Consider the following 44,828-nt stretch of genomic DNA (forward strand, 5'->3'; position numbering starts at 1 on the left):
GCTCGCCTTCAGCGACACGACCCGATCGGCGGGGTTCAGCACGGTCGGCCTCGCCGGACCCTGCTCCACCGCCTTGAACGCCAGCCACGCATCACGCGTACCGGACGGTGCCTGGACGCCCAATCCACTGGTACCGACCCACACCACGTGCGGACTCGCGTACGTCGTGTGGTTCACGTCCCGCAGCCCGTTGGCGAACCCTTGAGCCGCCACCTCGGCCTGGAGGATTTCTCCTCCCAGTCTGCAGCCGGCGAGAACGAAGATCACCTCTTCGTCGTCCGCCACCCCAAGCTCCTGCCGGATCCCGGGCAGCATCGGCTTCACCATCGAGGCCAGATGCTCGCCCATGACCTGAGCGCTCCGGGAACCGTCACGTCCGGTCGATAGCTGAAGGCGGATGGACTCCGGATTTCCGTGCACCGAGAGGTACACGGTGGGCTTCTGCTCACCGTGAACGACCACCCAGGGCAGCCGATGCAATTCACCTGGTATGCCGCGGCCCTGGTCATCGACCAGACGGAACACCGACCCCCCGTCAGTGTGGAACGACGTCCAGAAATTTCCTTCGCGACGACGATCGTTTGCGGTCTCCGTGTCGAAGGAGAGGGCGACCGCGTGACCGGATGCGGTGCTGAACTTCTCGAAATCGAAGACGTCCAGCCCAGCCTGGCCGACGACCAGTCCCTCGTGACCGCGCCCCTTCTGCACACTGTTCGGCAGCGTCGGCGCATCGGTCCTGGAGGAACGGCCGAAAGGCCATCGGGTCAGGCCGCCGAAGCGTCGGCCCGATGACCCGTTCGCACGGACCGTGCCAGACGAGCCGGCATTGGCGGTGGAGCCCGGTTCGCGTCGTTCCTGAGGCAAGGGGTTGTCGTGCCGCACCGAGTCGTGGGCAGGCTCCGATGTCTCCGGGTGAGTCACCGGTCCGCCGCTCGTCGGGGGCGTGGTCGTCGCCGTCGCGGGCGGTGCCGGGGTGCCGTTCTCCTCCGTGGTGCTCTCCTGCGGAGGTTCCGGCTGGTGTGGCGCTGGTCCGGACCCCTGCTCGGCACCCGCCGTCTTCGTCAGCGCGTCGGACGGGAACACACCGAGTTCCACCAGGGCCGCGATGTGACTGTGCCGCTCCTGGTTCAGTCGCTGCAAGTCGGTCTCGGGCAGTTGGCGCCCATCCCGTTCTGCGCTGAGCAGGGCCAACTGGGCCCGGATCAGTCGGACTCCGTGGATGATCCGCTGCTGGTGGGGGCCGGTCTGGGGGGCGTGCCGCTCGAGCAGCTGGATCTGCCGCTCGATCACGCTGGGGGGAGTGCCGCCGGTGATCAGCGTGGGCAGGCGCCCGAGTAGTTTCCCCGTCGTGACGAAGACCGTGTGGGGTGACACCGCACCGTACTCGCCGGTGAGCAGGTACGCCGTCTCATACAGCATGGCGTTCCACGCGATCACTGTAGCCAGGCTTCCGCCGGTCGCGGAGCCGAGGCTGCTCGTGGGGATCGCCCACTGGAGGACCGGCGGAGCGGACACACTGATCCCTGGTGACGCCTCTGCAAGATCCGTCCGACTCTGGACGGACTCATTGACATACGGTGCGATCGTGGTCAGCAGTTCCTGAAGCTTGGCTCGCTCCTGCCCGGTCAAAGGTGCCGAGTCGGAGGTGTCGATCCGGCGCAGCCATTCCTCGAGATAGAGGGCACGCCAGCCGGAGGGCTCACTCCGGAGGGGCTCTGAAACCCACTTCTTGCCGAGCCTGTCGATGAACGCAAGCCGCTGGGCGACCGGGAAGGACAGCGCATTGGCGAGAAGCTTGTTCTCCCCCATGAACTGGCGGAGCACAGCAGCGCCCTGCCGCGCCGCTTCGGCGAGCAGTTCGTCGAACTTCTGACTGATCTCACCCGGGGTCCATACTCCCTCCGCGACCAGGTCCGGTGCGAACAGCAGCAGGAACTCCGATCGAGTGATCAGCCTCCAGACTATTGCGCCACTGCTGATCTGCTTGAAGAGAGACTCCGGATTCTCCCAGAGGGTCCTGCCCAGGTTCGCGCGCAGGGTCCGCAGCCGAAGCCCCAGCGCCTCTCGCTGCGAGGCCGACAGGTCTTGTGCGGTCGTCACCAGCCGTTCGGTCATGGCGATCCACCGCGCGAGGTCACGCGGATCCAGCAGACCGGCGTCGAGTACGGAGACCGGGTCGTCCTCCAGGCGGTCGAACAACCTCTCCGCGGCCTCCCGGCGCGCATCGGGCGCGGCACCCAGCAGCGTGGCCATGGCATCGGCCAGGTCGAGCACCCTCCGCTCCGACGGGGAGAGCGTAGGGGCCTTACGCCGTAGCTCGGCGGTGCGTCCCAAGACCGTCTGCGCGGGCACCGTGCGCCAGTCGACGGCATGGACCTGGCTCAGGATCCGAGCGATGCGTTCGGACCGCTGCTTCCGGGAGGCGAGGGTGTCCTTGCCGATCACCGACCGGTCGGACTGGAGCCTGTCGAGTTGCCTCTTGAGATGCACGAGGCCCTGGTGGGCCTCGTCGGAAAGAGAGTTCGCGTAGTCACTCAGCCGCTGGTACTCCCGCCAGTAATCCTCAAGGAAGCGGTCCATCTGCTGAGTGGTGATCAGCTTACGCTGGAGCATCATCATACTGCCGAAGGCGACAGTGATGTTCGTGTCCAGAGATGCGAACAGGTGCTTGAAATCGGCTGGGTTGCTGAGGGCACCCGGAGGCACCGTCAGGTGGCGGATGTGCCAGATCATGCCGATGACCACAGGGGAGATCTTCTGCACGGTCTGGTCAGCGGCGTCCCGCCCGACCTTGGTGTCCGCGAGTGCGTACAGCGCGAACAGCGTCGCCGTAGTCCGCCGATGGGAAACCCACCCGGCTTCGTCCAGCAACGGTGCGGCGTTCAGGACCGCCTTCAGGTCCCGCGTCAGGTCCTTCGAGGAGTAGGAGACACCGCCCTCAAGGGATTCGTCCAGGCTCATGTCAGCCCGCAGGAACTTCAGAGCCGCCTGGTGCAGGGGACCGCTTCCGCTCGCGTTGAGGGCTTTCTCCAGCTCGACGACACGGCGTTTGAAAGCTGCCCACGACAACTGGCCGCTGTAAACGAGGGTGTGTCCGGCGTCGAGGAGGATCTTCGCCCGCTCCTCGACCATGCCAGGAGACCACTTGGGCGTCTTGCGGCCCCGTCCCCCGCCCAGATGCGTGACCACCGCAAGGTCACTCTCCAGCAGCTTCGCCCGGGCTTCGAAGAGCGGAATCCGCTCCTGGTCCAGTTCCAACGTGTCATCGAGCCGTTCGAAGTCGCTCCGGCCACGCTCGGCCAGCAGCTTGAGCTGCTGCCGGTCGGTGACTCCGTCGCCGTCCCACACATCGCGGAGCGCGGACTCGAGTCCGTCCACGACTTCTACCGCACTCAGCTCCGGCCCGTCCTGAACCTCCGGCACCTCCGCCGCGTCCACGACGGACTCGGGCACGGCGTTATGGGGTGCGGCAGGGTCGACCGCCACCGGCCGGGAAGTGGCCTGCGACTTCGTCGCCACGGGAGTCACCACACCCTGGCTCTCGTTCCGCTGCGCCGCGTCCCGGCGCTGCCGCGTGAGCACGCTCCACAGGTTCTCCGGGGCGCCGGGCTCCGGCTGCGGGTCCCGGTCAAGCGGGAAGAACGACGACACCTTGTTCACCGCGTTCAGATAACCGCCCAGCCAGTTGCCGTACCGGTCCTTGCCCTCCCACCAGCGGCCACCGGCACCTGTCGTGGTTTCGCGCAGGCCATCGTGCGACTGCGCGTAAGCCAGCGCATCCTGCGCCGACTGCTTCGCCTGCTGGTATGTCAGCGCGTCCGGGAAGAACGCGTTGTTGCGCTTGGGAAGGAACTGAACACCGCGCCCCTGCACGGGATGGACATCCGCCACATACCGGCCGTTGCCGGCAGGGGCCTCCTTGGACCACCGTCCGGGCACGTCCTCCAGACGGTACTTCCCGCCCAGCCGTCGGTCCCACAGATGCAGACCCCGCAGAGTCTGCCCGCCGACCGCGGAGTCGTAGTCCACATGTCCGTTGCGCACATGGTCGTACAGCCAGGGCGACGAAAGGAACTCGATCTCCTCACCGTCGTCGAAGACAAACGCAGGCTCGGCGCTCTGCTCGTCCGAGGTCATGGGTTGCTGGAAGGGCAGCTCGTGTCCGAAGTCCTCCACGATCTCCCAGGAACCATCCGTCCCGTCCGGCACCGAGACCAGCCAGCGGCCACCCTCGTCACCATCACGCACCGACCCCTGCTCATCCCGGACCTCAACCGACCCCTCATCGCCCAGGTGACGAACCGAGCCGTCCTCGAACAACCCCTCCTTCCCGAACGGAGCCGTCACCACCCGCCCGAACCGCGCCGACAAAACCTCGACGTCCACGCCCGCATAACACGAGACCAGCAACAGATCCCGGCCACCACTCTCCCGCCAGGCAGCCGAGCTGGTGATCACCTCATGCAGCTCATCCAGCGACCGGTACTCCAACCCGTTGCCCGTCGCCGCCTGCCAGAACCCCTTCGAACGATCCGCCGAACCCCGCACGAACACCGTCAGCGACTCACCACTGCCGGCCGACCCGAACCACTCCGCGTTCTGCAGATACCGCGCAGCAGCCCGCGCCTCCCCCTCACCCAGCAGCACCAGAGCATCCGAATGCTCCGACACCTGCACCGAACCCCACGAGAACTCCCGCACCTCCTGCGACCAACCCGCAACGATCTCACCGCCGGCCTCCGGCCCGGAGGTCGTGGAGATGGACTGAGGAACCTCGGATTGCTGCGCAGAAGCAAAGTGGCCGGCGTTCCCGGTCACCGTCAGCGCGTCAGACGGGAGCACGCCGAGTTCCACCAGGGCCGCGATGTGGCGGCGCCTCTCCTCGTGCAGCACCCGCAGTTCCGCGCCGGACAGCAAGCCCCCGTCGCGTTCCTCGGTGAGCAGGACGAACTGGGCCCGGATCAGTCGGACTCCGTGCAGTATCCGCTCCCGCTGGAGGCCGGTCTGGGGCGCGTGCTGTTCGAGCAGCTGGATCTGCCGATCGATCAGGTTGACGGGAGTGCTACCCCTGATCAAGTCGGGCAGACGCTTGAGCAGGTTCCCCGTCAGGGCGAGGACCATGTTCGGTGGCACCGCACCGTACTCGCCGGTGAGCAGGTGCCCCGTCTCATACAGCAGGGCGTTCCACGCTTCCAACGTCTCCAGGCTTCCGCCGGTCGCGGAAGCGAGGCTGCTCGTGGGGATTTCCCACTGGACGACCGTCGGAGCGGGCAGGTTGGTCCCTGGTGACGCCTCTGTGAGGTCCTGACGGAACAGGACGGACATACCGACATACGGTGCGATCGTGGTGAGCAGTTCCTGGAGCTTGGCTCGCTCCTGCCCACTCAAGGGTGCCGAGCCGGAGGTGCCGATCCGGCGCAGCCATTCCTCGAGATAGAGGGCACGCCAGCCGGCGCGCTCATTCCGGAAGGGCTCTGAAACCCACTTCTGGCCAAGCCTGTCGATGAACGCAAGCCGCTGGGCGACCGGGAAGGACAGCGCATTGGCAAGGAGCTTGTACTCTCCGATGATCTTGCGGAGCGTAGGAGAGTTGTACCGCGCCACTTCGGCGAGCACTTCGTCGAACTTCTGGCTGATCTCGCCCGGGGTCCATGTTCCCGTCGCGAGCAGGTCAGGCACGAACAGCAGCACGAACTCTGTTCGAGAGATGATCCTCCAGAGAATCTCGTCCTTGGCGATCTGCTTGAGGAGAGACGCCGGATTCTCCCAGAGGGTCCTGGCCAGGTTCGCGCGAACGGTCTGCTGCCGAAGCCCCAGCGCCTCTCGCTGCGAGGCCGACAGGTCTTGTGCGGTGGTCAGCAGCCGTTCGGTCATGGCGATCCACTGCGCGAGGTCACGCGGATCCAGCAGACCGGAGTCGAGTGCGGAGACCGCGTCGTTCTCCAGGCGGTCGAACAACCACTCCGCGGCTCCCCGGCGCGCGTCGGGCGCGGCACCGAGCAGCGTGGCCATGGCATCGGCCAGGTCGAGCACGCTCCGCTCCGCCGCGGAGAGCGCGGGGACCTTCTGCCGTAGCTCCGCGGTTCGCCCCAGGACCCTCTGCGCGGGCACCTTGCTCCAGTTGACGGCGGGAACCTGGTCCAGGATCCGGGCGATGCGCTTGGACCGCTGCTTCCTGGAAGCGAGGGTGTTGCCGATCAACGACCGGTCGGACTGGAGTGTCTCGAGGTCTTTCTTGAGCGGGACGAGGACGGACTCGCGGGCGACGTCGGAGGAGGAAGCCGCGTAGTCGCTCAGCCGCTGGTACTCCTGCCAGTACTCCTCCAGGAAGCGGTCCACCTGCTGAAGGGTGATCAGCTCGTGCTGGAGCCCCACCATGTTGCCGAAGGACTCGGTCACGCTCGACTGCAGAGCGGGGAACAGGTTGTCGAAGTCGCCTGGGTTGCCGAGGGCACCCGGTGGCACCGTGAGGTGGCGCTGGTCCCAGATCTTGGCCCGCAACGCGGCGGCGATCTTCTGGACAGCCTGGTCAGCGGCTTCCCGCCCGGCCTTGGCGTCCGCGAGTACGTAGAGCGAGAACAGCGTCGTCGTAGGTCGCTGCCAGGGAATCCACTCGGCGGCGTCCAGCAACGGGGCGGCTTCCAGGACCGCCTTCAGGTCCCGCGTCAGGCTCCGCGAGGAGTAGGAGGCATCGTTCGCAAGATATTCGGCCACGCTCAGGTCAGCCCGCAGGAACTTCAGAGCCGCCTCGTGCAGGGGACCGCTTCCGCTCGCGCCAAGGGCGTTCTGTAGCTCGACGACACGGCGTTTGAAGCCGCTCAACGGCAACTGGCCGCTGTAAACGAGGGTGTGTCCGGCGTCGAGGAGGATCTTCGCCCGCTCCTCGACCATGCCAGGAGACCACTTGGGCGTCTTGCGGCCCCGTCCCCCGCCCAGATGCGTGACCACCGCAAGGTCACTCTCCAGCAGCTTCGCCCGGGCTTCGAAGCGCGGAATCCGCTCCTGGTTCAGTTCCAAGGTGTCATCGAGCCGATCAAAGTCCCTCCGGCCACGCTCGGCCAGCAGCTTGAGCTGCTGCCGGTCGGTGACTCCGACGCCGTCCCACACATCGCGGAGCGCGGACTCGAGTCCGTCCAGGACCTGCGCCGCACTCAGCTCCGGCCCGCCTTGAACCTCCGGCACCTCCGCCGCGTCCACGACGGACTCGGGCACGGCGTTTTGGGTTGCGGCAGGGTCGACGACCTCAGAGTGGGAGGTGGCCTGCGACTCCGGTGTCGTGGAACTCGCCACGCTCTGGGTCTCGTTCCGGCGCGCTGCGTCCCGGCGCTGCTCTGTGAGCACCGTCCAGAGGTTCTCCGGGGCACCGGGCTCCGGCTGCGGGTCCCGGTCGAGCGGGAAGAACGACGACACCTTGTTCACCGCGTTCAGATAACCGCCCAGCCAGTTGCCGTACCGGTCCTTGCCCTCCCACCAGCGGCCGGTTCCCGTGCGGGCCGGATGGATGCTGTCGTGGAGCTGCGCATGCGCCAGCGCGTCCCGGGCCGACTCCTTGGCCCGCTCGTAGCTCAGCGCGTCCGGGAAGAAGGTGTTGTTCCGCTTGGGAAGGAACTGAACGCCACCCCCCTTCACGGGATGGACATCCGCCACATACCGGCCGTTGCCGGCAGGGGCCTCCTTGGACCACCGTCCCGGCACGTCCACCAGACGGTACTTCCCGTCCAGCCGGCGGTCCCACATGTGCAGACCCCGCAGAGTCTGCCCGCCGCCTTCGGCGTTGTCCACGTGGCCGTTGCGCACATGGTCATACAGCCAGGGTGACGAAAGGAACTCGATCTCGTCGCCGTCGAAGACGAGCACCGGCCCGGCGCTCTCCTCGTCCGAGGTCGTGGGTTGCTGGAAGGGCAGCTCGTGTCCGAAGTCCTCCACGATCTCCCAGGAACCGTCCGTACCCTCCGGCAACGAGACCAGCCAGCGGCCGCCCTCGTCACCATCACGCACCGACCCCTGCTCATCCCGGACCTCAACCGACCCCTCATCGCCCAGGTGACGAACCGAGCCGTCCTCGAACAACCCCTCCTTCCCGAACGGAGCCGTCACGATCCGGCCGAACCGCGCCGACAAAACCTCGACGTCCACGCCCGCGTAGCACGAGACCAGCAACAGATCCCGGCCACCACTCTCCCGCCAGGCAGCCGAGCTGGTGATCACCTCATGCAGCTCATCCAGCGACCGGAACTCCACCCCGTTCTCCGTCGCCGCCTGCCAGAACCCCCTCGAACGATCCGCCGAACCCCGCACAAAGACCGTCAGGGTCTGACCGCCGGCCGACCCGAACCACTCCGCATTCTGCAAATACCGCGCAGCAGCCCGCGCCTCCCCCTCACCCAGCAGCACCAGAGCATCCGAATGCTCCGACACCTGCACCGAACCCCACGAGAACTCCCGCACCTCCTGCGACCAACCCGCAACGATCTCGTCGAAATCCTCGGTCTCGGCTTCCGATTCGGTATCCGACTCTGTCGGAAGAACGCCGAGTTCGGTGAGCTCGTCGACGTGCTGTTGCCGGGCGTCGGTCAGCTGCTTCAACTGCTCTGCGGGCAGCTGGGTCCCGTCGCGGTCGGCAACGAGCAGATCCAACTGGGCACGGATCAGCCCCAGTCCGTGGGTCACCTGCTGCTCGTAGGGGCCGGCGTGCTGCACGTTCTGTTGGAGCAGATCGATCTGCCGTTCCAGCAGGCTGCGAGGCGTGCTTCCGGCCACCAGCAGCGGCAGCTTCTTGAGCAGCGATCCCGTCAGCTCGGCGAGCAGCCTGGGCGGCAGGCCGCCGTACTCGCCCGTGAGCACTGCGCTCGCTTCATGCATCAGACCGCTACGAGCTTTCGCCAGATCCACGCGGTCGTAGTCGGTGGGGACGCCGTCCGAAAGCTCCTCCCAGTAGACCGTGGGGGACGTCTCCACATCCAGCCCCGGAGACGCCTCCTGGAGGTTGGGCCGGGTGCCCACGGACTGGCTCACCGACGGTGCGAGCGCGATCTGCAGGTCCTGAAGCCCGGTCAGTTCCTTCTGGCTCAGTGCCGACGCCTCGTCGGACTCTTCGATGCGCCGCAGCCACTCCTCGAGATGGAGCGGACGCCAGTCCGTGGGCTGGTCCCAGAAGTGATCATTTGCCCACTGCAGTCCCAGCCGCTCGAGGAATGCAAGTTTCTGTCGGGCCGGGAAGGACAGCGCATTGGCCAGAAGCTTGCTTTCCTGGATCTTCTTGCGAAGGATCGGGGCGTTGTATCGCGCCGCTTCGCCGAGCAGTGTGTCGAACTTCTGGCTGATCTCACTCGAGGTCCACACCCCGGAGGTGATGAGATCAGGCGCGAACAGCAGCAGGAACTCCGCGCGGCCCTGCAGTTTGTGTCCTGTGTGCAGCTGGCTGGTCTTGGCGTGCTTAGACAGCAGCCCGGGGTTCTCCCAGATGGCCCTGCCCAGGTTTGCGCGCACGGTCGCCAGGCGGAGGCTGAACGCCGCACGCTCCGAGTCGGACAGACCCGTGGCGCTCGTCATCAGCCGTTCGGTCGTGGCAAGCCAGTGGACCAGGTCCCGCGGATCCAGCAGACCCGCCTCGAGCACGACGACCGCGGAGTTCTCGAACTCGTCGAGGAGGCTTCCTATCGCATCCCGTCGGCCGTTCGGGGCGGCACCGAGCAGGGTGGCCTTCGCGTCCGCCAGATCGAGAATCCGTTGCTCGGTCTGGGACGGCGCGGCCATGCGGCGCAGCTGCGCCGTGCGCCCCAGTACCGTCTGTGCCGGGACCGTGTGCCAGTCGATGTCGCGGACCTTGTCCACGATCCATTCGATGCGCTCACGGCGCCCCTTCTGGCGGGCGACGCCATGGCTGTCGCTCATGGACCGGTCGGATCTCACAAGCTTGAGCTGTGACCCGAGCTGTTCGACGGTCGTCAGAGTGTGCTGGTCCTTCGTCGCCTGGGCGAAATTCGTCAGGTGCTGGTGCTCGTGCGAGATCTCCTCCAGAAAGCGGTCCAGCTTCTGCGGGGACAGCAGCCCGCCGTGCAGCATCCGCATGGCGATCCTCAGGGCGACATTCGAGATCGTCGACACCTTCTGGTACCGCTGCTGGAAGTCGATCCAGGTCCTGATCGCGCCTCTTGCACGTCCTGCCCAGGCCATGTCGTGGACGACTACGCCGAGCGTCTTCGCAGCCCGGTCCGCGCTGTCCGTTCCGGTCTTGGTCACCGACAGCTCATACAGCAGGTACAGCTTCTCCAGAAGCCGGTCGTAGGGAACCCACTCGCCGCCGTACAGCTGCGCGACGGAGTCCTCCAGCGACTTCAGGTCCCGCGCGAGGTCACCGGAGGTGTAGTTCGCATCGTCGTCCCATGCGTCGACCATGCGCGCATCGGTCCGCAGCACCTTCAGGGCAGCCTCGTGCAAGGGACCGCTCTTGACCGTCTTGGGCGCGTTCTCCAGTTCCAGCACGCGTCCCTTGAACCCCGCCTTGGACAGCTGGCCGCTGTACACCAGCGCATGGCCGGCGTCCAGCAGGACCTTCGCCCGTTCCTCGACCATGCCGGCGGGCCACTTGGCCGCCTTCTTCCCCTTGGCCCCGCCCAGGAACGCGACGACCAGGGCATCGCTCTCCAGCAGCCTGGCCCACACCTGGAAGGCATCAGGCAGTTCGTCAGCCGTTTCCATCGCCTGGTCGAGCTGATCGATCTGCTGCGAGGCTTGCTCGCCCAGGTCCCGGAGGACCTGCCGATCAGAGATCTTCTGGCCCTCCCACACCCGCCCGAGCAGCGCCTTCACATCGTCCAGCTGCCCCGCCACGTCCTTGGCCGGCGGGCCCTGCACCACGGGCGCCTCCGGCACGTTCACCTGGGGCCCGTGCAGGGTGGCCCCGGACACGTCGGAGTCAGCGACGACGGTCTCGGACGAGGTTTGCGTGTCCGACCTCTCAGACGTCACCACGCTCTGGCTCGCGTTCCGCTGCGCCGCGTCCCGCCGCTGCTGCGTGAGCACCGTCCACAGGTTCTCCGGGGCGCCGGGCTCCGGCTCAGGATCACGGTCGACTGGGAAGAACGACGACACCTTGTTCGCCGCGTTGAGGAAACCGCCCAGCCAGTTGCCGTACCGGTCCTTGCCCTCCCACCGGACGCCACCGACACCTGTCGTGGTCTCATGCAGACCATCGTGCAACTGCGCATAGGCCAGCGCGTCCTGCGCCGACTGCTTCGCCTGCTGGTAACTCAGCCCTTCAGGGAAGAACAGGTTCACCGGCTTGGGCTGGAACCGCACCCGCGCACCCTCGGCAGGATGGACATTCGCTACGAACCGGCCGTTGGCCGCAGGATTCTCCTTCGACCACCGCCCCTCCACACTCTGCAGCCGGTAACGGTTCGCCAGCTCGCGACGCCAGATGTGCAGGCCCCGGAGCGTCTTGCCGCCCGCCTCGTGGTCGTAGTCCACATGCCCGTTGCGGACATGGTCGTTCAGCCAGACCGACGACCGGAACTCGATCTCGTCGTCGAAGGCGAGTACGGCACCGGACGCGTCCGCTCCCTGCTGGAAGGGCAGCTCGTTTCCGAAGTCCTCGACGATCTCCCAGGAACCGTCCGTCCCGTCCGGCACCGAGACCAGCCAGCGGCCACCCTCGTCACCATCACGCACCGACCCCTGCGCATCCCGGACCTCAACCGACCCCTCATCGCCCAGGTGACGAACCGAGCCGTCCTCGAACAACCCCTCCTTCCCGAACGGAGCCGTCACCACCCGCCCGAACCGCGCCGACAACACCTCGACGTCCACGCCCGCATAACACGAGACCAGCAACAGATCCCGGCCACCACTCTCCCGCCAGGCAGCCGAGCTGGTGATCACCTCATGCAGCTCATCCAGCGACCGGTACTCCAACCCGTTGCCCGTCGCCGCCTGCCAGAACCCCTTCGAACGATCCGCCGAACCCCGCACGAACACCGTCAGCGACTCACCACTGCCGGCCGACCCGAACCACTCCGCGTTCTGCAGATACCGCGCAGCAGCCCGCGCCTCCCCCTCACCCAGCAGCACCAGAGCATCCGAATGCTCCGACACCTGCACCGAACCCCACGAGAACTCCCGCACCTCCTGCGACCAACCCGCAACGATCTCACCGCCGGCCCCGGTCCCGGTCCCGGCATCCGATGCGCTCCCCGGTCCGACCTGCGACGGCCCGTCGAAGACCAACGGCGGGCGCCCGTCCAGGCCCTTCAGCCCGGAGGTCGTGGAGACGGACTGAGAAGCCTCGGACTCCTGCGCAGAGGCAACGTGGCCGGCGTTCCCGGTCCCCGTCAGCGCGTCGGACGGCAGGACTCCGAGCTCGACCAGCGCGGCGATGTGACTGTGCCGCTCCTGGTTCAGTCGCTGCAAGTCGGTCTCGGGCAGCTGGCGCCCGTCCCGTTCTGCGCTGAGCAGGTCCAGCTGGGCCCGGATCAGTCCCGCTCCGTGGAGGATCCGCTGCTGCTGGGGGCCGGTCTGGGGTGCGTGCCGCTCGAGCAGCTCGATCTGCCGCTCGATCAGGCTGCGGGGGGTGTTGCCGGTGATGAGGTCGGGCAGACGTCTGAGCAGGTTCCCCGTCATGACGAGGACCGTGTTGGGCGGCACCGCACCGTACTCGCCGGTGAGCAGGTGCGCCGTCTCATACAGCAGGGTGTTCCATGCGTTCAACGTCTCCAGGCTTCCGCCGGTCCCGGAGTCGAGGCTGCTCGTGGGGATCTCCCAGGGGACGATCGGCCGAGGAGACCGGTTGATCCCTGGTGACGCCTCTACGAGGTCCAGCCGGCTCTGGACGGAGCTAGTGACCGACGGCGCGAGCGTGGTCAGCAGTTCCTGAAGCTTGGCACGCTCCTGCCCGGTCAAAGGTGCCGAGCCGGGGGGGTCGATCCGGCGCAGCCATTCCTCGAGGTAGAGGGCACGCCAGCCGGCGGTCCCGTCCCAGAAGTGGTCCACGACCCACTGAAGGCCGAGTTTCTCGATGAACGCCAGCCGCTGGGCGACCGGGAAGGACAGCGCATTGGCAAGGAGCTTGTTCTCTCCGACGAACCTGCGGAGCGAAGGGGCGTCGTACTGTGCCGCTTCGGCGAGCAGTTCGTCGAACTTCTGGCTGATCTCGCCCGGGGTCCATACTCCCGTCTCGACGAGGTCCGGCGCGAACAGCAGCAGGAACTCCGACCGCGCGATCACCTTCCAGGCCGTGCCGTCCCCACTGAGCTGCCTGTGGAGTGACTCCGGATTCTCCCAGAGGGTCCTGCCCAGGTTCGCGCGCAGGGTCCGCAGCCGAAGCCCCAGCGCCTCTCGCTGCGAGGCCGACAGGTCTTGTGCGGTCGTCACCAGCCGCTCGGTCGTGGCGAGCCACTGCGCGAGGTCACGCGGATCGAGCAGACCGGCGTCGAGTACGGAGACCGCGTCGTTCTCCAGGCGGTCGAGCAAACTCTCCGCGGCTTCCCGGCGCGCGTCGGGCGCGGCACCGAGCAGCGTGGCTTTGGCGTCGGCCAGGTCGAGCGCCTTCAGCTCCGACGGGGAGAGCGTGGGGGCCTTGCGCCGTAGCTCTGCGGTGCGTCCCAAGACCGTCTGTGCGGGCACCTTGTGCCAGTCGACGGTATGGATCAGGTCCAGGATCCGATCGATGCGTTCGGACCGCTGGGATCCGGAGGCGAAGGCGTCCTTGCCGGTCACCGACCGGTCGGAGCGGAGCGTATCGAGTTGCCTCTTGACCTGGACGAGGACGCCCTGTCGGGCCTTGTCGGAGGAGGAGTTCGCGTAGTCGCTCAGCCGCTGGTACTCCTGCTGGTACTCCTCCAGCAACCGGTCGATGTGCTTGGGGTTGATCAGGTTTCGCTGGAGCATCACCATGGCGCCGGAGGCGAGGAGCATGCTCGACTGCAGAGAGGTGAACAGTCCGTCGAAGTCAACCGGGTTGCCGAGGGCACCTGGTGACACTTTCAGATGGCGGCTGTCCCAGTTCGTACCGACGACCGCGATGGCGAGCTTCTGGACGGCCTGGTCGGCGGCTTCCCGCCCGACCTTGGCGTCCGCCAGTTGGTATAGCGCGAACAGCTCCGTCGTGATCCGCCGACGGGAAAGCCACCCGGCTGCGTCCAGCAACGGTGCGGTGTCCCGGACCGCCTTCAGGTCCCGCGTCAGGTCCTTCGAGGAGTAGGTGGCACCGTCCTCAAGAGCTTCGGCCATACTCAGGCCGGCCCGCAGGAACTTCAGAGCCGCCTGCTGCAGGGGACCGCTTCCGCTCGCGTCAAGGGCGTTCTGCAGCTCGACGACGCGGCGTTTGAAAGCGGCTGGCGGCAGCTGGCCGCGGCGCACCAGGGTGTGTCCGGCGTCCAGGAGGACCTTCGCCCGCTCCTCGGCCATGCCAGGAGACCACTTGGGCGCCTCGTGGCCCTGTGGTCCGCCCAGATGCGTGACCACCGCGAGGTCACTCTTCAGCAGCTTCGACCGGGCTTCGAAGTCCGGTATCTGCTCATGGTCCAGTTCCAGCGTGTCATCGAGCCGTTCGAAGTCCGTACGACCGCGCTCGGCCAGCAGCACGAGCTGCTGCGGGTCGGTGACTCCGTCGCCGTCCCACACATCGCGGAGCGCGGACTCAAGTCCATCCAGGACCTGTGACGAGAGGAGCTCGGCCTCGTCGCCGTCGGAGCCGAGCGTCGGCCCGGCGGTCTGCTCGTCCGGGGTGGTGGGTCGCTGGAAGGGCAGCTCGTGGCCGAAGTCCTCGACGATCTCCCAGGGACCGCCCACTCCCTCGGGCACCGAGACCAGCCAGCGGCCACCCTCGTCACCATCGCGCACCGAGCCCTGCGCGTCCCGCTCCTGAATCGACCCGTCATCGTTCAGGTGACGGACCGTGCCGTCCTCGAACAGCCCCTCGCTTCCGAACGGTGCCGTCACCATGCGATCGAACTTCGCGGATATCTTCTGGACGTCCACACCCGCGCCAATGGAGACCACCAGCAGGTCCCGGCCGCCGCTCTGCTGCCAGGCGGCCGAACTCGTGATCACCTCGTGGAGCTCGTCCAGCGACCGGTGCTCCAACCCGGTGCCGTCGTGAGCCAGCCAGAACCCCTTCGAGCCGTCAGCCACGCCCCGCACGAACACCGTCAAGGTGCTTTCGCCGTCCGACTGCTGGACATCACGGAACCAACGCGCCTTGTACAAATACCGCGTTGCGGTCCGGGCATCCTGGGCACCCAGCAGCATAAGCGCCTGCGGGTGCTCCGAAACCTCCACCGAACCCCACGGGAACTCCCGCACCTCCTGCGTCCACCCCGGGACGATGGCGAAGGCACCGAGTTCGACCAGGTCGGCGATGTGTCGCTGCTGGTCGTCGCGCAGTCGCCGCAGTTCCTCCGACGGCAGCTGGGTCCCGTCGCGGTCGGCACTGAGCAGTTCCAGTTCAGCGCGGATCAAGCCGATTCCGTGTGTTACGTACTCCTCGAAAGGCCCGGCGTGCCGCACGTTCAGTTCGAGCAGGTCGATCTGTCGTTCGAGTACAACGCGTGCCGTCCGGCTGGCGACCATGCTGGGCAGCGACTTGAGCAGCGATCCGGTCAGGTCGGCGAGGAGTCTCGGCGTCACAGCGCCGTACTCGCCCGTGAGCAGCCTCCCCGCTCCGTGCATCATGTTTGCACGGGCAAACGCCACGTCCACACGGTCGACGGTGAATGAGTCGATGCCGCCCGAGGCACCTGTCCAGTTGAGCGGGTACGGACGCTGCTTATCGAGTCCCCGTGATGCCTCTTCGAGGCTCGGCCGCTGTCCTACGGCTGCGCCGGCTGCCTTCCCGACCTTGACCAGCAGATCCTGGAGCTTGCTCCGTTCGTCCCCGTCCAGCGACGACTCCCCGGATCCGGGCTCTTCGATACGGCGCAGCCACTCATCCAGGTAGAGCGGACGCCAGTCGGTCGTCTCGTCCCAGAAGGAATCCCACGCCCACTGCACTCCGACCTTCTCGAGGAACCTCAGTCTCGCTCCCGCCGGGAGCGAGAGCGCGCTCGCCAGGACCTTGCTCTCCTGAATCCTCTTACGGAGCACTGGCGCGTTGAACCTCGCCAGTTCACCGAGCAGCTCATCGAACTTCTGGCTGATCTCACCCGAGGTCCACACTCCGGCGGTGATGAGGTCAGATGCGAACAGAAGCAGGAACTCAGCACGTCCATGCAGTCTGTTCCCGTTGTGCAACCGACTGGTCGACGAGTACTTGAACAGCAGCTGCGGGTTCTCCCAGATCGCCCTGCCCAGGGTCGCGCGAAGGGTCGTCAGCCTGAGCCGGAAGCCCTCACGCTCCGAGTCGGACAGGTCTTTCGCGGTCGTAACCAGCCGCTCGGTCGTGGCGAGCCAGTGGACGATGTCCCGCGGATCAACCAAACCGGCCCTGAGCACCTCGACCGCGGAGTTCTCGAACGTGCCGAGAAGTGCCGTTACGGCATCCCGCCGGTTGTCGGGCGCGGCGCCGAGGAGTGCGGCCTTTGCGTCCGCCAGATCGAGCATCTGCTGCTCCACCTGGGACAGCCTGGCGACACGGCGCAGTTCCGCTGTGCGCCCCAGTACCGTCTGCGGCGGGACCGTGTGCCAGTCGATGTCACGGATCTTGTCCACGATCCAGTCGATCCGCTCAAGGCGCCCCTTCTGATGGGAAACGGACTGCCTGTCGTGCATGGCCCGGTCGGATCTCACGAGCTGCATCCGTCGCTTGTACCCCTCCACGGTCGTCGCGGAGTCCTCGTCCGACGTGAGTTTGGCGAAGCGGCCCAGCGACTCGAGGTCCTGCGATATCTCCTCCAGGTAGCGGTCGAGCTTCTCCGGAGCCAGCACGCTTCCGTGCAGCATGCGCACGCCGACCGTCAAGACGACGGCGGAGAACGTCGCCACATAGTTGAGCCGAAGGCTGAAGCCTCTCGGGCTCGTCACCGCGCCTCTGTCGCGGCGCTCCCAGGTCATAGCGTGAACAATCAGACCGATCCTCTGCACAGCCCGGTCCGCGGCCTCCTTGCTGGTCACGGTGGCGGCCAGCTCGTACAGGAGGTACAGCTTCTCCATGATCCGGTCGCGGGAAGCCCACCGGCCGCCGTGCAGCTGCGCGGCGGCATCCTCCATCGCCTTCAGGTCCCGCGTGAGATCTGCAGAGGAATACTTCGTCAGGTCCTCATATGCGTCGACCATGCGCATATCGGTCTGCAGCATCTTCACAGCAGCCTTGTGCAGGGGGCCGCCCCTGCCTGAATTGACGGCCTTCTCCAGCTCAACCACGCGGCGCTTGAACGCCGTCGTGGACAATCGCCCGCTATACACCAATGCGTGGCCCGCGTCCAGCAGGACCTTCGCCCGCTCCTCGACCATGCCAGGAGACCACTTGGCCGCCTTGCGGCCCCTCGCGTTCCCCAGGAACGTGACCACCGTGGCATCGCTCTCCAGCAGCCTGGCCCACAGCTCGAAGTCGTCGGGCAGTTCGCCGGCTGTTTCCAGCGCGGGCTCGAGCCGTTCGAAGTCCTGCCATGCCTGATCGCCCAGAGCCTTGAGGATCTGCCGGTCGGAGATCCTCTCGCCCTCCCACACCTGGCCGAGCCGCGCCTTGACCTCGTCCAGGAGCTCCGTCACGTCCTGCGTCGGCGCGTCGAGGACCTCCGGGCTCTCCGGTGCCTCCGCCGCGTCCACGACGGACTCGGACACGACATTGCGGGGTGCGGCGGGGGCGGCGGCCACCGGCCGGGAAGTGGCCTGCGATTCCGTCGCCACAGGAGTCACGCCCTGGTTGACGTTCCGCTGCGCCGCGTCCCGGCGCTGCCGCGTGACCGCGGTCCACAGGTTCTCCGGAGCGCCGGGCTCCGGCTCAGGATCACGGTCGACCGGGAAGAACGACGACACCTTGTTCGCCGCGTTGAGGAAACCGCCCAGCCAGTTGCCGTACCGGTCCTTGCCCTCCCACCGGAGACCGCCGGCGCCTGTCGTGGTTTCGCGCAGGCCACCGTGCGACTGCGCGTAAGCCAGCGCATCCTGCGCCGACTGCTTCGCCTGCTGGTACGTCAGCCCTTCAGGGAAGAAGACATTCTCCGCCTTGGGCTGGAACCGCACACGCGCCCCCTCGGCAGGATGGACATTCGCCACGAACCGGCCATTGGCCGCAGGGTTCTCCTTCGACCACCGCCCTTCCACACTCTCCAGCTCATAGCGATCCGCCAGATTGCGGCGCCAGATGTGCAGGCCACGGAGCGTCTTACCGCCCGCCTCGTGGTCGTAGTCCACATGTCCGTTGCGGACGTGGTCGTTCAGCCAGATCGACGAACGGAACTCGATCTCGTCGTCGAAGGCGAGTACGGCACCGAGCGCGTCGGTTCCCTGCTGGAAAGGCAGCTCGTTTCCGAAGTCCTCGACGATCTCCCAGGAACCCTCCGTCCCCTCCGGCACCGAGACCAGCCAGCGGCCACCCTCGTCACCATCGCGCACCGACCCCTGCGCATCCCGCACCTGAACCGACCCGTCATCGTCCAGGTGACGAACCGTGCCGTCCTCGAACAACCCCTCCTTCCCGAACGGAGCCGTCACCACCCGGCCGAGCCTCGCCGACAACACCTCCACATCCACACCCGCGTAACACGAGACCAGCAACAGATCCCGGCCACCACTCTGCCGCCACGCCGCCGAACTCGTGATCACCTCATGCAGCTCGTCAAGCGACCGATACTCCAACCCCTCGTCCGTGGCCGCCTGCCAGAACCCCTTCGAACGATCCGCCGAACCCCGCACGAACACCGTCAAGATGCCGCCGCTCGCCCCCGGACCCGCCGTGAACCACTCGGCATTCTGCAGATAGCTTGCAGCCGTCCGCGCGTCCCCCTCACCCAGCAGCACCAACGCTTCCGGGTGCTCCGACACCTGCACCGAACCCCACGAAAACTCCCGCACCCCCTGCGACCAGCCCACGACAATCCCACCGCCGGCCTCGCTCTCCGGCCCGGCCTCCGTTCCGACCTGCGACGGCCCGTCGAAAACCAACGGCGGGCGCTCGGCCGGCTCAACCTGCACCCCTTCTTCGAAGATCGTGGAAATGGGCCGAGGCTGGACCACGGATTCCCGCGGAGCAGGGATCCCCGAACCAGTCATCGGCTGGGACGGGTTACGCGTCGTCCGCCGCTGACGTGTGCGCGCGAGTACGAGGTCCTGGCTGGTGACCGGGCGTCCGGACGTCTTGGCAGCGGCGACCAGGTCCACCAGGCCGCGGCGCTGGCCGGCGGTCACCTCCGTGTGGTCGGGCAGCCCGAGCACACGGCGTACCAGCGGATCGAGATGCTCGGGGCGCAGCGTCCCGGAGTGACCGAACTCGCGCCGCAGCACGTCCGCGAGCCGGCGGATACTGGTCAGCCGAGCCGTGTCGAGCTCTGCCTCATGCCCGTCCAGATGACGGAACACGCTGACGATGTCACGCATCAGCGCTGTCTCATCGGGTCGCACCGGCGTTACCTTGCCGCGTGCCTTGCCCAGCAGCCCGTCCTCGCGGTGCAGACCCGTCGTGCGCGCCAGTTCGTCAAGCTCGTCCGATGTCAGGTCGACGCGATCCGCCGGGTCGCCCGTCATATGGGCCTGGACCTGAATGCGGGACGTCAGTGTCTCGTTGGCCTCGTTCTGCAACTGTTCGAGCGCCCAGGAGCCGAGCCCGCTGGTGTCGCCCACGGCCTCCGGCAGGCGCAGGAGGTGTTCCACCGACAGCGGGATGTCGGCCGCTGTGATCACAGGGACGTCCTGCGGGCCGTCCTTCTGCTTTTCGGCCAGTTGAGTCGAGAGCTGTTCGCGGACCAACGCCTTGAAGGTGTCTTCCCGTTCAGAGGAGTGCTGGACCTCTTCGGGGAGGGACTCGATCTTGACACGCAGGATGGGCAGCGGCAGGCCTTGTCGGGCCTGCCACAGGGCCGACCTGACCGTAGTTCCGAGCAGCCGGTTGAGTTGCTGTGTCTCATGGCTGCCGGGGACCATCGCACCGAGGCTGAGCGGCAGGTCGATCTGCTTGTCACCGTGGTCGCTGATCACCACCATCCCAAGCGGGTTGGCGTATCCGAAGGTGACTTCGGGCGAGTCCAAGCTCGCCATTTTCTCGAAGAACGTCTCGCCGGACGCGGGACCATACATCGAGAAGCGCCAAAGGCCGCCGCCCGTGCCGAACTCATCCCCGATGATCGCAGTGAGGGAGCGGATCGCATCCCTGCGCCCAGCCGTGATCTCGCCCTGGAGGTGGCGTCGGAAGGTCCCGACGTCGTAGCTCCCGCCCATGGCCTTGTCCAGGACGGCGGTGAGGAATCCACCCGAGCGCCCCGCAGCGCTCTCCTCATCGGCGTAGCGCTGGAGAGTCAGGCTGTCGAGGGCCACTGTGTCCGAACGCGATGCCAACTCTTCCAGCTTCTGCTTGGCAGCCTGCATCCGGCGGAGATTCCTCGCGAAGGTCAGCCTCGCGTCGTCCTCCTGGAGCGTTCCGGAGGTAAGCGCCTCGTCCAGCTTCTGCTCGATCTGCGAGAGCCGCGTGGAGTAGTACTCGATGTTCTTGTCCAGAGCCGACTCGAGAGGGCGACGCGACAGCTCGCGCACTTGAGTGTTCTCGACGACGATCTGATGCTGGCCGTCATGACTCTCCAGTACCACTGATCCGAAGTGGTAGCCGGACCCTGAGCCGGTTCCGTTCGGGTGGCTGAAATCCTTGGAGAAGTCGCGATACCTCGTTGCCGCATCGACCGCATACGCGATGGACTGAACGAGATAGCCCTCACCGACCTGCGCCAGAGCATATTCGTTGACTCCGACCTTTTCACTCAGGTCAGCCAAGGTCTTACGCCTCTGCCGGTTTTTCGAACTATGCCGGTTGAGCACCCCTCCGTAATCGCGACCTGGCGTCGGCCAGCTGAGCTCGTCCCTGGACTTCTCCCATCGGATCGTCTCTGCGAGTGCCCAGTCAACGGTGACACTTCCGGACCGGCGCGGATTCTTCACGACCTTCACCAGACCATCGGCCAGGTAATGCGTGCCGGCGACCTCCACGTTGCCCGACGCGTTGATTTTCACCGTGCCGGACTGCATGCTGCCTCCCCGGTCAGGAGGTCGCGCATCGTAGATCACTGCATGCGTGAAAGTACCCCCCTGCACTTGCTGCGCGAAGTCACGGCAGACGTCGGACGGATCTTTCTCGAACTCCGCCGACACGCGGAAAAGACGCCTGGACTCACCTTCTTGCTCGAATTCTATGAAGGTTTTATCGTCCATGAACAGGTCCAATGCACTGCCGACCTGATAAAGACGTTGCTGCGCACGGTTGAACGACTGCGGGGTGGTGTAGAAGTCCTTGACTCGGCCGTTCGACTTGATCGCGAGTGTACCGTCAGTCGAAATCTGAATTTCTGGGTGCTCCTCCAGCACAACCGGACGGACCGCCCGGAATCGGGGGAAGGAGTTGAGGTCGTCCGGGCCCTCCATCTCGATGTTCTTGGCCTCGAAGCGAGTAGCGAACGGCCCGTGCCGCAAGCGGTCCTTCGCGGAGGCGTTCTCCAGGGATGCGCGGTTCGGCGCGGTCAAGGCGTAGTCGCGGGTCTTTCGTGGCGGGCGTGCCTCGTCACGCCTCGGAACACGACGGCTGGTGGGCGGCGTGGGAGCCGGCCCCGACGTGTCAGTCGTGGCCGATCCCGACGGCTGGTTCACTTCTGCCGTCTGCGTCCGGGAGTCTTCCTGCGTCCGGAGTGCTGGCTCCGTTGCCTCGTCGTGCGCTTCGTCGGCGCCTTCGAGCGAGTGGTCGTGCTCCGATGTCAGCTGAGCGGACGACTCGGGAAGATCGCCAAGGGACGAACCCGACGCGTTGCTCCAGATGACGGAAAGCCGGTCATCAGGGTTCCAATCCGGAAGTTCTTCGGCCTTCTCGGCAAAGGCCGAGTCCTTGCGCAGCGGCTGGCTCGGGCGCGTGAACGGCGCGTCGTCGACGGCCTCCAACTCGTCATCGACGGACTGCACCTCGTCGGAAGTCTGCGGCTCCGGTGACTGGGGTGCGCTGTAGTAGACCGACGCCTCGTCGTCACTGTCGCCCGAGAAGTGGAGGCCCTGCTGCGCGTCGTCGCCGGGCGGTGCCTGGAACGGCAGCGGCGAGACATCCGTGACCAGGTCCCAGGGCTCATCGGTGCCCGGCAGCGCCGTCAGCCACGACGACTCGCCGTCATCGACGACCAGGCCGTCCGGCGTCAGCGTCAGCACACCGTCATACGCCTGCACCATTCGGCCGAACATGTCGGCCAGTTCATTGATGGCGAGTCCCGCGTCGCAGAACACCAGTCGGACCGGCCGCTGCAGCATCCAACCCGGTTGGCCCTGCATGAACTTGACCAACTCGGATAGCGGCTGCTCGGACACGGAAGCGCCGTCGTACGCCAGCCACTTCTTCCCGCCGCTGCCCTTTACTCCGCGAACGAAGACGGTCAGATAGTCCTTGCTGCCACTGGCCCAGAGCGACTCGGCGCGGCTCAGGTACGTCACCGCCCGCCGGGCCTCCCCGTGTCCGAGCAGGATCAGGCCGAGGCCGGTTTCCGTGTTTTCCGCCCCTTGCCCGGAGGACAGCCTCCACTTGTAGGAGAACGGCTCAGTGGGGGCGAACTGGTGGATCACCTCGACGCGCTTGGCGGCGTCCAGGGGATGCAGCCAGCCAGCGTTGATCAGCTCAGGTGCCACTTCCTTCAGAACAGCGGCATCCCCCACCGCCTGCTGGGCCGAGTACGGCGTGCCGCCTTCTCCAGCCATCCGCACATCAACATCAAGCAGCTTCAGACCGGCCGTCAGGACCCTGTCCGATTGAGCGTCGGCGCGGGCCTTGTCCACACCGAACAGGTGACGCACCCGCGAAGCCCATTTCCCAGCCGGCAGATGTCCTCCGCGCATCAGCTGGTAGCCCTCGCCGAGCAGAACCCGGGCGCGGTCCAGAGCCAGCGCCGAACTCAGCGCAGGGGCCTCGCCGGTCGTCGAAGTGTTGAGATGCTCGCTGATCCGCTGATCGCTGTCGGACAGCCTGGACCACAGCGGCGGGAGTTTGCGCCGTTCCACCGCCGCGACCAGCGGATTGTCCGACGTCAGCACCAGACCAGACATGTCCTTCGTCAACTTCGGGAAGAACGCGCTGATGAAGCCGTTCTCGGCAAAACCACCGATCAGGTTCCCGCTCGTCGAGTAGCCCGCCCAGCTGATGACATCATTGTCCCTGGGACGATCATCGATCCACCCTCTGGCCGCCGCGTCCCGGTACGCCTCCTGTGCCTCCTGCAAAGCCACGTCGTAGGTCAGACCCTCCGGGAAGAACTGACTCCGGCGCTTGAGCAACTGCCCGTCCAGGGAGTACACGGCCGCCAAGAACACACCGTTCGGCGCGGGATTCTGCCGAGTCGGCTCTCCGGGGATGTCCTCCAGCCGGAACTTCTTCGCCTGCTCCTCACCCCACAGATGCAGGCCGGAGAGAACCTGTGCGACCTGACCGTTGGCCTGCAGAGTCCGCTTGATCCGACCCGCGCGCACGTGACTGGCGAGCCAGGGCGCGGGCCGGAACTCCACGGATTGCGTAGTGCCGGACCCGGGCTCCGCTGCCTCAACCAGGTGCGTCTTGACCGTCGAGCCGTCGGACGCCGTGTCCTGAAGTGACACCGGCGTTCCGCTCTGGGCCTGGTTGGTGTTTACGAAGGGCGCGTTGCTCTGCGTCCGGGCCCGCGATCGTTCCATCGCCGCGACCAGCGGGTTGGCGGAAGTGAGGGCCCACGCCGGCATGTTCCTCGAGGGCTTCGGGTAAAAGGCGGTGATATCGCCGTTTTCGGAAAAGCCTGCGATCCTGTTCCCGCTCCTGGAGTACCCGTCCCACTGCAGGGATCCGTCGCGCTTACGGATCACACCGCCCACCGTGACCGTCGCGTTCTCGTATGCTTCCTGTGCCTCCTGCAAGGCCGCTTCGTATGTCAGGCCCTCCGGGAAAAATTCGCTCCTGCTCTTCAGCAGGCGGCCGTTGGTCAAGGAGTACACCGCCGCGACGAACACGCCGTTCGGCGCCGGGTTCTGTCGGCTGAGCTCCCCAGGAATGTTTTCCAACCGGTACTTCTGCGCCTGCTCCTCACCCCACATGTGCAGGCCCTTAAGGACCCTGTGGAACTGTCCGTTGGGCTGCTGCACGCCCCTCGTCCAACCCATGAGCACGTGCTTGGAAAGCGACGCCTTCGGCCGGAAAGCCGGATACTGGGCCTCGGTGACCGTTCCCGAGCCGCTCTCGCCGGCGAAGTGGAGGCCGTGCTGCCCGTCGTCACCAGGCGGAGCCTGGAACGGCAGCGGCGAGACATCCGTGACCAGGTCCCACGGCTCCTCGGTGTCCGGCAGCGCCGTCAGCCACGACGACTCACCGTCATCGAACACCAGCCCCTCATCGGTCAGAACCAGGGCACCCTCGTGCGCCTCCACCACCTGCCCGAACGCATCCGCCAGCCCATTGACCACAAGCCCGGCGTCACAGAACACCAGCCGAACCGGCCGACCACCCCGCCACTGGGCATGGAACTTCACCAACCGGACCAGATCCGACAACGGCCGCTCCGACACCGACCCACCGGCATACGCCAGCCACCTCCTGCCACCACTGCCCCGCGCACCACGCACGAACACCGTCAGGAAGCCGTCATCTGGGTCGGCTCGGAACCAGTCGGCCTGTTCGAGGTACGTGACCGCTTGCCTGGCTTCCTCTTGCCCCAGCAGGATCAGCGCGTGCGGGTGCTCGGAGACCTCCACCGTGCCCCAGGGGAGGTCCTGCGTGCCCTGCGACCAGCCCGGCACGGGATCGGTGGGGCGCTCCAAGTGGTCCTGTCCGTAATGCGGGTTGGGTACGAACCTGCCGAGGGTGTTCGGCTCGCCGGGGTTCGAAGCGGTCACCACCTCCCACGCGCCCTTGATGACCGCAGTGGACAGGCCGCCCGGGAAGGCCACCTCTTCCTGCTCCGCGAACTCGTACGGAACTCCGTGGTCGGCCATCGTCTCGGCGACGTCGATTCCGCCCTGGGCCTCGGGGCCCAACTCGTAGACGTATCCGCTGGAGCGCCAGTTCAGGGTCCAGTCCAAGGAGCCACTGGTGCTCACGAAGCCGAACTCGGCGTTTTCGTCGGCTCCGAACTGCACGTAGTCATGCAGGGACAGGTTCTGCGCGTCGCGCGGCCGGAAGCCCTCGGCGAAGATCACGTCCGGGTGCCGGGTGTCGACGCGGTAGAGCGTCCCGCCGTCCCCGTACCAGGTCGGTGTGGGGAAGATCGCGGTTATGTCCACGGACACAGCTGCCGTGGAATGAGCAGGCGTTTCTTCCGGGATACCGGAGTCATTGGCGGTGTCCTGCTCACGCGGCGTGGAAAGCTCTGGGTGGAGCCTGGTTCGGGCAGCAGCGAGGCTCTGGCTGGAGACGGGCCTGCCGGAGGTCTTGGCATGCGGTACCAGGTCGAGCAGGGTCCGCCGCTGGTCCGAGGTGACCTCGCCGTGGTCAGACAGGCCGAACACGCGGCGCACCAGGGGGTCGAGATGCTCGGGACTGAACGTACCGGTATGACCGTACTCTCGCCGCAGGATGTCCACGAGCCGGCGGGCGCTCGTCAGCCTGGCCCGGTCAAGATCACTCTGCGTGCCGTCCAACTGACGGACCACGCCGACGATGTCGCCCATCAGCTCGATGTCGCTGTCGCGTACCTGCGACAGCTTGCCGCGTGTCTTGCCCAGCGACCCGCTCTGTCGGTGCAGTCCTGTTGAGCGGGCCAGCTCTGCCAGTTCTCGGGATGTGAGGTCGGTCGGGAGGGGTCCCCGGCGGATCGGCTCCTCTTCGTCGGGCCTGCCGATGTGGGGGGGGCGCGTCGTATAGGTGTTCTCCTCCTGGGCGATGGTGCGCGCCAGATTCAGAGCAAGGTGCCCGCTGCGGTCCGCGCCGAGCGCCTCGAGCAACTCGAAGTGGAGTTCCTCGCGGAGCGCGGCCAGTTCCTGCCCGCGTAGGGTCCCGGTTTCGTCCTCCCCCACCGAGGGCCGGTAGTAGGTGTCGAGATGCTGCGAGACCAAGGTGTGGTCCTGCTCCGGCCTGCTGCCCCACAGCGCCTTGCGTGCCGCGAGCGAGGTGAATCGGTCCACCCAGTAGTCGGCGACACCAGAGTGCAGCCCCCACCGCTGGACGAGTTCCCTGAGCTGTTCCTCCTTGGCATCCGGATGCCCAGGGCCGGCCATCAGCAGCCGGGCTGCTGCGTAGTCACCTCGGTAACGCTCGGATCGATCGATCAGCAACCGATGCAGGCGGTGTACCCCCCGCTCGCCCCACAGCATCAGAGGAAGCTGGTCGAAAGGCATGCTCCACCCGAGCCCGTCCCCGTAGAGAAGGCTCTCCGCAGCAGACGCCTCATGCGCTCGACGGTGCAGGTCAGCCGCCTGGAGTTCGTTGTCCGGTACCTGCTCCGTGAGCGTGTCCTGGGTTTCCTGGACGTGCTCCGGTTGTTGTGGCGGGACAGGCGGCTCGGGGTTCTCGAGTGTGCGGTCCTGGAAGCGGTTCAGGGCCTCCTCGAAGGGAGACAGCTCACCCTCGGAATTCGCGCGGCTGGCGGTGTCGTCATCCTCGTCTGTTGTGCTTGATGCGTCGGACTCGGTCCCGTCGACCTGCGCGAAGGTCACGGCCTGCGTGACCTGTGGGACCAGCTCGACCTGCTCGGGCCCCTCAGCCTGCATCGACCCCTCAGTTTGCACGGGCTCGTCGTTGGCCATACCGGCCCGGGCGCCTGGGAGTTGCTGCCGCTGCCGACTTGCGTACTGTTGTGCCTCCACGATGCCCTCGTCCATGTGCAGCATGCGCATCACCTGCATCTGGACCACGTAGAGCTGTGGATCGCTCTCATGGAGGGGGCGCACATCATCCGGCGGGAAGGCAAACCCGCCGTGGTCGCGGACGATCGCTGACGCCTGGTCCCACAAGGCACGGAACCGGGCCTCACCAAGCTGATTCCTGAGAACTGGCTCGAAGGCCCTGGCAGCCTGCCAACCCGGTGGGACTGCCTCTGGGCTGGGCCGAGGGTCGGAAAGCTGCTGCGGCTGCTCGGCGGCGTATTGCTGTGCCCCCGCGTTGCCCTGGTCCGCGTGCAGCCTGCGCATGACTTGCATCTGGACCACGTACAGCCAGGGATCGCTCTCATGGAGAGGCCGCCCGCCGTCCGGCGGGTAGACAAATGCGCCGTGGCTGCGGATGTCTGCCGATGCCTGGTCCCACAAGGCACCGAATCCGGCGTTACCGAGCTGATTCTTGAGGAACGCCTCGAAGTCCCTGGCGGCTGCCAAGCCCGGCGGTATGGCCGGCTGGTCGAGTACTGGTCCTTCGACCGTCTCGTGGGTGTCCGGAGTACCGTCGTCGGTTTCCGGCTGCGTCAGCGTCGGACCGTCGACGACCTGCCAGGGCTGCCAATCGGGGTTGCTCAGGTGTGCGTCGGGCCGCTCCACCTTCAGCGGTGCGGGCAGGAGCGGGCCGTCCTGCGCTTCCTCCTCCAGCCTCTCCTGTCCCAGTGCACCGGCAGGGGCGATCACCTTCGACCCGGGCAGTTCGGCCGCGAGCAGCTCGGCGAGTGACGCGCCGGGCTCCGCCGGACCGCTCTCCTCGCCTCCGGACGGCGCGGGCTTGAGTCCCGCACCGTCCACGAGCAGCAGCACCGGCCGACCCTCGTGCAGCACAGGGCCCAGGCGGCCCTCCCGGAGCGCTGCTGCCAGTTCCGGCATCGCCCAGTTCTGGTACTCCCCGCCGCTCTGCCGGCCCGGTACCCACACGCGCACACCTGATCCGTGCGGGGCCGCCTCCACCACCAGCACGTCCTGGACCTCGGGCAGGTCCCGCAGCACCGCGGAGAGCTCCTGCGAGGGAGCGATCGGAGCACGCCAGGCGAAGTCGTCCGCCGAGGTCAGCGACACGCCGTTGCTCAGTTGGCCCGCGAGCTGGAGGTGAGCGCGCTGGGGGAACTTCTGCCAGTCGCTCAGCGTGGCGTCCGAGATGTCGCCGCTCAGCACCCCGGTTGGTTCCCACACGTAGAGTGTGAAGGGGCTGGAGTGGCCTATGTGTCCGGGCCCCATGAGGGCATGGAAATCCCGGACCAGCATGGTCTGTGAGGGGTCTGTGATCGGTTGGCTTCCGGCGGACCTACAGGCGAACAGCACCACGTTCAGGGGCTTTCCGTCATCCCGAGCCTTCTGAAGTAGGTGCAGGTATTCCGGGTCGGCCTTCACAATCTCCGCGAGGTGTCGCGGATTGACCGAGGCAAGGCGGTTGCCACCGCCACGCTGTGTGGTGTCCCGCAGCGCCGGCCAGGCGCGGTCCGGTTGCCCGTGCATGTCGACATACAGCGTGTGCTGACCGGCCCATGGCAGCTTCCCGGTCCGAGGGCGACCGTTCGGGAGCAGGAAGGAATACTTGGCATCGGGCCCTGCGTCATGACGACTCCACGCGAACTCGACCTTGTCGACCTTCGACTCCGGCACGAACGAGATGACACTGGAGTTCTGCGAACGTGTGCGCATGACGGTGCGGTTGAACACTTCCGACCCAGCGGAGCCCACCGGCACCCCCGCACGCAACTCCTCCGACCTGCTGTGCTGCGTCTCCTGCCGCTGCCGCTCACGTTCCAGATGACGAGCCGTCAACAGCGCCTCGGTGTCAGTGCCGCCCCGTCTGAGCACGACGGCGACCTTGAGCAGTCCGTGGAACCGTTCCTCGTCACTGCCGGACTCGTACCAGGAATCGGATGCACTCTGGATCACCTGGTAGGCGTGCTCCAGCAAATCCTGCAATTGGACGGGCGGCAACAGCCGCAGCTTCTCCACGTTCGTCAGGTGTTCACCCAGTGACTTTGCCGCTGCGGGTCCCTTCTGCATTCCCGCCCGGGCTACCGCACGGATCAGCGCCTTCTGTGCGTTCTGGTCGAGTCGGTTCCAGTCACCGTTATCGAGAACCTCCTTTCCGGCCTTCCCCAGGGCACGGAACATGTTGTTGAGCTCCGTTCCGGACACGTTCCGTTCCTGGCCCAGGAGTCGCACCTCCGCGAGGTTTTCCTCGCTGCTGTTGCGTACCTTCGTGGACGTCTCCCTGATCAGGCGGGTAGCCCAGCGCGCCACCTCCCGGGGGGTCTTGCCGTCGAAGACCAAGGGCTGCTGCCGCTGGCCGCTCAATGCCGGGCTGTCGGCCTCGCTTCCGGGTTCCTCCTCCACGAGATCAGCAAGGTCGGGGGCCTGCTCGGGCGACTCCTGGAACGGCAGCAGGTGTCCGAAGTCCTCGACGATCTCCCAGGCACCGTCGGTGCCCCCGGGCACCGACACGAGCCATCGCCCGCCGTCGTCGCCCTGACGCACCGATCCGTCCGCGTCACGTTCCTCCTCCGCCCCGGCATCGTCCAGGTGACGAACCGTGCCGTCCTCGAACAGCCCCTCCTTGCCGGATGGGGCCGTCGTCGTCCGCCCGAACTTCTCGGCCATCTGCACGACGTCGACGCCGGTATAGCAGGAGACCACCAGCAGGTCACGGTCACCGCTCTCGGACCATGCGCCCGATGTCGTGATCACCTGGTGGAGTTCGTCGAGCGACCGGTACTCCAGCCCGGTGCCGTTGTAGGCCTGCCAGAAGCCCTTGGAGCGGTCTGCGGATCCCCGGACGAAAACGGTCAGCGGCTCAAGCGTGCCCGCCTCCTGCTCGCTGTTGAACCAGTGCGCGTCGGCCAGCCGGTGTACGGCGACCCCCGCGTCCTTCGCGCCGAGCAGTACGAGGGCGTTCTCGTGCTCCGACAGCTCCACGGAGCCCCAGGGGAACTCACGGAGCCCGTGCGACCACCCCGGCACGCTCACCGCCCCGGGCCCTGCGTCCGCCGGAGCCTCCTCGTCCCCGTCGAACACGAGCGGATCCTCGGTGAAGTGGACCTGTCTCCGCTTCCCTGCCGCTGTCGGGGAGAGGGATTGACTGCCGCCGACTCCCGCAGCCTTCTCGGGCGCCGGTTCGCTCCCATCCTGCAAGGAGAGCTCGGTGCCGTTCTCGGTGCCGGCCGTGGTCTTCGCCGCGTTGTAGGCGTCGATCACGTCTTCGACCGTGCGCTTGACGCCCCACCAGGCGGCGAAGCTGTCGCGTGCCGTGTCCTCCAGGTCCGCCAGCTCGTCCCGGATCTGCTCGAGTTCTGCGGGCAGTTCGCCCGTGTCGTGAGGAGTCTGGTCGGCGGGCGTCCCGGTTGTGTTCCGCGCCGGGGCCTTCCAGACCCCGGGGCCGAGGGCCTCCTCGATGCTGTCGGCGAGTGTCTGGTCCCCGTTCCCGACGCCTGCCCCGTTGTCCTCCACGGACGTACCGGGCTTGGGTGCGGCTGTAGCGAGTGCGGCGGCATGCTCGCGGGCCAGGGCGTCGAGTTCCTTGGCCTTGTCGTCGCGCCGGCGCTCGGCTCTGCGCCAGGCGTCGGTGGCCGCGGCGAGGGCGTCCTGAGCCTGGTGCAGTTCCTTGGGCAGCGGACCGAGGAGGGTGCCGAGCTGGGAGGCTGGCACCCAGCTGGTGCCGGCTGCGGGCAGCTTCGCCTCGGATACGCCGACCGGTCCCTTGGCCGGGTTGTGGGGCTGTACCACGACCAGGAAGTCCACGTGGTGACGCAGTTCGGCGAGCCGCCCCTGGGTGTAGAGCTGGGTTGTGTCGGCGGAGGAGGAGCCCGCGCTCCTGGACTGGCTGAGGCTGGTGGTCGTACCGAAGTCGGCGCCTGAGAGGCCGCCCCACATGGTTCCGTCGGCGGCCTTGACCCGGCCGGGACCCAGCTCTGTGGTCGTACCGCGACCGGAGCCGGACTGCATCGCGCTGCTGCTGTCGGCTGTGGTCTTCTTCTCGCCGACGACGTTGCCGCCTTCGGTGAACGAGCCGAGCTCCGCGTCCCGTCCCAGCCGCGCGTGGACGGTGACCGAGACCCCCAGCGACTCCAGGCCCGGCAGCGACACGCCTTGCCGCAGCATCTCCGCGAGGTGGGCGTTGACCCATTCCGGGCTCACCATGGCGTGCACGGACTGCTGCTTGAGCCCTGTCTTCGTCAGCCTGCCGACATCGACCCCGGCCGCCTGGGCCGCCTGGGTGACCGACCGGTACAGCGCGTCCGCCGCGCCTTCCACCTCGACCGGGCCGTCCGGCGTGACGTGCAGGCCCTGGCCGCGCCACGCTGCGACCTTCGTGCCGACGCTGCCCGGCTTCCAGGTCTCTCCCTTGCTCACCCTGGCAGGCAGCGCCGGTGTGGCCGGAGGCGGGGTGCTGCGCAGGGAGTCGGCCAGCAGCCGGTACTTGAAGTTCTTCACCTCCGGGCCGGTGAAGGAGGCGATCTCCTCGCCGTCCGCGCGCAGGGCCAGCTTCACCTGCACGGGCACCTCGAACCGCGCGACCGGTCCGCTCACCCAGAGGGCGCCTCCGGTCGACTCACCGGTCCCCTGTCCGGCGGAGTGCGACTGGGATGCGTCGATGGAACGGGACTGGGAGGCTCCGAGGAAGGTGACGGGGTTCGACGTCAGGTCGGGTGTGTAGGCCTCCACCGGGGTGACGTTGGCATTGCCGGAGGTTCCGCGGGAAACACCGTCCGAGCGGCTCTGCCCCCGCGAGGTGCTGAGGATGCTGATGCCGTCGTAGGCGATCACACCTCGGAAGGCGGGCTGTTCGGTCGCGCGCGCCGACAGCACCAGCTCGTAGGTCTTGCTGCCGAAGGTCGTCAGCTTGTGGACGAGCAGCGGCACTCCGCGCTCGAAGAGGCTGTGCACCATCGCTGTGGAGGTGTTCTCCGAGGTCAGGTCGAGTGACCGGGAGATGTTGTGCATCCGGTCGTCGAGCACCTGCTGCGGGAAGAGCGCCCCGAACAGCTTGGGGTCCAGCTTCGTGAGCTTCGCGGCCAGGCCCTCGAGCAGGTCCGCGGTGTAGAGCGAGTTCTCGGGCCGCATCGGGCCCCGGGCGCCCAACTGGCCCTGGGTGTGCGCCACCGGAGGGTAGAGCCGCCGGCCCGGGCCCGCGGAGGGGAACCTGCGGCCGTCCGCCCCGGGGTCCTCGCCTGCCAGGCTCGGCGGCAGGACGCCGGCCTTGCGGGCCTGAGCCATGGTCATCTCGACGAAGATGCCGCCCTGGGTGGTGACGGTGCGCCCGGACCGTCCGGTACTGCTCTGAGGAAGGACCGTGCCCTTGAGGACGTTCTCGTCCCTGGCCTCCGAGACGACGGTGAACCTGCCGTTCAGCGCAACCAGCACGCGCTGCACCGGACCGTCCATGTCCACGGCCCGTTCCAGCCTGCCGCTGTTCTTCACCGTGAACGACGTGCCGCTCTTCCAGGACTTGCCCAGGCCGCCACCCGCATTGCCCCAGACGTCGGGATACTGTGCCGAGGTCAGGGATTCGTTGAGGACCGGCAGGGAGACTGCCCACTTCTTCGAGGTGCTCTTGGATCCGGCGACCGTGTAACCGCCTGTGGCACCTCGCTGGAAGTTGGAGTCGAGCATCGTCACGAACGCGTCCCGCGGGTTCTCCGGGAGGGACAGCTGCAGCTGGACGCCGACCGCCGCGTTCGTGTCGTTGGTCCGGCGAAGGTGCGTGAGGTCCTCGATCCACAGACGTCCGCCTTCGGCGTCCTTCATGCCCGCCACGAGCTGCTTGTGGCTCAGGATGTCGAAGCGTTCGTCGTTCGGGCTGCCGGTGTAGGTGAGGGCCTCGTCGCCGCCCGCAGCGTCGGTGACTGCGTCCTTGGCCGCCCGGATCAGTGCGGCGGACACATCGGCGGTGATCTCCACCCCTGCGTGGTACTCGACCTTGTCCGTCTTCGCGGCGCGGCCGGGCAATGCGGTGATCGACGGCGGTGCCTTGATCTTGGCCGTAGTGGGCGGTGGCGGTGTGAGGGGGGTGGTGTCCTCGGGGAAGGTGAGATCGTCGGACACCATGATCCGGATCTCGTTCTCGAAGGGTTCGAGCGCCACGGCCCCCGGGGGCAGCGGAGCGTCCCCTTCCTGGTGGGTCATGGCCAGGGTCTTGACCTCGGGCGCCTGCTTGCCCGGAAGTCCGGGCGCGGCCTTCGCCCATTCCCGCAGCACCTTGTGCCGGGTGATGGTGACGTCGTAGGTCATCGGAACGTCGAAGACCTGGGAGTTCGCCGCACCGTCGTACGAGTAGAAGGACGAGGGGTCCGAGCTGACCGACAGCTGCCTGCTGCGGGTGCGGGTGAAGGTTCCTGCCAGGGAAGCCGAGGCGGCGGCGCTCACCGGGCCGATGCTGTGCCCCAGCCGGGCCTTGGCCGCGATCTCCAGACCACTGGAGGTGGTGATGCTCTTTCCCGAGCCCGTCACCCCTGCGACCGAGGTGCCACCGCCGGCCCAGTGATCGAACACTTGGCCCTGGTGCACGGGGTTTCCGGTACGGGCGGTGACGGTGACATTGTAGTGGTACGTCCACTGGCCTCTGTCACGGGTGAACCGGCCTCGTACGCCGCTGCCCAGGAGTGCGTCCGGGTCCTTGGCGAGGTTCTCTAGCGAGAACTTCTCGAGCTCCTTCAGGTTCAGCGCCACGACGGCCCGCAGGGTTCGCGGGCGCTTGGCGAGCGTGCCGTTCCGGAAGTCCGTCAGGTGACTGCCCAGCCCCCGGGGACCGGAGAGGACCTTGAAGATCTGGTTCTTGACCGGCTCGCCGTGACCGGTGAAGTTCATCACCTGGTGCGGCCCGAAGGAGCCCGAGTGGAAGTAGGGCGGCAGGTGCCTCGGCACTCCGGTGGGCTCGATCACCCGGTCCGGGGAGCCCTCGGGATGCGGCAGGCCGAGCTCGGCCGCCTGGCCGGCCGACATCCAGACGTAACCTTCCACCGGCACGTCGAGGCTGCTGTTCGGGTCCCCGAGGACGGCGTACCGGACCCGGGCCCTGACCTTCGTCAGCACCAGGCCCGCGAGGTTGATGGTCTGGCTGTTGTAGCCCAGTGAGGTGCCGGAGGACGCCGAGCGGCTCCGCTTCCGGGAGAACGTACCGGTCGCCATGACGGTGGCTCGCGTCACACCGCCGGTGGCGCCGCCGCCGACCCCCAACGAGAAGTTGAAGCCCGAGGTCGTCTCCAGCGACTGGACGTGGTCGAACGAGTTCCCGTCATTGATCACGTAGTAGATGGGATTGCCGGTGTAGTCGCCGACCATCTGCACGTCGTCGTGCAGGACTCCCATCGAGACGGCGCTTGTCTGCTTCCCGTCCGCGCTCACCAGCAGATCCGACATCACCGCGCTACGTGAGAGCAGGATCTTGGCGAGGTTGCGCTCGCTCATGAAGTCCTGGAGCACCGTCCGTCCCGGCGCACCGAGCCCGGCGGCGGGCCCGACCAGGAGGGAGAGCGTGTCGAAGGGATCGTGCGGCAGGCCGCCTTGGACGTCGACCTTCCGTACCTGCATCTGCTTCAGCAGTGGGGCGTCCGGCAGGCGCAGGGCCACGGGATCGGCGGGATCGTCAATTGGTACGAGTCCGGCCAGCTCTCCGGGAAGGTGCAGCTCGACCTGAGCGTCACCGATCACCCGGCCCGCGGCGTCCACCAGTGGCGTGCCTCCGGCTGGCACGGCCGGAGTGAGCGCGTTGCCGCGCGCGTCGGTGACGGTCACCGTGTAGCGAACGGGAACCACCGAATGCTCGTCCTGGGTCAGGCCTTTCAGAGTCCGCGATTCGGACTGCGACCTGCCGACGCTCGTGCTCAGGGAGGGACGGGAGGTGGATATCCCGCCACCGACGGAGACCGCCACACCCACCGGCCCGGTGAAGAAGTTCAGGCTTCCCGAGAGGTCCCGGGACCTTCCGATTCCCGAGTCCTTCCCACTGGACTGAACCCGCCGCGCGGCCGTCGTGGTCTTGTGCAGCTCCGCCGGCGATTCGGGGGCGACAGGATGTTCGACGAGCTGGGCGTGGTCGAACAGCGGAGAGGCGACGACCTTCGCCTCGTACTTGCTCCCGTTCGGCAAGGTCACCAGGAACCTGCGCCCCGTACCGCGCAACGAGTCGAAGTCGCCGGTGATCGCTTGCCGGATGGCGTCGAGCCCGCTGGTCTCGCCGCGCTTGCGCACGACGGGCAGATGGGCGCGGACCGCGGCGACGACCAGATCACCGCCCGTGGCGTTGCGGAAGTCGCCGTAGACGGTCGGGACGCCGGCTGCCTTGGCAGCGACGGGCAGCGGGGCCTGGGGGCCCTCGTCGATCGATGAGTCGTGGAGTGAGGTGATCTCGTCGATGCTGTCGGTGTCGACGTGGCTGGTGTTGACCTGGCTGGTGTCGATTGCGCCGGGAGGTGTGTTCGCTGACGTCTGTGCGGTGTCGCCGCTGTCGTTCTGTTCGTCCGGCGACAGCGGACCGGTCTCCGTGTCGACCACCTCCGCATCCGCTGAGGTGGTCACCTCCTGGCTCCCGGTGGTGAGCGGCGTGTCGTACTCCGCCTGCGTGGCGGGGCCCGTCGGCTCTTCCTCCACGACCCGAGGCGCCGAATCCGCCGTGGAGATCTCGTCTTTCGACACCTCCCCGCCGGACCGCACACCGGTCATCGACGGCTCAGGAATCTCCTGCGGACTCCCGTCCACCGGGCTGGCCGACAGCTCGGTCCGATCCTGATCCTCGGAGCCGACCGTGTACCCGTCCGACTGCCCAGTCCCCTCATAGTCGGTGTCCCCCCGCATCGGCAGGGGCGTCCGCTGGGCCAGCTGCTGGATGTCGGGAACGCTCGCGGGTACCACGTCCGACTGCTCGTCCGCGTCATCGGAGCCGACGTCGAGTGTCTGCTGGGCGAAGCCGTCCTGCTTCACCGCCTCGTCGGGCAGTGCGGCAGGAGCACCGTCATCGAGTTGACGCGAGGGCTCCTCTTCCGCGTGGCTCGACGCCTCGGAGACCGCCGCGGCAATTTCTTCCTTGCTCGCAAGGTGCGACGCGTCCTGCTGTCCGCTGCCGGACGTCCCCGGCTCGTCGGAGCGCTCGGCGAAGGGCGGAACGGCGGGTGTGACCTCCGGGCCGTTCGGCGTCGATCGCAGTAGGACCCACGGCGGCAGCACGCCCCTGTCCTCGGGAAGTTGCTCGACGCCGAGCAGCCCGGGCCCGTCCGTGCCCTTCGGGTTCGCGTGAGTCAGCTCCAGCCACCCCGTGGGGGCGATCACCGGGCCGCCGTGGGCGGCGGCGAACAGCATGCCGGGGGCCTGCGTCCAGTCGCGGTCCACGGTGCCGTCCTGCTTCGAGGACAGCGGCGGAAGGCCGGCACCGTCCACCAGGAGAACCACCGGCCCGTTCTTGTCCAGGGCGGTGATCTGCGGCAACGCCGCCAGGTCCGCCATGCTCAGGGTCTCCGGCCGGTGGCTGCCCGGGCCGTCGGCCACCTGCAAAGTGACGCCGCGTCCACGTCTGACCGCGTCCACGACATGGACTTCCTGGTCCTTCGGGAGGAGCCGCAGCAGGTCCTGGGGGGCGGCGAGCTCATGCCGCCAAGGTGCGTCGTACGCCGTCCGCAACGACAGTACGTTCTTGAGGGGCCATGCCATCCGGGGCGGAGCCGGGTGGAAGGGCAGTAGCTCGAAGGTGCGCCAGGCCAGTGTGTCCGGCGTGTCGGGGGCGGCAACGACATTGATCTTGCTGGTGCTGTCGAAGGACAGCTTGAAGGGGCTCGGGTGTACGAGGACCGGCTTGCCACCGAAGCGCTGTGTGAACTCCGCGGCCATCAGGGTCAGCTGACCGTCGTCGCGCGCCGTGTAGCAGGCGAAGAGCACCAGGTTCAGCGGCGTTCCGGTGCGCTCGGCCTCGGCAAGGGCTTCCTGGACTTCCTGGGCCCGTGCGACCAAGTCCGCCAGATGGTCACCGGTGGTCGGGGCCGTGCCCCCCCGGCCGGCGACGTCGAGTCCGTGGTCGACCAGGCTCGGAGCGAAGAACTCCGAACTCGTACGCAGGTACACGTAGACGGTCGGCTGTCCCGACCAGGGGAGGGTATGTCCCGGGTATCTGGCGGACGGATCCCCGCCGTCCTGGTCCCAGAACTGGTAGGTGCTCCCCGGTCCCGCGTCGTGGGCCAGCCACCACGGTGCTGCCTGCTCCGCCTCCTGTGCCGACATGAAGGTGACGACCTTGGCATTGGCCGAACCTGTGGGCAGTACGCGCAACTGCACGGTCTCCGGGCCGGCCGAGGACACCGTGAAGTTCTCCATCGCCCGAGCCCGCTCGACGGCCGGATCGTGTCCCTTGGTCGCGATCAGATGGGCGACCTCCACCAGATCCTCGTACCGGTGCTGGTCCGCCTCCGCCAGGTGGACCTGCCGCTGCTCGTCGTCCAGCAGGTGCGGCGCCTCGGGCGCCGAGAACCAGGATGGGTGGAGTTCCTTGACCATCTGCCCGGCCTGCTCGAGAACTTCGTGCAGGGTCTCCGGAGACAGCTTCCGCAGCGAGTCCTCACGAACGTAGTGGAGTGCCAGGCGCTCGGCCTCGTCGGCGCCGCGCGGGTGCTCGAGCGTCTTCAGTACCAGGCGTGTGACAAGGGCGTCCTTCTGCGTCTCCGCCATCTCCTGCCAGCCGGGGTGGTGGTACTTCCCCAGGTCGCGCAGGTATGTCCTGGCTTCTTCGACGCTTTCGGCGGTGGTGTGCTGCTGGTCGATGAGCGACTGGAGACGGCGTGCTTCCTCCCCCGTCTGCTTCTCCAGGTCCAGCTGCGAGTGATCCATCCGGGATTCGGCCCACCGCGCCAGTTCGGCGGGCTGTGAGGCGTGGGAGATTCCCGCGTCGCTGGCCGACACGGGTTCGGGGGCGTGCTGTTCGTGCTGTTCGTGCTGTTCGTGTGGAGGCAGGGGCTCGCCAGGGTCCGTCGAACTGTCCTGCGTGGCAGTCGTGAGGTCACGGTCCGAGGCTGCGTCCACGTCCGCGTCCGCGTCCGGGGCCTTCGTGTGCTCGTTGCCGAGGTCCTCACCCGATGGTCCGGTGCTCACCGCCGTGGCGGACGGCCGCTCCTCAGCGGCGCCGGTGTCCGAGGTCTCGGGGACCCGGACAGCGGTCTCGGCCTCTTCCGACCGGACCACACTCGGTTCGTCCTTATTCTCGGCGAACGCCGAGTCCCGGCGTACCACGGGCGCGGACGGGAGCGTTGCCTGCTCGTCGCCTGTGTCCGGGGCGACGCTTTCGTCATCCGTGTCCGGGGCGACGCTGTCGTCATCGCGTACCGGCTCGTGCTGGTCCTCGTGTACGAGAGACTCGTCGGGCGTCCCGGCGAACGGTTCGGTGGTCCCGTTGCCGCCGCTGTCGTCCCGCCCGCCAGTGCCGAACGTGTGCTCGTTGGCTCGCTCGTTGTCCAGCCAGCGCTGGGCGTCGAGGCTCTCGGGCCCCCAGTGGTTCTTGTACTCGATGAACCAGTCCTCGCCGTAGTTGTCCTTCAGGTGGGCGAGGGTTGCGGGATGGAGCTCCCGGCCGTCGGCGAGCCCGTCGAAATGCCGGGCCGCCGCGCCGAAGCCCTCCATGACCTCGGCCTCGAAGCCGAAGTGGACCGGCAGTTCGTCGCGGAGCCAGTCCCGTTCCTCGGACCACTCGGTCAGCTTCTCCTGCAGACCGTCGCTGAGCGAACCCCGGAACACCTCCTCGAACTTGTCGAGCTCGCGACCGGCGTGCCCGAGGACCACCCGGTCCTGGCCGTTCGCGGACAGCTGCTCACCGCGCTCGGCCTCCCAGCTCGCCAGCTCCATGCGGGCGTGCCTCTCGGCCTTGCTGCTGACGCTATCGCGGGCAGCGTGCAGGCTGAACCGGTCGTAGACGTGCTTCTCGTCGAAGAGCTTCGCGAGCGTGTCGGCGAAGGCGGGAGTCTCCTCATCGTGCGGAACGGGACCGCCGTCGGGGGCGCTGTCTCCCTTTCCGCTGCGGTCCGCGGCGGCGAGCAGGGCCGTGTCGACGTCCTTCGCCATCGACTTCGTCACTTGCTCGAGGTGCCGCTCCGCCACATAGCCCTTGAGTCCCAGCGCCTCGACCGCCTCGTCGCCGAGATGGCTCAGACCGTGCTGCTGCCACAAGTCCGCGCTCTGCTTGGCGGTCTCGACGACCTTGGTCTGCAACACGTCGCGGGCCGCCTGGACGGCGAAGAAGTGCGCGACCTCCTCCTTGTGCGCGGAGCTCCGCGCCCTGAACTCCACAACCGCGCGGGACATGTCGCCGTGGAAGCGCGAGGCGTCGTCCGTGGAGCCGAACGCCTGCTTGAAGTCTTCGGCGAAGATGCCTTCCAGCCCCTCCTTCACGGCCCTGACGCTGGCCTCGGAGAGCTGCGCGTCCTCGGGGACACCGGCGGTGTCCAGCAGCTCGCGGTCCTGCTCGCTCAGGTGCTGGTGCCATTCGGTACCGAACTCGTCGAGGGTCTTCTCCACGAGGCCCGTCATCTCGTGCTCGTAGACGGCCCTGTGGTCGAGGTCGTTCATCAGCTGCCCGACCATGCCGTCCAGCACCTTCTGCGCGTCGGCGAGCCGGGCAGGCAGGTGTTCCCGCACGTCCTGGGGAGTCGCGAACAGCTCGGCGACAGCTGCTTCCGCCTTGGACTGGAAGATGGGCGCCATGTGTTCGCGGATCCGCGCCATGGACTCCTCGGGGAGGTCGACGCGCACGGGCCCTTCGGTGTCCGTGAGCGTGCGGCCCCAGTCCGTGACGGTGCGCACGAAACGCTTCATACCGATCTGCACCGCGGTCTCGCGCGCCGCGGCGACCTGAACCAGACCGTCCAGGTCCTCGTTCAGGGCATGCGACCGCACTGGACGCTGCTCGGTGACCTCGATCGCACCGTTCACCTCCTCGAACACCTGGTGGTGTGTCTGGCCTCCGAGTTCCTGGGAGAAGTCGGAGTGCAGCAGCTGGTATCCGCGCTGCCAGATGGCCGTGAGCGATTCCTTGTTCTCCGGGTCGATGAAATAGCTCAGGGTGCGCGGGTCGCTGCTGCCGTTCTGATGCGAGTAACTCCACTCCTGAAGGGCCGAGTTGAAGCTCAGTTCGTACTCGTTGTCGAGCGTGAACAGGTTGCTTGCGTCGCCCAGCTTCCCGTCATATCCGTCATGCAGCTCCTGCTGCCGCTGTTCCCAGTGCGCGAGCACCTCGGGCTCGGGTGACGCGTGCGAGGGGGGCGGCACGAAGTAGGGGTGCTCGGGGGAGACAACGGGGGTCGACGGTGCGGCTTCGTGGGGCGAGTCGGCGCCGTGCTGCTGGGGCGCGAACAGGCTGTCGCCGTCATGAGCCAGGGGGTCGGCGGTCGTACGAGGGCCGTGGTCTGCGCTCGTGGGAGGGTTGTGGTCGGCGGTCGCGGGCTGACTGCTGGAAGGCTCCTCGCGATACTCGTACTGCGCGCGAGCCTCCTCCTCGCTCGTCACCGTGGTGTGGTACTTGCGCGAGTCGGAAGACGGGCTGCTGCTCTCGGTCTTGGGCTCACCGGCCGGAACGGAACGCGCGGCCTCGGGTTGTGCTTCTTCCTGCGGACCGGTCTTCTTTGCCGCCGCGGAGTCGATACGCCCCTCGGCGGTCGCCCCCTTGCCCGCCGGGCTGTCGGCGGCGGAGCCGTTGTCCGACCTCTCGCCGACGGCAGACGACAGGCTCCCCGACGTCTCGGACTCGGTCACCACAGGGCGGGCCGGCTCGCCGCCGAGGTTCCTCACGGCACCCGTGTCCGGGGTGCTGGAGGCGGTGTCCCTGGCAGATCTGGCGGCGGTGTCGCTCTCGGTGCGAACGGGCCGGATCTCCTGAGCCCCGCTCGCCCTGCTCTGCCGGGGCTCGCTTTGCGGAGTGTTCGGACGTGAGGTGGGCACGGAATCACGACTGGACGCGCTGGACGCCTGGGAAGTATCGGGGGTCGCCCCGTCCTGTCCGGGCTTCAGCGGGCTCTCCACGATCACGTCGTCACTCGAGGTACGCGGCGAACTCAGGTCACGCGAACCACCGAACGACGTCGGCTCATTCGAGGCCGAAGTGACGGAACCCGAGCCATCCGACCGCACATCCAGACCACGCGCCGGCACATCACCACCGACGAACGACTCACCACCCGACGTACGCGGCGCACTCAGGTCACGCGAACCACCGGACAACGACGGCTCACCCGTACCCGAAGACACGGAACCCGAACCATCCGACTGCACATCCCGACCGCCCAGCAGCGAATCATTGTCAACGAACGACTCACCACCCGGCGAGCTCTCGAACCCGGTGGCACGCGATCCGCGGAACGGCGCCGAATCACTCGAATCCGAACTGACGGTACTGGACGAATCGGACCACGACGCGTTGTCTGGGAGCAACGGAGTGGTCTCGCTGCCGCCGGGGTGGCCGACGTCGCCGGAAGCGGGGGACAGCGAGGCAATACGGCCACGGAGCTTGTCCACGAATGCGGTGAACCGCGCACTCAGCGGGCCTGCGAAGAGCTCGTGACCGGCCCTGCCCAGCAGACCCATGGCCATGCCGGAGACGGCGGTGTTCCAGGTGGTGTGGAACGTGTGGCCGTCGTCGAAGATCAGGTTGTAGAAGCCCTCGGTGAGGTTGTTCTGCAGACCGCCACCCGCCGAGGTGCCGATCGCGTCGCCCACCTTGTAGGCCCGGCTGCCGTGCAGGTTCATGTGGTCCGCTGCAGCAGGGAGGCCTTCCGTCAGCGTCCTGATCCCCTCGCTGCTCAGCCCGCTGTCCCGCAGAACGTCGTTGAGGGCAGTCTGCAGCGCCTCGCGGTCCGCTCCGGCCTTGCCCCAGTGCTCGACGAAGGCGTTGGCGTAGTCCTGACCGAGCTGGCGTGCTGCTTCCTGGCCCAGCTCGCCTCCGAGGCTGCTTTCGAATACCCGCCCCATTCGGTTGACGAACGCTTCCGCCATCGTGCCCGCACCGGTCTTGGAGAACCCTTGCACCAGCTGCGGTGCCGTGTCCCCGAGCAGGTCGCCCAGCATGTACCCGAAGGCAACGGACTCCTCCTCCGAGAGCCACTTGTTCCCCCCGCTCGAGGCCGCAAGAGATTCGTCGCCGAGCAGCGGAGCGGTGTCATGGCTGAGCACCGATGCACTGTCGTTGCTCAGCGCCGAAGCTCCGTCATGGGCCAGTGCCGAAGACGCGTCGTGGCCGACCGCCGAGGCCGCGTCGTTCGCAAGCACCGACGGGGTGTGCTGCCCCATGAGGGAGGCGGCGTCGTGGGACACCGCAGAGGACGCGTCATGGGCCAGTGCGGAGGAGGCGTCGTGACTCAGGGCGGAGGCCGCATCGTGGGACAGCGCCGAGGTCGCGTCGTGGCCCAGGAGTGCGGCGGCTTCGTGGGCCGCGGCCCGCATCTCGCCCTCCAGTTCCTGACCCAGGAGCTTCCCGGCGTTCTTGCCGATGAGCGAGCCGAGCAACTTGCCGAGGCTCATTCCGAGGAGTTGGGTCGGGCCGACGGTGAGCCCACCGGCCGCACTGAACTCCGCGGCCATCTTTGTCGCGTCCTTGTTCCACTCCTTCTCGTCCCCCTTGGCCAGCTGGATCCCCTGGATGACGAGATCCTGCAACAGACCGAGACCGGTTCCGATGAACGTATGCGACAGGATCGACCTGACCAGGAAGCTGAGAAGTGTCATCAGCCCCTCACGGGTGATCAGCATCTCCCAGCTGAGGTTGATCAGCGAGCCGCCGCCGGTGAAGGGAGCCATGGCGATCGCCCAGAGCATCTCGCCGACCAGCTGGACCAGCTGCCCGATCGCCATCCACTTCGTGTACTCGACCTGGGCGCCCGAAGTGCGCGCGAAATCCGCCATGTCGCGGGCGCTCTGTTCCGCCACACCGAAGTAGTCGTCGTCCCCAGTGCCGCCGATCAGGCCCTTCATCTTCGCCACGAACTGATCAGCGGCCGCCCCTTCGAACTCCTCCGTCACGACCCTGACGAGTTCGCCGAGGTAGTCCTTGACCTTCGCCAGGTCGGCGGCAACGGCCTCGTAGTCGGCAGCCGCAACGAACAGGCCGTCCTCGTCGGCGTCCGGCCACTGCATCCCCGTCAAGGTGGAGAAGATGGAGGCCAGTTCGGGGCTGATCATGATCGACATGGCGATGTTACCGTTCCGTTACCGCTTGTGAGTCGAACACCGACGGCGGCACCAGGGGCGCTGTCGGCTCGATCCGACTACCAGTTCTTGGCGGTGTTGTTGTTGTCCTGGTCCGCTTGGTTGAGGACGTCGCTCGTCGCGGCCCCTGCCGACCACGTGTTGCCAAGCGCGTCCTTTACCGTGTTGGTGATGTCATGCAGGCCGGTGGTGCCCTTTTCGACCTGGGAACGGTATGCCTCGCCGACCTCACCGTGTCCGGCGGCGTTCGCGTTCTTGTCGTCGATCTCCGTAAGCAGCCTGTCCAGATCGTCCATGCACTCCTGCAACTCTTTGAAGTGCGCGAACTTCTTCTTGAGATCGGACAGTGCCGTCAGACGCTTCTGGTTAGCCATTGAATTCCTCCTGCCGCTTGGGCTGCGGCTTCGCGTTCTCCGCGCCGGGGCGCATGGCCCGCAGCGGGGCCAGGAGTTCCTCGAGTCCCTGGCCGCCGGTCATCGAGCTGCCCAGCATCTGCCCCATGTCCTCGAAGGGGCGGAACGCTTCGATGACCTTCTCGCCCATTTGTGCGCGGGCTTCGTTGAGGACATTGACGAGTACCGCGGACAGCTCGGCGGGAGCCATCGCGGAGTAGTCGGTCGTGTGAAAGGTCAACGAGACGACCTGCCCCTGCGGCCCGACCTTCGCGGTGACCATGCGGTCCTTGGAGGTCGCCGACGCGGTGGCCTCCTGGAGCTCACGGCTGACGGACTCCAACTTGCTCTTCTTTTCGGCCAGATTGGCCATGATCTGGCCGATCTGTTCTGCGAAGGGGGACGTCATCCCTCACCTTTCTCCATCAGGTACACACCGGGGGCAGGCGGTGCCCGGATACGGTCGGCGCCGAGGTGTCAGCGCCCGATGACGCCGTCCACGGCGTGGCTCTCCGTGCCCCAGACCTCTTCGTCCTGGGGTTCGAACACGGTTCGCGGTCGCTTGCCGCCGGATCCGCCGCCGGCGGGCATGCCACCCATCGGCGGCGGCATCATCGGTTCTCCACTGCTGGTGGCGACGGATCGGCCCATCATCTGGCTCTCCTCAGCCGCCGACATGGCCGCCTCCCGGGCCGCCGCTTCCTTCTGGGCCGCTGCCACGGCCTGGTCGTTGGCGGCAGGATTACCGCCGCTGGCCAGCGCCTGCCGGCTCATGCCGGTGCTGGTGCCCGTGCCCGTCCACTGCGAGAGGGGATTGGCTCCCAGGGCCGGGCCGCCCTGCCCACCGGAAAGGCTGGGCGCGCCCGAAACACTGGAGTGCGGCAAGCCTGAACTGGCGAGAGTGGCGAGGTGGCTGAGCTTGGGGGGCTGGGACCCGACCAAGGGCGGCCCCGAGTTGACCAGGGACGTCCCGGAGCCGGCTCCGGGGATCGGGTGGCCGTTGGCGTCCATCACTGTGCCCGTGGGAGTGATGGTCGAGCCCTTGGGCACGGTGATCGGATGCCCGGCACCATCCAGCACCGGCTGACCGTTAGGACCGACCACAGACCCGTTGCCGGTGACATGCGACCCGCTGGGCACCGTCAGTGAACCGGCCTGCGGCAGAGAGGACAGCGTCGAGGAGACGTCGGGGATCGTACTGCCGCCGGAGCCCGTCACCGTGCCTGTCGGAGTCACCGTCGAGCTCGTGGGCACCGTCGGCGAACCGATCTGGGGCAGGGAGGACAGCATGGAGGACGGGTCAGCAACCGGATTACCGTCCGGGTC

4 protein-coding genes are annotated in these 44,828 nt (G+C 67.3%); all 4 read right to left on the reverse strand.

All coding sequences use genetic code 11. The features are described from left to right. Positions 1 to 43,092: EndoU domain-containing protein (locus FB157_RS20455; protein WP_145881770.1), on the reverse strand; the 43,092-nt coding region annotated here is incomplete at its 3' end. A gap of 77 nt (positions 43,093 to 43,169) precedes the next feature. Beyond that, positions 43,170 to 43,484 (reverse strand): hypothetical protein, encoded by a 315-nt coding sequence (locus FB157_RS20460; protein ID WP_145881772.1) that lies wholly within the window; start codon positions 43,482 to 43,484, stop codon positions 43,170 to 43,172. Next, complete coding sequence (locus FB157_RS20465) at positions 43,477 to 43,911, reverse strand: YbaB/EbfC family nucleoid-associated protein (protein WP_145881774.1); 435 nt, start codon at positions 43,909 to 43,911, stop codon at positions 43,477 to 43,479. Before FB157_RS20465 ends, FB157_RS20460 begins: the two co-directional genes overlap by 8 nt. A gap of 68 nt (positions 43,912 to 43,979) precedes the next feature. Then, positions 43,980 to 44,828 (reverse strand): hypothetical protein (locus FB157_RS20470; protein ID WP_222440949.1); only part of this gene is annotated, 849 nt, incomplete at its 5' end.

This window comes from Streptomyces sp. BK340, assembly GCF_007827595.1.
Taxonomy (GTDB): domain Bacteria; phylum Actinomycetota; class Actinomycetes; order Streptomycetales; family Streptomycetaceae; genus Streptomyces.

Bases quoted from the DNA above. Each gene is read 5' to 3' on its own strand.
- FB157_RS20460 (WP_145881772.1), bottom strand. From the start codon at position 43,484: ATGGCTAACCAGAAGCGTCTGACGGCACTGTCCGATCTCAAGAAGAAG.
- FB157_RS20465 (WP_145881774.1), bottom strand. From the start codon at position 43,911: ATGACGTCCCCCTTCGCAGAACAGATCGGCCAGATCATGGCCAATCTG.